The organism is Pedococcus aerophilus, from assembly GCF_039532215.1.
In the GTDB taxonomy this organism is placed as follows: Bacteria; Actinomycetota; Actinomycetes; order Actinomycetales; family Dermatophilaceae; genus Pedococcus; species Pedococcus aerophilus.
In genome coordinates this window covers 56,109-112,645 of the sequence record NZ_BAAARN010000004.1, presented here as the reverse complement: position 1 = coordinate 112,645, position 56,537 = coordinate 56,109, and the positions used below count along the sequence as shown (strand labels likewise).

51 protein-coding genes and 2 tRNA genes (1 of these 53 only partly in view) are annotated in these 56,537 nt (G+C 71.5%); 29 read left to right on the top strand and 24 right to left on the bottom strand.

What is annotated here, in order from left to right:
• Nucleotides 1-41 precede the first annotated feature (41 nt).
• Together ABD286_RS15130 and ABD286_RS15125 are read right to left on the bottom strand one after the other, a co-directional pair.
• A complete protein-coding gene (locus tag ABD286_RS15130; protein ID WP_344194953.1) occupies nucleotides 42-632 on the bottom strand; it encodes a maleylpyruvate isomerase family mycothiol-dependent enzyme in 591 nt (196 codons plus the stop codon).
• A gap of 13 nt (nucleotides 633-645) precedes the next feature.
• Entirely contained in the window at nucleotides 646-1,683 is a 1,038-nt protein-coding gene (locus ABD286_RS15125) for a sigma-70 family RNA polymerase sigma factor (RefSeq protein ID WP_344194951.1), read from the bottom strand.
• Nucleotides 1,684-1,852: 169 nt separating this feature from the next.
• Here ABD286_RS15125 and ABD286_RS15120 point away from each other — a divergent pair, with 169 nt between their 5' ends.
• From ABD286_RS15120 to ABD286_RS15100, 5 genes are read left to right on the top strand one after another with little or no spacing between them, the layout of a single operon-like run.
• Nucleotides 1,853-2,596, top strand: coding sequence for a DUF4129 domain-containing protein (locus tag ABD286_RS15120; protein ID WP_344194949.1), 744 nt, complete (start codon nucleotides 1,853-1,855; stop codon nucleotides 2,594-2,596).
• On the top strand, nucleotides 2,593-3,090 hold the full coding sequence (locus ABD286_RS15115; protein ID WP_344194947.1) for a hypothetical protein: 498 nt from the start codon (nucleotides 2,593-2,595) through the stop codon (nucleotides 3,088-3,090). Before ABD286_RS15120 ends, ABD286_RS15115 begins: the two co-directional genes overlap by 4 nt.
• Nucleotides 3,091-4,107: an AAA family ATPase gene (locus ABD286_RS15110; protein WP_425565404.1), complete on the top strand. Its 1,017-nt coding sequence runs from the start codon at nucleotides 3,091-3,093 to the stop codon at nucleotides 4,105-4,107.
• Nucleotides 4,104-5,492, top strand: coding sequence for a DUF58 domain-containing protein (locus ABD286_RS15105; RefSeq protein WP_344194945.1), 1,389 nt, complete (start codon nucleotides 4,104-4,106; stop codon nucleotides 5,490-5,492). Before ABD286_RS15110 ends, ABD286_RS15105 begins: the two co-directional genes overlap by 4 nt.
• Complete coding sequence (locus ABD286_RS15100; protein WP_344194943.1) at nucleotides 5,489-6,094, top strand: hypothetical protein; 606 nt, start codon at nucleotides 5,489-5,491, stop codon at nucleotides 6,092-6,094. The genes ABD286_RS15105 and ABD286_RS15100 overlap by 4 nt, the downstream gene beginning before the upstream one ends.
• Before the next feature lie 210 nt (nucleotides 6,095-6,304).
• Here ABD286_RS15100 and clpX read toward each other — a convergent pair whose 3' ends face one another.
• Nucleotides 6,305-7,579, bottom strand: a complete 1,275-nt coding sequence (gene clpX, locus ABD286_RS15095; protein ID WP_344194941.1) for an ATP-dependent Clp protease ATP-binding subunit ClpX — start codon at nucleotides 7,577-7,579, stop codon at nucleotides 6,305-6,307.
• A 306-nt stretch (nucleotides 7,580-7,885) separates the two neighbouring features.
• Between clpX and ABD286_RS15090 the strand changes: the two genes are divergently transcribed.
• A complete protein-coding gene (locus ABD286_RS15090) occupies nucleotides 7,886-8,962 on the top strand; it encodes a TerC family protein (RefSeq protein WP_344194939.1) in 1,077 nt (358 codons plus the stop codon).
• A gap of 84 nt (nucleotides 8,963-9,046) precedes the next feature.
• Here ABD286_RS15090 and ABD286_RS15085 read toward each other — a convergent pair whose 3' ends face one another.
• From ABD286_RS15085 to ABD286_RS15075, 3 genes are all read right to left on the bottom strand, one after another.
• Nucleotides 9,047-9,712 carry an ATP-dependent Clp protease proteolytic subunit gene (locus tag ABD286_RS15085; RefSeq protein ID WP_344194937.1) on the bottom strand — a complete coding sequence of 222 codons (666 nt, stop codon included), beginning with the start codon at nucleotides 9,710-9,712 and terminating at the stop codon, nucleotides 9,047-9,049.
• 11 nt (nucleotides 9,713-9,723) lie between these two features.
• Nucleotides 9,724-10,365 carry an ATP-dependent Clp protease proteolytic subunit gene (locus tag ABD286_RS15080; protein WP_425565403.1) on the bottom strand — a complete coding sequence of 214 codons (642 nt, stop codon included), beginning with the start codon at nucleotides 10,363-10,365 and terminating at the stop codon, nucleotides 9,724-9,726.
• Nucleotides 10,366-10,503: 138 nt separating this feature from the next.
• Complete coding sequence (locus tag ABD286_RS15075; RefSeq protein ID WP_344194933.1) at nucleotides 10,504-11,739, bottom strand: MFS transporter; 1,236 nt, start codon at nucleotides 11,737-11,739, stop codon at nucleotides 10,504-10,506.
• Nucleotides 11,740-11,832: 93 nt separating this feature from the next.
• Here ABD286_RS15075 and ABD286_RS15070 point away from each other — a divergent pair, with 93 nt between their 5' ends.
• Nucleotides 11,833-12,915 (top strand): LacI family DNA-binding transcriptional regulator, encoded by a 1,083-nt coding sequence (locus tag ABD286_RS15070; protein ID WP_344194931.1) that lies wholly within the window; start codon nucleotides 11,833-11,835, stop codon nucleotides 12,913-12,915.
• 145 nt (nucleotides 12,916-13,060) lie between these two features.
• Here the strand turns inward: ABD286_RS15070 and ABD286_RS15065 are convergent, their stop codons facing one another.
• Both ABD286_RS15065 and tig read right to left on the bottom strand, forming a co-directional pair.
• Nucleotides 13,061-13,519, bottom strand: a complete 459-nt coding sequence (locus tag ABD286_RS15065) for a hypothetical protein (RefSeq protein WP_344194929.1) — start codon at nucleotides 13,517-13,519, stop codon at nucleotides 13,061-13,063.
• A 120-nt stretch (nucleotides 13,520-13,639) separates the two neighbouring features.
• Nucleotides 13,640-14,986, bottom strand: coding sequence for a trigger factor (tig, locus tag ABD286_RS15060; protein WP_344194927.1), 1,347 nt, complete (start codon nucleotides 14,984-14,986; stop codon nucleotides 13,640-13,642).
• A gap of 311 nt (nucleotides 14,987-15,297) precedes the next feature.
• Between tig and ABD286_RS15055 the strand changes: the two genes are divergently transcribed.
• From ABD286_RS15055 to ABD286_RS15045, 3 genes are all read left to right on the top strand, one after another.
• Complete coding sequence (locus ABD286_RS15055; protein WP_344194925.1) at nucleotides 15,298-16,494, top strand: S53 family peptidase; 1,197 nt, start codon at nucleotides 15,298-15,300, stop codon at nucleotides 16,492-16,494.
• 170 nt (nucleotides 16,495-16,664) lie between these two features.
• Nucleotides 16,665-18,086 carry a dihydrolipoyl dehydrogenase family protein gene (locus tag ABD286_RS15050; RefSeq protein ID WP_344194923.1) on the top strand — a complete coding sequence of 474 codons (1,422 nt, stop codon included), beginning with the start codon at nucleotides 16,665-16,667 and terminating at the stop codon, nucleotides 18,084-18,086.
• 116 nt (nucleotides 18,087-18,202) lie between these two features.
• Nucleotides 18,203-19,159 carry a zinc metalloprotease gene (locus ABD286_RS15045; protein ID WP_344194921.1) on the top strand — a complete coding sequence of 319 codons (957 nt, stop codon included), beginning with the start codon at nucleotides 18,203-18,205 and terminating at the stop codon, nucleotides 19,157-19,159.
• Nucleotides 19,160-19,227: 68 nt separating this feature from the next.
• On the opposite strand, the gene ABD286_RS15040 is transcribed toward ABD286_RS15045, so the two are convergent.
• Nucleotides 19,228-19,298 (bottom strand) — tRNA-Gly (locus ABD286_RS15040).
• Nucleotides 19,299-19,389: 91 nt separating this feature from the next.
• Here ABD286_RS15040 and ABD286_RS15035 point away from each other — a divergent pair.
• Nucleotides 19,390-19,463: transfer RNA gene (locus ABD286_RS15035), tRNA-Pro, on the top strand.
• 147 nt (nucleotides 19,464-19,610) lie between these two features.
• Here ABD286_RS15035 and trmB read toward each other — a convergent pair.
• Complete coding sequence (trmB, locus tag ABD286_RS15030; RefSeq protein ID WP_344194919.1) at nucleotides 19,611-20,279, bottom strand: tRNA (guanine(46)-N(7))-methyltransferase TrmB; 669 nt, start codon at nucleotides 20,277-20,279, stop codon at nucleotides 19,611-19,613.
• 91 nt (nucleotides 20,280-20,370) lie between these two features.
• On the opposite strand from trmB, the gene ABD286_RS15025 reads away from it, so the two are divergent.
• Nucleotides 20,371-20,874, top strand: coding sequence for a DUF4395 domain-containing protein (locus tag ABD286_RS15025; protein WP_344194917.1), 504 nt, complete (start codon nucleotides 20,371-20,373; stop codon nucleotides 20,872-20,874).
• Between the two features lie 3 nt (nucleotides 20,875-20,877).
• Here ABD286_RS15025 and ABD286_RS15020 read toward each other — a convergent pair whose 3' ends face one another.
• The 3 genes from ABD286_RS15020 to ABD286_RS15010 form a co-directional block, all read right to left on the bottom strand.
• Entirely contained in the window at nucleotides 20,878-21,933 is a 1,056-nt protein-coding gene (locus ABD286_RS15020) for a SpoIIE family protein phosphatase (RefSeq protein ID WP_344194916.1), read from the bottom strand.
• Between the two features lie 172 nt (nucleotides 21,934-22,105).
• Nucleotides 22,106-22,573: a ribose-5-phosphate isomerase gene (locus ABD286_RS15015; protein ID WP_344194915.1), complete on the bottom strand. Its 468-nt coding sequence runs from the start codon at nucleotides 22,571-22,573 to the stop codon at nucleotides 22,106-22,108.
• 11 nt (nucleotides 22,574-22,584) lie between these two features.
• Nucleotides 22,585-23,211, bottom strand: coding sequence for a mycothiol-dependent nitroreductase Rv2466c family protein (locus tag ABD286_RS15010; RefSeq protein ID WP_344194913.1), 627 nt, complete (start codon nucleotides 23,209-23,211; stop codon nucleotides 22,585-22,587).
• Nucleotides 23,212-23,433: 222 nt separating this feature from the next.
• On the opposite strand from ABD286_RS15010, the gene pepN reads away from it, so the two are divergent.
• The 9 genes from pepN (at nucleotide 23,434) to ABD286_RS14965 (ending at nucleotide 33,647) form a co-directional block, all read left to right on the top strand.
• Complete coding sequence (gene pepN, locus ABD286_RS15005; protein ID WP_344194911.1) at nucleotides 23,434-25,995, top strand: aminopeptidase N; 2,562 nt, start codon at nucleotides 23,434-23,436, stop codon at nucleotides 25,993-25,995.
• The gene (locus ABD286_RS15000; protein ID WP_344194909.1) at nucleotides 25,988-26,926 is read left to right on the top strand and encodes a mechanosensitive ion channel family protein; all 939 of its coding nucleotides are present in this window, start codon (nucleotides 25,988-25,990) and stop codon (nucleotides 26,924-26,926) included. The genes pepN and ABD286_RS15000 overlap by 8 nt, the downstream gene beginning before the upstream one ends.
• Nucleotides 26,923-27,321 (top strand): globin, encoded by a 399-nt coding sequence (locus ABD286_RS14995; RefSeq protein WP_344194907.1) that lies wholly within the window; start codon nucleotides 26,923-26,925, stop codon nucleotides 27,319-27,321. The genes ABD286_RS15000 and ABD286_RS14995 overlap by 4 nt, the downstream gene beginning before the upstream one ends.
• Nucleotides 27,322-27,456: 135 nt before the next feature.
• Complete coding sequence (locus ABD286_RS14990) at nucleotides 27,457-29,217, top strand: glycoside hydrolase family 13 protein (RefSeq protein WP_425565401.1); 1,761 nt, start codon at nucleotides 27,457-27,459, stop codon at nucleotides 29,215-29,217.
• Between the two features lie 106 nt (nucleotides 29,218-29,323).
• A complete protein-coding gene (locus tag ABD286_RS14985) occupies nucleotides 29,324-30,115 on the top strand; it encodes a glycerophosphodiester phosphodiesterase family protein (RefSeq protein WP_344194905.1) in 792 nt (263 codons plus the stop codon).
• 36 nt (nucleotides 30,116-30,151) lie between these two features.
• On the top strand, nucleotides 30,152-30,631 hold the full coding sequence (locus ABD286_RS14980) for a hypothetical protein (RefSeq protein WP_344194903.1): 480 nt from the start codon (nucleotides 30,152-30,154) through the stop codon (nucleotides 30,629-30,631).
• A gap of 57 nt (nucleotides 30,632-30,688) precedes the next feature.
• Entirely contained in the window at nucleotides 30,689-32,131 is a 1,443-nt protein-coding gene (locus ABD286_RS14975; RefSeq protein WP_344194901.1) for an MFS transporter, read from the top strand.
• Nucleotides 32,132-32,217: 86 nt separating this feature from the next.
• Complete coding sequence (ppk2, locus tag ABD286_RS14970) at nucleotides 32,218-33,237, top strand: polyphosphate kinase 2 (RefSeq protein ID WP_344194899.1); 1,020 nt, start codon at nucleotides 32,218-32,220, stop codon at nucleotides 33,235-33,237.
• A 131-nt stretch (nucleotides 33,238-33,368) separates the two neighbouring features.
• Nucleotides 33,369-33,647: a hypothetical protein gene (locus ABD286_RS14965; protein WP_344194897.1), complete on the top strand. Its 279-nt coding sequence runs from the start codon at nucleotides 33,369-33,371 to the stop codon at nucleotides 33,645-33,647.
• A gap of 72 nt (nucleotides 33,648-33,719) precedes the next feature.
• Here the strand turns inward: ABD286_RS14965 and ABD286_RS14960 are convergent, their stop codons facing one another.
• Nucleotides 33,720-34,343, bottom strand: coding sequence for a DUF8185 domain-containing protein (locus tag ABD286_RS14960; RefSeq protein ID WP_344194895.1), 624 nt, complete (start codon nucleotides 34,341-34,343; stop codon nucleotides 33,720-33,722).
• Nucleotides 34,343-34,912 carry an acyl-CoA thioesterase gene (locus tag ABD286_RS14955; protein WP_344194893.1) on the bottom strand — a complete coding sequence of 190 codons (570 nt, stop codon included), beginning with the start codon at nucleotides 34,910-34,912 and terminating at the stop codon, nucleotides 34,343-34,345. The genes ABD286_RS14960 and ABD286_RS14955 overlap by 1 nt, the downstream gene beginning before the upstream one ends.
• Nucleotides 34,913-34,931: 19 nt before the next feature.
• On the opposite strand from ABD286_RS14955, the gene ABD286_RS14950 reads away from it, so the two are divergent.
• Nucleotides 34,932-37,052 (top strand): RecQ family ATP-dependent DNA helicase, encoded by a 2,121-nt coding sequence (locus tag ABD286_RS14950; protein ID WP_344194891.1) that lies wholly within the window; start codon nucleotides 34,932-34,934, stop codon nucleotides 37,050-37,052.
• Here the strand turns inward: ABD286_RS14950 and yczE are convergent.
• A complete protein-coding gene (gene yczE / locus ABD286_RS14945; protein WP_344194889.1) occupies nucleotides 37,041-37,739 on the bottom strand; it encodes a membrane protein YczE in 699 nt (232 codons plus the stop codon). The genes ABD286_RS14950 and yczE overlap by 12 nt on opposite strands.
• A 62-nt stretch (nucleotides 37,740-37,801) precedes the next feature.
• Between yczE and yczR the strand changes: the two genes are divergently transcribed.
• The 3 genes from yczR (at nucleotide 37,802) to ABD286_RS14930 (ending at nucleotide 40,735) form a co-directional block, all read left to right on the top strand.
• On the top strand, nucleotides 37,802-39,253 hold the full coding sequence (yczR, locus tag ABD286_RS14940) for a MocR-like transcription factor YczR (protein WP_344194887.1): 1,452 nt from the start codon (nucleotides 37,802-37,804) through the stop codon (nucleotides 39,251-39,253).
• A gap of 61 nt (nucleotides 39,254-39,314) precedes the next feature.
• Entirely contained in the window at nucleotides 39,315-40,268 is a 954-nt protein-coding gene (locus ABD286_RS14935) for an acyl-CoA thioesterase (RefSeq protein WP_344194885.1), read from the top strand.
• A complete protein-coding gene (locus ABD286_RS14930) occupies nucleotides 40,268-40,735 on the top strand; it encodes a GNAT family N-acetyltransferase (RefSeq protein WP_344194883.1) in 468 nt (155 codons plus the stop codon). Before ABD286_RS14935 ends, ABD286_RS14930 begins: the two co-directional genes overlap by 1 nt.
• 82 nt (nucleotides 40,736-40,817) lie before the next feature.
• Here the strand turns inward: ABD286_RS14930 and treZ are convergent, their stop codons facing one another.
• The 3 genes from treZ to glgX all read right to left on the bottom strand — a co-directional run bounded on the left by treZ (nucleotide 40,818) and on the right by glgX (nucleotide 47,423).
• The gene (treZ, locus tag ABD286_RS14925) at nucleotides 40,818-42,668 is read right to left on the bottom strand and encodes a malto-oligosyltrehalose trehalohydrolase (RefSeq protein ID WP_344194881.1); all 1,851 of its coding nucleotides are present in this window, start codon (nucleotides 42,666-42,668) and stop codon (nucleotides 40,818-40,820) included.
• Between the two features lie 19 nt (nucleotides 42,669-42,687).
• Complete coding sequence (treY, locus tag ABD286_RS14920; RefSeq protein WP_344194879.1) at nucleotides 42,688-45,138, bottom strand: malto-oligosyltrehalose synthase; 2,451 nt, start codon at nucleotides 45,136-45,138, stop codon at nucleotides 42,688-42,690.
• Between the two features lie 119 nt (nucleotides 45,139-45,257).
• On the bottom strand, nucleotides 45,258-47,423 hold the full coding sequence (gene glgX, locus ABD286_RS14915; protein WP_344194877.1) for a glycogen debranching protein GlgX: 2,166 nt from the start codon (nucleotides 47,421-47,423) through the stop codon (nucleotides 45,258-45,260).
• Between the two features lie 237 nt (nucleotides 47,424-47,660).
• Between glgX and fabG the strand changes: the two genes are divergently transcribed.
• The 3 genes from fabG (at nucleotide 47,661) to ABD286_RS14900 (ending at nucleotide 51,555) form a co-directional block, all read left to right on the top strand.
• Nucleotides 47,661-48,416 (top strand): 3-oxoacyl-ACP reductase FabG, encoded by a 756-nt coding sequence (gene fabG / locus ABD286_RS14910; RefSeq protein WP_344194875.1) that lies wholly within the window; start codon nucleotides 47,661-47,663, stop codon nucleotides 48,414-48,416.
• Nucleotides 48,416-49,396 (top strand): hypothetical protein, encoded by a 981-nt coding sequence (locus tag ABD286_RS14905; protein ID WP_344194873.1) that lies wholly within the window; start codon nucleotides 48,416-48,418, stop codon nucleotides 49,394-49,396. Before fabG ends, ABD286_RS14905 begins: the two co-directional genes overlap by 1 nt.
• Before the next feature lie 116 nt (nucleotides 49,397-49,512).
• A complete protein-coding gene (locus ABD286_RS14900; RefSeq protein ID WP_344194871.1) occupies nucleotides 49,513-51,555 on the top strand; it encodes a cell wall-binding repeat-containing protein in 2,043 nt (680 codons plus the stop codon).
• Between the two features lie 63 nt (nucleotides 51,556-51,618).
• On the opposite strand, the gene ABD286_RS14895 is transcribed toward ABD286_RS14900, so the two are convergent.
• The 4 genes from ABD286_RS14895 to ABD286_RS14880 are packed head-to-tail and all read right to left on the bottom strand — an operon-like array spanning nucleotide 51,619 to nucleotide 55,394.
• On the bottom strand, nucleotides 51,619-52,623 hold the full coding sequence (locus tag ABD286_RS14895) for an NADPH:quinone oxidoreductase family protein (protein WP_344194869.1): 1,005 nt from the start codon (nucleotides 52,621-52,623) through the stop codon (nucleotides 51,619-51,621).
• 49 nt (nucleotides 52,624-52,672) lie between these two features.
• Nucleotides 52,673-53,470 (bottom strand): SDR family oxidoreductase, encoded by a 798-nt coding sequence (locus ABD286_RS14890; RefSeq protein WP_344194867.1) that lies wholly within the window; start codon nucleotides 53,468-53,470, stop codon nucleotides 52,673-52,675.
• Complete coding sequence (locus ABD286_RS14885; RefSeq protein ID WP_344194865.1) at nucleotides 53,467-54,234, bottom strand: SDR family oxidoreductase; 768 nt, start codon at nucleotides 54,232-54,234, stop codon at nucleotides 53,467-53,469. Before ABD286_RS14885 ends, ABD286_RS14890 begins: the two co-directional genes overlap by 4 nt.
• Nucleotides 54,235-54,239: 5 nt before the next feature.
• A complete protein-coding gene (locus ABD286_RS14880; protein WP_344194863.1) occupies nucleotides 54,240-55,394 on the bottom strand; it encodes an acyl-CoA dehydrogenase family protein in 1,155 nt (384 codons plus the stop codon).
• 73 nt (nucleotides 55,395-55,467) lie between these two features.
• Between ABD286_RS14880 and ABD286_RS14875 the strand changes: the two genes are divergently transcribed.
• Nucleotides 55,468-56,118 carry a TetR/AcrR family transcriptional regulator gene (locus tag ABD286_RS14875; RefSeq protein ID WP_344194861.1) on the top strand — a complete coding sequence of 217 codons (651 nt, stop codon included), beginning with the start codon at nucleotides 55,468-55,470 and terminating at the stop codon, nucleotides 56,116-56,118.
• A 91-nt stretch (nucleotides 56,119-56,209) separates the two neighbouring features.
• On the opposite strand, the gene ABD286_RS14870 is transcribed toward ABD286_RS14875, so the two are convergent.
• Nucleotides 56,210-56,537 carry the end of an ABC transporter permease gene (locus ABD286_RS14870; RefSeq protein ID WP_344194859.1) on the bottom strand. 491 nt of this gene lie beyond the right edge of the window, so 328 of the gene's 819 nt are visible here — the last part of the coding sequence; its start codon lies off the right edge, out of view — the gene reads right to left on this strand; its stop codon occupies nucleotides 56,210-56,212.

The window sequence follows — 56,537 nt, the reverse complement described above, 5'->3', positions numbered from 1 at the left end:
CGGTGCCGTCCACCATCGAAGGTCGAGGACCCCGACCCGGGTCAGGTGACGTCGTCACGCCGCCCCGCCTGGGCGAGCAGGCGCGTCTGGGGCGGTGCCCACGTCGGCACCTCCGGCGGTGCCGCGAACCGGATCGGGCGGTCCTCGTCGGTGATGTGGTCACGCGCCCACGGCCACAGGTCCATGGCCAGCGTCGGCGGGATGGGGCGGTCGAGGCCGAGCGCCATGGCCACGTCCCAGCCGTGCAGGGCGATCTCCAACGCACCCACGGCACCGAGGGTCTCCCGAGCCAGGTCCGCCGGACCGAGGCGGACCGTGTCCTGCGCCGGCGGCAGCCACTGCGCGACCAGCCCGCAGGCGCGTTGCCGGATGCTCACGAGCAGGCTCCGGGCGTCGGACGCTCCGGCGACCGGGGCCAGCGAGAGCGACGGCGACCGGGCCGCCTCCCCCATCGCCGCCAACGAGTCGTCCATGTGCACGAGCAGGTCGAGCAGCGTCCAGCCCGCGCAGGGGGTCGCACGCCCGAGGGCCTCGGGCGTCACCTGCGCGAGGCAGCCACGGGTGTAGCCGACAGCGCGGTCGAGCAGCTCGACCGCGCGCGGGGTCGGCGGGCTGGCTCCGGGCAGCGACATGGCGTCGAGCGGCTCAGCGCGCGAGGTGGTCGGCGGGCAGGCTGGCCGGCAGGCCGAACCGTGCGAAGAGGTCGACGTCGAAGAACGCCGCGACGTGCTCCACCTTGGTCCCGCGCAGCGTCAGCACCTGCAGGTGGAACGGCGCGAACGTGCCGTCGGGCTGACGCATGTAGAGGCCGAAGGCCGGCTGGCCGTTCGCCGTGGTGGCGACCATCGGCATGTCGTTGACCCCGCCGGGGCACTGGGTGTCGATGAGCTTCCCGATCGCCTCCGGCCCGGAGTACCAGCCGGTGAAGGGAGGCATCTCCCACACCGCGTCGGCGGTGAGCATCCCCACGATGGCCGCGATGTCCTTGTCCCAGAACGCTTTCACGTACCGGTCCAGCATCGCCTGCTTGTCGGCGTCGAGCGTCGTGTCGAGGGTGTCCTGGCTCAGGTCGGCCTTCGACAACTGCGCGTGGGCACGCTGGAGCGCGCTGTTCACCGCGGCCTCCGTCGTGTCCATGGCGGTGGCGACCTCGGACGCCTTCCAGCGCAGGACGTCACGCAGGATGAGCACGGCCCGCTGACGCGCCGGCAGGTGCTGGAGCGCGGCGACGAAGGCGAGCCGGATGCTCTCGCGCTGTCCCACGATGCTCGCGGGGTCGCTGGCCTCGCCCGCGACCATGGGGTCCGGGGCCGGCTCGAGCCACGAGATCTCGGTCGAGGAGGCGAGGGCGTCACCGGGCTCGCTGGCCGGGGCGCCGAGACCGGTGGGCAGCGGCCGCCGGTCCTTGCCCTCGAGTGCGGTCAGGCAGACGTTCGTGGCGATGCGGTAGAGCCAGGTGCGCACCGACGAACGACCCTCGAACCCGTCGTAGGAGCGCCAGGCGCGCAGGTAGGTCTCCTGCACGAGGTCCTCGGCGTCGTGGATCGACCCGGTCATCCGGTAGCAGTGCGCGGTGAGCTCGCGGCGGTAGCCGTCGGCCAGCGCCGGGAACTCACCCGCCGGAGCCACCGGCGCCGCAGTGCCACCGTCGCTGGGTGCCTGGGTGTCGCTCGCCTGGGTCATAGGGGTCCTCCTGGTTCGCCGCTGCGCTGCTCGACCCACCCTAGGCACAGGGGGGTCGTACCAGGACAGACCCGGACCCGCGCGAGAACTCATCGGTGGGTAACGAAACGTCCGCGATTTTGCCCCCGGAGGCCCCGCCGCCGCCCGGAACTGCCTAGGGTCGTGCACCGTGACCAGGCGCGGGTGGGGACTGCTGGGCGGGGGCGTCGTGACCCTGCTCCTCGCTGCCTGGGTGTCGGCGACCGGACCGGTGGCGATCTTCGCCCGCCGCGACCTCACCGACTCGGGGGCCAGGGCCCGCGGCATCGACTACGGGGTCGACTCCGGGACGTCGGAGGGCCAGAAGCTGTCCAGCCTGAGCCCCAGCGCCGCACAGCCCTTCCTCGTCGACCTGGTCTCGTGGGCCGCCAAGGTCCTCCTGGCGCTCGTCGCCCTGGCGCTGCTCGTCGCGGTCGTCCGCGAGCTGCGCCGGTGGTGGGCCGCACGGGAGGCCCCTCAGCAGGACCTCGACGACGCCGTGGTCGTCCCCGAGGTCCTGCTGAGGGGCGCCCGTGAGGGTGAGGAGCTGCTCGCCACCGGCTCCCCGGCGAACGCCGTCGTCGCCGCGTGGGTGGCCCTGGAGTCCGCGGTCCGCAGCATCGGCGTCCGCGACGACGCGACCCGGACCTCCGAGGAGCTCGTCACCGCGGTGCTGCGCTCCTATGCCGTCGACCGGTCACCGCTCGACGCCCTCGCCGCCCTCTACCGCGAGGCCCGCTTCTCCACCCACCCCATCGGCGAGGAGATGCGCGACCGCGCGCGCGAGGCCCTGCAGCAGGTGCAGGTCGAGCTGCGACGGGCCACCCCCAAGGTGCAGCACCCCGAGACCAGCAGCGGTGCGACGTCCCGGTCGGCCGCAGGTCGCTCACGATGAGACGTCTCGCCGCCCTCGACACGACCCGGCAGATCGCTCTCGCCGCCGTGGTCCTCCTCCTGCTCGGCGTGGTGACCATCGCCGTCCCGGTGCTGCGCAGCCCTGGGCTGCTCATCGCGTCCGCCGCCCTCATCGCCGTGATCGCGGTCGTGTGGCAGTGGTTGTGGCAGTCCCGCGGTGCGACCGACTGGACGCACACCTTCGTGGCACCCCCGGTGACCCGGGGCGCAGACCTGCGCATCGCCCGCATCACCGGCGACGTCCGGGCCGCGGCGGGCGGGGACCCGCAGGCTGGGACTCGCCTGCACGCGACGCTGACCTCCCTCGCGGAGGACCGGCTGCGGCTGCGTCGCGGGCTGTCCCTCACCGCCGATCCCGAGGAGTCGCGGGCCGCGCTGGGCCCCGAGCTCACGGCATACCTGACCCAACCCCCGCCAGCCCGCCTCCCCAGCGACCGGCTCGCGGCGTTCACCACCACCCTGGAGGAGATCTGAGTGACCCAGCCCGTGACGCAGCAGGCGCCCCTGACGCTCGAGGAGGTCTCGGCGCGCGCCGATGCCATCCTCACCGAGGTCGAACGGGCCGTCGTCGGCAAGCGCCGCAGCCTCGAGATCGTCCTGGCCGGGGTGCTCGCCGGCGGACACGTCCTCATGGAGGACTTCCCGGGGCTCGGCAAGACCCTCGCGGCGCGGTCGTTCGCCCAGGCCCTCGGGCTGGACTTCGCCCGGGCCCAGTTCACGCCGGACCTGCTCCCGAGCGACCTGACGGGGTCCTTCCTCTACGACCAGCGCACCCATGAGTTCGCGTTCCGCAAGGGCCCGCTGTTCACCGGCCTGCTGCTCGCCGACGAGATCAACCGCACGCCCCCCAAGACGCAGTCGGCCCTCCTCGAGGCGATGCAGGAGGGACAGGTGACGGTCGAGGGCGAGACGTTCGCGCTCCCGCGGCCCTTCCACGTGCTGGCCACGGCCAATCCCGTGGAGTACGAGGGCACCTATCCGCTGCCCGAGGCCCAGCTCGACCGCTTCCTCCTGCGCGTCAGCTTCGGCTACCCGACCGCCGCCGAGGAGTGGGACGTCCTCCAGCGTCGCATGTCTCGCCGCCAGGAGGCGCAGGAGGTCACCCGGGTCATCGACGCCACCGGGCTGCTCCAGATGCAGGCGGCCGTGGAGACGGTGACGGTCGACGAGGGGGTCGGCCAGTACTGCGTGCGGCTCGCGGCCGCGACGCGCAGCCACCAGAGCCTGCTCATGGGTGCCTCGCCCCGAGGCTCCCTCGCGCTGCTGCTCACGTCCCGCGCGTATGCCGTGCTGCGCGGCCGCGACTACGTCACCCCCGAGGACGTCAAGGCCGTCGCGCACGCCTGCCTCGACCACCGCGTGACCGTGCGCCCCGAGCTGTGGATGAACGACGTGTCCGCAGCCAGCGTCGTCACGGCCGTGCTGTCGTCGGTCCCGACCCCTGCCGCGACCACCGCCGGCTCGCCCCGGACGGGCTTCGAGCGCCCGTGAGCGCAGCGCAGGACACCACGATCGGGGGCCGACGCCTCGTCGGTCGCTGGCGGGTCACGCCTGCCCACGTCCGCTCCCTGGGGCTGGGCCTGCTCCTGCTCGCCGTCGGTGTCGTGCTGCGCCGGCCTGACGCCGTGGTGCTCGGCGCGCCGCTGCTGCTCGTCGCGCTCTGGGCCAGCGCGCGGCGCCCGTCGTCGGACCCGGTCGTCCACGCAGCGCTGGGGCACCCGCTGCTGCGCGAAGGGCAAGCCACGACGTGGCGGGCCAGCCTGGCACCGCACGCCGAGGTCGAGGAGATGGGGCTCACCGTGCTCCCCACCGCGTTCACGACGTACTCCCCCGGGTCCCGCTCGCTGGCAGCTGCACCGGGAGGTGACGACCCGACCACCCTGGACCTGGTCTGCCGCAGCACCCGCTGGGGTCACCGCCCCCTTGGCCCGGCCACGATCGCGCTGACCAGTCCCCTCGGTGCGTTCCGCTGGGAACCCGAACCGGTGACGCTCCCGGCGATCCCCACCGTCCCGCTCCCCGACACCTTCACCGCCCGGGTCGCCGTCCCCCGACCGGACGGCCTCATCGGCCAGAACCGTTCGCACCACCCCGGCGACGGCGGAGAGCTCGACCAGATCAGGCCGTTCCGCTTCGGGGACCGGCTGCGCCGTGTGCACTGGCCCGTCTCGGTGCGGACCGGCGAGCTGCACGTGACCGCCACCCATGCCGACCAGGACAGCGAGATCCTGCTCCTCGTCGACGCCATGCACGACATCGGTCGCAGCGACAGCCTGGGCGGGTCGAGCAGCAGCCTCGACAACGCCGTGCGTGCCGCCGGCGCCATCGCCGAGCACTACCTGCGAGCCGGTGACCGTGTCGGGCTGCTGGTCCTCGGCGCGCGTGACCTGCCCCCGGTGTCCGCCGCGGCCGGGCAGCACCACCTGCGCCGCGTCCTCGACGCGCTGGCCCGGACGACGGTGGCCGACGGCACCGTCAGCGACGAGAAGCGCCTGCGTTCCCAGCTGCGCCACCACGTCTCGGCCGGGACCCTGGCCGTCGTCCTGACCCCGGCCGTCTCCCCCGAGGTCCTCGCCCACGCGGTCGGGCTGTCCCGGCGCGGGATCTCGGTTGTCGCGGTCGACACGCTGCCCGCCCACCTCGCGACGGCCGACATCCCGCTCGAGCGCCTCGCCGAGGTGTCCGCCACCACCGCCGACCAGCCCGTGGAGACCCGACTCGCGTGGCGGCTGCGGCTGCTCGAACGGGGCCGCGAGATGGCTCGCGCCCAGGAGGCGGGCGTCCCGATCGTCCCGTGGGCGGGCCCGGGCACCCTCGACCTCGTCCTGCGGGACCTCGGCCGGCGATCGCGGTCCCCCCGGGTGGTGACGCGGTGAGCGCCGCCGAGACCACCCACGCCACCTCGGCTGCCCCGCCCCGGGGCGGGACCCGGTCCGGTGCCTCGGTGTCGCGCGCCCTCGGCCTCTCGCCGTCCCAGCTCGGCCTGCGTGCGGCGCTCGTCGCCGCCTCGGTGGCCCTCGTGGCCCTCACCCTAGTGGCAGCGCCGCACGGGCTCGTCGTCGGTGCCGTGGTGCTCGTGGTGCTCAGCGGCTGGGCCGCGCTGCGACCCGAGTCCGCCGGGTCCGGGCTGCTCGTGGCGGGTCTCGCGCTGCACTGGGTGGGCACCGTGCCGGTCCCGGCGACCACCGGTGCCTGGCTGCGGCTGCTGGGCGCTGCCCTGCTGCTGCTCGTGGTCCACCTCACCGCTGCGCTGGCAGCGAGCCTGCCACCGGCCGCGCCGGTGCCGGCGGCGAGCCTGCGCCGCTGGTCGCGCCGTGCCGCCACCGTCGCGGTGGGCACCGTGCCGCTGTGGGCGCTCGCCCTCGGCGCGGACCGGGCGCGGGCCGCCGGCGACATCACGCTCAGCTACGCAGCCATCGGTACGTCAGCGGTGCTGGCCCTGGCGATCTGGCTGCTGTCCCGCGACGCCCGCCGCTGAGCGGGGGCCCTGCTGCGCAGGCGTGCCCAGGGCGCGCTCCGCGTCGGCGTGCCGCGGGCGCGTGCCGCGGGCGCGTGCCGCGTGGGCGTGCCGTGGGCACGTGCCGCGTGGGCCGCGTGGGCGTGCCGTGCGGGAGCCTCGACGACGAAGGGACCCCACCGGTGGTGGGGTCCCTTCGTCGAGGACGTGTGGCGCCCGGGACGCCGAGGCTCAGGCGGAACGCTTCCGGGTGCGCTTGGGCTCCTCGTCGCGACGCACGATGGTCGGCAGGACGTTGTCCTCCACGACCTCCTTGGTGACCACCACGCGGGAGATGCCCTCGTCGCTCGGGACGTCGAACATCACCGGCATGAGCACCTCCTCCATGATGGCGCGCAGGCCACGGGCGCCCGTGCCGCGCTTCAGGGCGGAGTCGGCGATCGCCTGGAGCGCGTCGTCGGTGAACTCAAGCTCGACCCCGTCGATCTCGAACATCTTCTTGTACTGCTTGACCAGCGCGTTGCGCGGCTCGGACAAGATCGTCACGAGGGCGGCCTGGTCCAGCGGACTGACCGTGGTGATGACGGGCAGTCGACCGATGAACTCGGGGATGAGCCCGAACTTCATCAGGTCCTCGGGCATCACCTCGTGGATCGACTCGGCGAGGTCCTTCGGCGTGTGCAGCTCTGAGCCGAAGCCGAGGCCCTTCTTGCCGTTGCGCGACTCGATGAGCTTCTCCAGGCCGGCGAACGCACCGCCCACGATGAACAGCACGTTCGTCGTGTCGATCTGGATGAACTCCTGGTGCGGGTGCTTGCGCCCACCCTGCGGCGGGACGGAGGCCGTCGTGCCCTCGAGGATCTTGAGGAGGGCCTGCTGGACGCCCTCACCCGAGACGTCGCGCGTGATCGAGGGGTTCTCGCTCTTGCGGGCGATCTTGTCGACCTCGTCGATGTAGATGATGCCCGTCTCGGCCTTCTTGACGTCGTAGTCGGCGGCCTGGATGAGCTTGAGGAGGATGTTCTCGACGTCCTCGCCGACGTAGCCGGCCTCGGTCAGGGCCGTCGCGTCGGCGATGGCGAACGGCACGTTGAGCATGCGGGCCAAGGTCTGGGCGAGGTAGGTCTTGCCGCAGCCGGTCGGGCCGATGAGCAGGATGTTCGACTTGGCGATGTCGACGGACTCGACGTCCTTCTTGGCGGTCGCCTCACCGGCCTGGATGCGCTTGTAGTGGTTGTAGACCGCGACGGCGAGCGCCTTCTTCGCGACGTCCTGGCCGACCACGTAGTTCTCGAGGAAGCCGAAGATCTCCTTGGGCTTGGGCAGCTCGTCCAGGCCCAGCTCGGAGGACTCGGCGAGCTCCTCCTCGATGATCTCGTTGCAGAGGTCGATGCACTCGTCGCAGATGTAGACCCCGGGGCCGGCGATGAGCTTCTTGACCTGCTTCTGGCTCTTGCCGCAGAACGAGCACTTCAGCAGGTCGCCGCTCTCTCCCATGCGTGCCACTCGCGGTCCTCCGGTCTGTCCGTGCGAAACACTGCCCAGTGCGAGCAGCAACGGTCCGACGCTACAACGCCGCGTGCACCCGTGGCTCCATTGAAACCGCCGAGTCGGCCTCCCGTCGCCCTTGTCCGCTGAGGGCGGACAACTCTCCGAGTTGGTGGTCCCCCGTGGCCGCCGGTATCCTCGGAGCACGAGGGGAGTACTTCCCACAGTCCGTCCGGTCAGTACGAGCATCCCATGGTGCTCCCGGGCGGCGCCGCATTTCTCAGGCGGTGAAGGAGACCTCGGACGGCTAGCCATGAGGTCTTGATGCCTTCGTTCTCCTCCCCTTCCTTCGTCCACGCCGCGGCCGACCCCGCCGCGGTCGAGTCCATCGGCACCCCGATGCTGTGGGCGGTGAGCATCGGTGCCGTCGTCGCCCTCGTGGTGATGGACTTCCTGCTCACCCGCCGCCCGCACGAGGTCTCCATGAAGGAGGCCCTCGGCTGGTCCGCGTTCTACATCGCGCTGCCCGTCGCCTTCGGTGGCTACATCTGGTCCCAGCACGGCAGCACGATCGGCGTGGAGTACTACACCGGCTACCTCGTCGAGAAGTCGCTGTCGGTCGACAACCTGTTCGTCTTCATGCTCCTGCTCGCCGCCTTCGCGGTGCCCAAGGAGCTCCAGCAGCGCGTGCTGCTCATCGGTGTGGTCGGTGCGCTGGCGCTGCGCGGTGTGTTCATCGCCCTGGGCGCCCAGATGCTCAAGACCTTCGACTGGACCTTCCTGCTGTTCGGCGTGATCCTGCTCGTCACCGGTCTCAAGCTGCTCAAGGACGCCGTCCAGGGCAACGACCACGAGATCGACATCGACAAGATGCGCACCGTCCGGATCCTGCGCAAGTTCATGCCGGTCAAGGACGAGTACCACTCCACCGCGATGACGGTCCGGGAGAACGGCCGGCGCGCCCTGACCCCGCTGGCCCTGGTCACCGTGGCCATCCTGGCCACGGACATCGTCTTCGCCGTCGACTCGGTCCCGGCGGTCTACGGCATCACCGGCGACCCCTACCTCGTTTTCGCGACGAACGCCTTCGCCCTGCTCGGCCTGCGCGCCCTGTACTTCGTCCTCGAGGGTGCCCTGTCCCGCCTGGTCCACCTCGGCTACGGCCTCGCCGCGATCCTGGGCTTCATCGGCGTCAAGCTGGTCCTGCACTGGGCGCACGGCGTGTGGCCGTCCACCCCGGAGATCCCGACCCTCGTCTCGCTGGGCGTGATCGTCGGCATCCTCGCCGTCGTCACCGCCACCAGCCTCGCCGCCACCCGTGGTGACCAGGCCGACGAGCACGGTGGGCCCGACGGTGCCGCACGGACCGACCCGGACGCGGAGCGCGCCGAGGTCCACTGACGCACCAGGCACCACCACCGACAACAGGTATGCCGCCCGCTCTGGTGAGCGGGCGGCATACCTGTGCGTGGTGCGGGGTGGAGGTCAGTCCTCCAGGGTGCCCTTGCGGGAGCCGAGGACCTCGTCGATGAGGCCGTACTCCTTGGCCTCCTGCGCGGACAGGATCTTGTCGCGCTCGATGTCGTTGCGGACCTGCTCGACGGAGCGGCCGGAGTTCTCCGCCCAGGTCTCCTCGAGCCAGGTGCGCATGCGCAGCACCTCGTTGGCCTGGATCTCGATGTCGGACGCCTGGCCACCCATGCCACCCTCGAGGGCCGGCTGGTGGATGAGGATCCGCGCGTTCGGGAGCGCGAAGCGCTTGCCCTTGGCACCGGCCGACAGCAGCACCGCGGCGGCCGAGGCCGCCTGCCCGATGACGAACGTCTGCACGTCGGGGCGGATGTACTGCATCGTGTCGTAGATCGCGGTCATCGCCGTGAACGAGCCACCGGGGCTGTTGATGTACATGAGGATGTCGCGGTCGGGGTCCTGCGACTCCAGCACGATGAGCTGGGCGATGACGTCGTCCGCGGACGCGTCGTCGACCTGCACGCCGAGGAAGATGATGCGGTCCTCGAAGAGCTTCGTGTAGGGGTCGAGGCGCTTCATGCCGTAGGAGGTGCGCTCCTCGAACTGCGGCAGGATGTAGCGGCTCGACGGAGCCGGGACCTGGAGCCCGCCGTGCATGGCGGGGTTGGTGTTGTAGTTCATCTGTCCGTCCCTCACTTGTCCCCGGAGACCGGGTTGTCGTCGCCGCCACGGCTGCCGGCCTGGGCTGCGCTGCTGAACACGTGGTCGACGAAGCCGTACTCCTTGGCCTCCTCGGCGCTGAACCAGCGGTCGCGGTCGGAGTCGCGCTCGATCTGGTCGATCGACTGGCCGGTGTGCTCGGCGATCAGCTCGGCCATCTGCTTCTTGACGTAGAGCATCTGCTCGGCCTGGATCTTGATGTCCGACGCCGTGCCACCGATGCCACCCGACGGCTGGTGCATCATGACGCGGGCGTGCGGGGTGGCGTAGCGTTTGCCGTGGGTGCCGGCGGAGAGCAGGAACTGGCCCATCGAGGCCGCCATGCCCATGGCCACCGTGGCCACGTCGTTGGGGATCCACTTCATCGTGTCGTAGATCGCCATGCCCGCGGAGATCGATCCGCCGGGGCTGTTGATGTAGAGCCAGATGTCCTTGCTGGGGTCCTCGGCGGCGAGCAGCAGCAGCTGCGCGCAGATCGCGTTCGCGTTGTCGTCGCGGACGTCCGAGCCGAGGAAGATGATCCGCTCCTTGAGCAGACGGTTGTAGATGTGGTCGTCCAGACCACCCTGCGGCCGCTCAGCTGCGGCGACGATCTCTTGTGGCGTGCTCACCATGTCTCCATCGCTCGGGATTGTGCTTGTCAGTGACCCTAACGCGGAGGTGGTGGGCGGAAGTCCCCGATCCCCCGGATGTTCGCCCTGAGCGCACTGGCCTGCGTATGGCGTCCACCCAGCGGGCGCCGTACGGACCGGTCAGGAGCGGGTCGCAGCCTCGCGCTCCACGGCCGCCGCCTGCGGTTCGCGGGTGGCCGGGATGACGAGCATCGCCGCGGCCACCATGACCGTCACGGCCATCAGGGCCTTGAGGACGGTGAAGTGGTCGCCGAGGAAGCCCAGCATCGGCGGTCCTGCGATGAACGCGGTGTAGCCGATCGTCGCGACCACGGACATCCGGGCGGCGGCCCGTGCCGGGTCGTCGGCCGAGGCGCTCATGCCCACGGGGAAGCCGAGCGAGGCGCCGACGCCCCAGACGGCGGTGCCGAGGTAGGCGACCCAGACGTTCCCGAAGATCACCATGAGCGAGCCGATGGCGGCCATGGCGAAGGTGACCTGGAGGACGGGCACCCGGCCGTACTGGTCGAGCAGTCGCGTGCCGACGAGGCGTCCGACGGTCATGAAGGACAGGAAGGAGGCGAAGGCCAGCACGCCGGCCCACGCGGGCAGGTCGTGGCCCTCGACGAAACCGACGGCGATCCAGTCGTTGGCGGTGCCCTCGGTGAAGGCGGCCGCGAGGACGACCAGGCCGATCATGAGGGTCCGCGGCTCGAGCCACGCCGACTTCGGCTTGACCGGGGTGGTGCCGTCCTCGGAGACCGACTCCTCGTCGGAGACCTCGACCTCGCGCGGCAGGAACGACCTGAGGGCCCACACGCCGAGCGCCGCGGAGACGACGATCGCGATGAGGAAGTGCACGAGCAGCGGCACGCTGCCCCACGACATCCCCGCACCGATGAGGGCGCTGAGGACGGTGCCACCGGAGAACGCCGCGTGGAAGTGCGGCATCACGGTCTTGCCGAGCAGGCGCTCGACGGCCGCGCCCTCGAGGTTCATCGCCACGTCCCACAGGCCGACACCCATGCCGACGAGGTAGAGGCCGGCGGCCATCACCCAGCGGGACTGCAGGACGTCCACGGCGAACGCGACGAGCAGCAGGCCGGCGAAACCGAGCACCATGCCGACGACGATGGTGCGCGCGGCACCGATCCTGCCCGCCACGCGGCCGGCCGACGGCAGAGCAGTGAGCGACCCGGCCGAGGCGGCGAACAGGGTCAGGCCGAGCTCGCCTGCCGTCAGCCCCAGCTCGGCCTTGCTGTCGGCGATGCGCGAGGCGAAGGAGGCGAAGGTGACGCCGGCCAGGGCGAAGACGATGAAGACGGCGTTGCGTGCGGCGGCGACACGGGTGCGGTCGAGGGTGGTGGAGTGGTTCACGGCGTCTTCCTGCGCAGCGCGCGGGTGGGGGTCTGGTGGCGCCTGGAGCGCATCGAAACGATTCGATCGAATCGTTTCGATAGTGTGTCGCCCATGACAGCTCCTCGTCAACCTCGGGCGACCCTGCGCGCCGTGGCCCAGGCCGCCGGGGTGTCCACCTCCACCGCGTCCCTGGCCTTCAGCGGCAAGGGACCCGTGGCGGCCGAGACGGTGGCCCGCGTCCTGGCCGCAGCGGCCGAGCTCGGCTACACCGGGCCGGACCCCCTGGCCTCCTCCCTGCGCCACGGTCGCTCCGGCGTGGTCGGGGTGATCGTCGAGGGACGGCTGCTGCACGCGTTCCGCGACCCGTTCGCGGTGAGCGTCCTGGACGGGCTGTCCCAGGTCCTCGACGAGATCCCGGCCGGGATGCTCCTCATCGCCCAGCACGCCGGCGCCCCCGAGAAGGCCATCCCCCAGCTGTCCGCCACCGCCCTGGACGCCGTGGTCTTCTCGCTCTGCGGCCCCGACGACAACCCGGCGGTCGAGCACCTGGCCGCCCGCGGCATACCGATGCTGGGCGACGGCTCCCCCGCACACCCGCAGGTGGTCCAGCTCGCGCTGGACAACCGTGGAGCCAGCACCGCCGTGTCACGCCACGTCCACGAGCTCGGCCACCGCCGGGTGGCCCACCTGATGATGCCGCTGCGCCCCGACAACCCGACCGGGCTGGTGGACCGCAGCGCCCTGGACGGGGCGACCTTCGCCGACAGCCGGGACCGCGCCCTGGGGTTCCTCGACGTGCACGACCTCGGCGAGGAGGCGCACGGACGGCTCGCCGTGACGTCGCTCCCCGACGTCGAGCAGGGGGCCATCGCGGCGCGCCTGCTGCTGGACCGACCGTCGGCGGAGCGCCCGACCGCCGTCGTGGCCCAGTCGGACCTGCTCGCCATGGGTGTCGTCCGCGCCGCGGGCGAGCTGGGTCTGCGTGTGCCCGAGGACCTCAGCGTCACGGGCTTCGACGGTGTGGAGCTCCCGTGGTTCGCCGGGACCCTGACCACCGTGGACCAGCACGGCGAGCACAAGGGGCGCCGGCTCGGTGAGCTGTTGCGCCGGCTGCTCGACGGCGAGCGCCCCGAGGACGAGGTCGCGCCGGTGACGCTGCGCCTCGGCACCACCACGATGCCCCCGCCCGCCTGAGGCGGACGGGGCTGACGGGCACCGGGGCCCGCACCGGCCCAGGGGGGACCGGTCGGCGACCCGCAACGGCCAGGGGGACCGTCACGGGTGGTTCACAGGGAGCTCGCGCCGCGCGTCCGTAGGGGCGGCGGCCGGGCCCGGAGGGTCAGGCGTCGATCGTGGCGCTCCGGGGGGCGGGGCCGTCGTTGCCGTCGGACGAGGAACCCGCCGTCAGCGGCTCGGGCACCAGGGCCGGCTCCGCGACGAGGGTCAGCGTGATGTAGCGGCCGTTGGCGTCGATGGTCAGGGCACCCTCGAACTCGAGGTAGCTGTCGTTCGCGGCCACGTGGTGGGCCTCCCACTGCGCATCCAGCGCCGCGACGCCCCACAGCCGCTCGACGCCCACCCCGGCCTCCCAGGGTGCGACGTCGTCGGCGCACCGGCACACCCCGATGATCATCTTGTCGACGTCGTCGGTGCGCCCGAGCTCGACCTCCGCGAACAGGCGGCTGCCGCGCAGCCCCTTCTCCAGGGTGCCTTGGAGCGCGGCGACGTAACCGTCGTCGGCCGGGTTGGCGTTCTCCTGAACCGCCTGGCGCAGCTTGTGGAAGGAGGCCATGTCCATGGGACAAGACTCAGGGGCGCAGCCTCATCCGCGATCCCGCAAATGACGTATGCCGTGTCCCGACCTGCGGGACACGGCATACGTTTGCGTGCGGTTGGCGGTCGTTGACCGCCGGGAGGGTCAGTGGTTGTGGCCCTCGTGGTCGTGCTCGTGGTCGTGACCCTCGTGGCCGGACTCGGCGAGCTCGGAGGCGACGTCGGTCGCGGTGACCTCGCTCAGGTCGATCTCGGCACCGGCGGTGTCGACGACCTTGGCCTGCTCGAGGACGTTGGCCAGCGCCTTGCGACGGGCGACCTCGGCGACCATGGCGGGCACCTGGCCCTGCTGGTCGATGGCCTGGGCGAACTGGTTCGGGTCCATGCCGTACTGCTGGGCCGACATGACGAGGTACTCGATGAGCTCGGGCTGCTCGACCTTGACGTCGGTCTTCTCGGCGATGGCGTCGAGAAGGAACTGGGCCTTGAGCGCCTTGCGGGTGCTCTCGTCGACCTCGGCGCGGTGCTCGTCGTCCTCGAGGCGGTTCTCGCCCTCGAGGTGGGCGTTGACCTCGGCCTCGACGATGCTGTCGGGGATCGGGATCTCGATGGTCTCGAGGAGGTGCTCGAGCACCTTGTCGCGGGCCTGGACGCCCTGCTCGAACTTCTTGGCCTGCTCGGCCTGCTTGGTCACGTCGGCACGCAGCTCCTGCAGCGTGTCGAACTCGGACGCGAGCTGGGCGAAGTCGTCGTCGAGCGACGGGAGCTCGCGGACCTTGACCGACTGGACCGTCACGGTGACGTCGGCGTTCTCGCCCTCGCGGTCGCCACCGGCGAGCGGGGCCGAGAAGTTCTTGGTCTCGCCGGCGGTCATGCCGACGAGCGCGTCGTCCATGCCGTCGAGCATGTTGGCGGAGCCGACCTCGTAGGAGATGCCCTTGACCGAGTCGATCTCCTCGTCGCCGATGGAGGCGTCGAGGTCGATGGAGACGAAGTCGCCGGTCTCGACCGCGCGCTCGACACCCTTGAGGGTGCCGAACCGCTCCTGCAGCGCGATGAGGCGCTCCTCGACGTCCTCGTCGGACGCCTTGGCCTCGTCGACCTCGACGGTGATGGCGCTGAAGTCCTCGGGCAGCGCGACCTCGGGACGCACGTCGACCTCGACGGTGAACTTGAGGTCCTGGCCCTCCTCGGCGGGGACCTCGGTCACGTCGACCTCGGGCTGGCCGATCGGGCGGACCTTGTTCTCCTCGACGGCCTGGCCGTAGAACTGCGGGAGGGCCTCGTTGACGGCCTCCTGCAGGACGGCGCCGCGGCCGACCCGCTGGTCGATGATCCGGCTGGGGACCTTGCCCTTGCGGAAGCCGGGCACCTGGATCTGCGAGCCGATGGTCGCGTAGGCCGCGTCGAGGCTGGGCTTGAGCTCCTCGAACGGCACCTCGACGGTCAGCTTGACCCGGGTCGGGTTGAGGGTCTCGACGGCACTCTTCACTGCGGGGTACTCCAGGTTCAGGTGGGGAACGGGCGGGGCAACGAGAAAGGCCCTGCGCACCGGCGTGGGCGCGCGCGGACCCGAAGGGCCATGGTAGCCGGTGAGCGACCCCCGACCGAACCGAGCCTCGGGGCGCCCGCAGCGACCACGACATCTGTCACGGATGTGGGCAAAGTCTTGGGCTCGTGACCGTCATTTCTGGGTCAGGTGCTCCGGGCGGTGACGGATGTCATGGGTGGGGGCGGGGTTCGCCGTGAGAGTCCGGGGAGGGACGGCAGCCGCCGCCCTCCCCCCACACAGGAGAACCACGCATGCGCAAGCAGATCCTCGCCGTCGCCCTCGCGGCGTCGGCCTCGCTGGGGCTCGCCGCGACGACGGTCACCACCGCGTCCGCCGCCCCATCGGCACGCAGCCACGCCACCCGTGTCTGCGCCACCCCCTCCTCCCCCACGGTCGCCGCGTGCTCGGCGCTCAAGCTGGTCGACGGCTCGGGTACCGCCGTCAGCCCGGCCGGCAAGCCGGTCACGCCGCAGGCGATCTCCGGCAAGACCCCGGCCGACATCCAGAGCGCCTACAAGGTGGCCGGGCTGTCCGCCGGCGGCCGCACCGTCGCCATCGTCGACGCCTACGGGTACCCCAACGCCGAGCGCGACCTCGGGATCTACCGCAGCCAGTGGGGCCTGTCCTCCTGCACCACGGCGAACGGCTGCCTGCGCGTCATCAACCAGTCCGGCGGCACCTCGCTCCCACGCTTCAACGCCGGCTGGGCCGGCGAGCAGGCCCTCGACCTCGATGCCGTCTCCGCGACCTGCCCGTCGTGCAAGATCGTCCTCGTCCAGGCCAACAGCGCCAGCCTCGCCGACCTCGGCGCCGCGGTGAACACCGCCGCCCAGCAGCCCGGCGTCGCCGCGATCTCCAACAGCTACGGCGGTGGTGACCTCGCCGACAGCTCGTACGGCGCGGCCTACAACCACCCCGGGATCGCCGTCACCGCCTCGACCGGCGACAACGGCTACCAGGGCGGCAGCTTCCCCGCCTCGTCGCACTACGTCACCGCTGTCGGCGGCACCTCGCTCTACAAGGACACCAGCACCCGTGGCTGGAACGAGTCCGCGTGGAGCGGCGCCGGTTCCGGCTGCACCACCCTCAACGCGGCCCCGGCCGGGCAGACCTCGGCCATGACCGCCTGCAGCGGCCGCGCCATCGCGGACGTCTCCGCGGTCGCCGACCCCAACACCGGCCTGGCCACCTACGCCCCCACCACGCAGAGCTCGTCGTCGTGGGCGCAGTACGGCGGCACCAGCCTGTCGGCCCCGATCGTCGCCGCGGTCTATGCCCTGAGCGGCAACACCACGGGGTACGCCAACACCCTCCCGTACGCCAACCAGGCCGGGCTGTTCGACGTGACCTCCGGCTCCAACGGCACCTGCGCCTCCTGGTGCACGGCCAAGTCCGGCTGGGACGGCCCGACCGGCCTCGGCACCCCGAACGGCACCTCCGCGTTCTGACCGACCCGATCGCGCGACCTCGCGCACTCCGGAACGACCCCGCACGCCTGTCAGGTGTGCGGGGTCGTCCTGGTCGTGCGACGTCGACCTCCACCGGAGGAAGCGCTCGGCACGGGTGCCACACCGGCGCTGGAGGGGCGACCGCCAGCGGTCCCGCCTAGGTTTGCACCATGAGCAGCGAGCAGCAGCCCCTGGAGTTCGACGTCGTCGTCATCGGAGCGGGTCCGGTGGGCGAGAACGCCGCCGACCGTGCCCACAAGGCCGGCCTCACCGTCGCGATCGTGGAGAAGCACCTCGTCGGTGGTGAGTGCAGCTTCTACGCCTGCTCCCCCAGCAAGGCCCTGCTGCGGCCCATCCACGCGACCCGTGCCTCCCAGCGCGTGCAGGGGTCGGAGGGGGCACACCTCGACGCCCAGGGCGTGCTCGACCGCCGGGACGCCTGGATCAACAAGCTCGACGACAGCGGCCAGGTCGGCTGGCTCGACCACGTCGGCATCACGCTCCTGCGCGGCGAGGGCGTGCTCACCGGCACCCGGACCCTCGAGGTCGACGGCCGGGAGGTCGTCGCCCGCCAGGCCGTGATCCTGGCGACCGGGACCACCCCCGCCATCCCGCCGATCCCCGGCCTGCGGGACGCGAAGCCCTGGACGAACCGCGAGGCCACCACGACCCGGCGCATCCCGGAGCGCCTCGCCGTGCTCGGTGGCGGGGTCGTGGCCTGCGAGCTGGCCCAGGTGTTCCAGGCCCTCGGGTCGGCCGTCACCATCGTCGAGCAGGCCCCCGGCCTCCTCGGGCGCAACGAGGAGTTCGCCGGCACGGCCGTCAAGGAGGCGCTCGAGCGCGACGGCGTCGACGTCCGCACCGACACCAAGGCCGTCGAGGTCTCCCGCCTCGGCCCGACCGGCGAGGTGACCGTCCACCTCGAGGGTGGTGCCACGGTCGTGGCCGACGAGCTGCTCGTCGCGGTGGGCCGCACCCCGGCGACGAAGGGGCTGGGCCTGGAGGCGGTCGGCGCGGAGCTCACCGACGCCGGCTACGTCTCGGTCACCGACCAGATGGAGGTCAAGGGGCTCGACGACCAGTCCCCGTGGCTGTATGCCGTCGGCGACGTCAACGGGCTCGCGCTCCTCACCCACATGGGCAAGTACCAGGCCCGCGCCTGCGGTGACCTCGTCGGCGCTCGCGCCGCCCACCGGGAGCCGGAGCCCGGGAAGACGACGCCGTGGGCCGGCGACCTCGGTTCGCCGCAGGTGGTCTTCACCGACCCCGAGGTCGCGGCGGCAGGGCTGACCGAGGCCCAGGCGCGCGAGCGCGGCCTGAACATCCGGGTCGTGGACCTGCCGATGGACAAGGCCTCCGGGTCGGGGCTGCAGGCCGAGGGCTACCAGGGCCAGGCCCGCATCGTCGTCGACGAGGATGCGGGCGTGCTCGTCGGGGCGACCTTCGTCGGCCAGGACGTAGCCGACCTCATCCACCCCGCCACCATCGCCATCGTCGGCAAGATCCCGCTGACCACGCTGTGGCACGCGGTCCCGTCCTACCCGACCATGAGCGAGATCTGGCTGCGCCTGCTGGAGGAGTACGGCCTCTGAGGAGGCGACGTCAAAGGCCGCAAATATGCGTCATCGGTACCACCCACGGCGCGGGTCGCGCGGGTAGCGTCCGCTGGCGAGCCCCCACGAGGGGAATGTCTGCGAAGGGAACCACCATGCGCGTCCGTACCCCGTTGCGCCTCGGCGTGCTCGCCGCTGCCGCGGTGCTGCTGTTCGGCACCGGCTCGGCCAGCTCGGTCAGCGCCTCGCCCACCCGGACGTCCGGGTCGGCCGGCGTCGAGGCCTGCCTGTCCGACACCAGCGGCGCCCGCGTCATGAAGGGGGCGACGGCCAAGGAGCCCGAGCTCTACTCCAAGAACGAGGCCAACGCCTACGGCGTGCTCAAGAACCTCCCGACGCTCGCCGACGGCAGCGTCCGCATCCCCACCGTGTTCCACATGGTCGGCAAGGACGAGTTCACCGCGGCGGAGAAGCAGCGGTGGAACACGCTCATCGCCGCCCAGATGAAGGTCCTCAACGACTCGTACTCCGGTGCCACCGCGGGCGACGCGGCCGACACCCCGTTCCGGTTCGACCTCAAGCAGACCACCTGGACGGTCAACCCCGCCTGGTACACCGTGGTTCCCGGCAAGAACGAGCGCGACATGAAGCAGGCGCTCTACACCGGCGACGCGCGGACGCTCAACGTCTACGCGGCCGACATCGGCGGCGGCCTGCTCGGCTGGGCCTACTTCCCCAAGGGCTACAACAACGGTCGTGACTTCATCGACGGTGTCGTCATGCTCGACGAGTCGATGCCGGGCGGCACGGCCGGCAAGTACGCCCTCGGCGACACGCTCACCCACGAGGTCGGCCACTGGCTCATGCTCGAGCACACCTTCGCCCACGGCTGCGCGGCCTCCGGCGACTACGTGGCCGACACCCCCCGCGAGGCCATGCCGCAGTTCGACTGCCCGACCGGCGCCGACACCTGCACCGCACCCGGGCTCGACCCGATCCACAACTTCATGGACTACACGCAGGACTCCTGCATGAACATGTTCACCCAGGGTCAGGCCGACCGGATGAGCGACGCGTGGCGCCAGTTCCGGGCCGGCGGCGGCAAGAGCTGACCGACGCCCACCAGCACGCCCCAGCGGCACGACGAAGGGCCCCACCGGTCGGTGGGGCCCTTCTGCTGAGCGGGCGACGAGAATCGAACTCGCGTAGCTAGTTTGGAAGACTAGGGCTCTACCATTGAGCTACGCCCGCACGGATGCGTGCAGCCCCTCGCGAGTGCTGCTGATCCGAGGCGTTAGCCTAATGCCCGCGATCGCGTGAGCCGAAATCGGCTCGCCGTCCACGGGGTATGGCGCAGCGTGGTAGCGCGTCCGCTTTGGGAGCGGAAGGCCGCCGGTTCGAATCCGGCTACCCCGACAGCCAAGGACCGGATCGACGGAGTCGATGCCGGTCCTTGCGGTCGGGGTAGCCGGAGCGCACGGGCGACGAAGGAGCCCGGACGCGACGGCGGCGTCCGGCTACCCCGCCCCCGAGACTTGAGTCACCAGCACCGAGGGCACCACCTCAGCCCACGAGCGTGGCGCGGAACTCCGTGGTCGAGCGCCCCGCCAGGAGCCCCTTCGCCTCGAACCCGTCGGTCGGGCGCCATACCGGCCGCTCCCCCTCGACCACCTCGAAGCGCTGGTCCGCGCCGAGCACGTCCCGGGCGTGGACGGCGTGCACGGGGTGGTCGGTGGCCACGAGCAGGTGCCCGCCGGGGACGAGCCGCGAGGCGACCAGGTCGAGGTTGTACGGCGCGAGGAAGCGCCTCTTCACGTGCTTGGCCTTGGGCCACGGGTCCGGGAAGAACAGGTGCACCGCAGCGAGGGACTGTGGAGGGATGCGCTCCTCGAGCAGCTGGACGGCGTCACCTCGGTGCATCCACAGGTTGCCCAGGCCCTGGCGCTCCGCCTCGGCGAGCATCCGCGCGAGGGCGGGGGTGAAGACGTCGACGGCGACGAGGTCGTGCTCCGGGTGCGTCGCGGCGTAGGCGAGGGCAGCAGCGCCGTGGCCGCACCCGATCTCGAGGACGACGGGCGCGCTGCGGCCGAAGGCTCCCACGGGGTCGAGCACGCCGTCGGGGATCTCGTGGTGCGGGACGAGCCGCTCGAGCCGGTCGAGGGTGAGCGCGGACAGCCGTCCCCGGCGAGCGCCGTACGACCGCACCCGTCCGGTGTCACGCATGGGCTCCATGGGCACCAGCCTAGGAGGCGCGGCAGGGTGCCCCGGACCGAGGAGCGGGACGCTGGCGATAACCATCGATTATGTGATCCATAATGTGAGCATGCGCATCTCCCGGTTCCCGAACATCGTCGACGACATCGCCGTCCGCCTCATCGCCGGCGTCGTCCTCGTCGTGGCCGTGGTCGCCCTCGCGACGCAGCAGTGGTGGCTCTACGCCGTCCTCGCCGTGGACTTCGTGCTGCGCACCGGATGGGGCCCGTCGGCGAGCCCGATCGCCCAGCTCGTGCGCCGGTGGGTCCGCCCGCGCGTGGACGCACCGCCGCGGTGGACCGCCGGCCCGCCCAAGCGCTTCGCCGCCGCGATCGGTGCCGTGCTCACCGTGCTCGCCACCGTCCTGTGGCTGGTCGGCGCCACCGTGCCGGTCGTCGTCATCGGGGTCGTCATGGTGGTGTTCCCGGCGCTGGAGGCCCTCGCCGGGGTCTGCGTCGGCTGCATCGTCTTCGGCTGGCTCATGCGCCTGGGGGTCATCCCCGAGTCGATCTGCGTCGAGTGCGCCGACATCAGCAAGCGCGCCGCCGCGCGGAAGACCGCCTCCCCGGCCTGAGGGTCAGCGGCGCCAGACCAGCACGGCGGCGCGGTCGTCGGTCTCCCCGGCGCGGGCGGCGGCGCACATCTTGGCGGCCATGCCCTCGAAGCCGCGTCCGATCATCTGCTCGGCCGTGCCGAGCATGCGGTCGATCCCGTCGCGCAGGTCGCGGTTGCGGACCTCGATCACGCCGTCGGTGTAGAGCAGCAGCGCGTCCCCACGCTGCAGCGTCCCGCGCACCCGCGGGAACCCGACCTCGTCGGTGACGCCGAGCACCGGACCCTCGTCGCCCTCGAGCACCTTCCACCGGCCCGAGCCCGCGGAGAAGCGGACCGCCGGCGGGTGACCTGCCGAGGCGAGGCTGTACTCCCCCGACGCCAGGTTGATCCAGGCGTGGGCGGCGCTGGCGAACCCCTCGTCCCAGTGCTGGCGCAGCAGGTAGGAGTTGGCCGCGGCGAGGAACTGCTCGTGCGGCAGCGACCCGAGCAGCCCGCCGAAGGCGCCCGACAGCAGCAGCGAGCGGGTGCCGGCGGCGATGCCCTTGCCGGACACGTCGACGAGGGCGAGCTCGAGGATCTGGTCGGTCTTGCTCGTCACCAGGAAGTCGCCGGAGAACGAGTCGCCGTAGGCGGACAGGACGGACAGCTCGGCCCCCCAGCCCTCGGGCATCGCCGGCAGCTCACCCTGGGTGCGGAGTCGATCCCGCAGGTCGACGAGCATCGTCTCCCCCAGGTTGCCCTGCACCCCGAGGCGTGCCCGGGACGCGGCGACCCAGAACATGATCACCATGACGATCACCAGCACGGTGTACGCGCCGTAGTAGGGCGCCGACGCACCCCGGTCGACGAGGGTGAGGGCAGCGGTGACCAGCACGAGGGCGTCGACGAACGCGAGAACCCTGGGGGCGAGGAACAGCCCGGCGAGAACGGCGACGAGGACGTATCCGGAGAAGGGCACCCACGTGTCCCCGGCCTGCATGGCCCAGAACAGCCCGAGGTCCACGGCGACGAGCAGCGCGAACGTGCTGCCCGATCCCCACCGGCCGAAGCGGGTGCGGGTCCGCTGGAGACGCGTCATCAACGAACGACGCGCGATCACCGACCTGCCAACGTCCACCAGTGCGAGTTCCTTCGGGCCGGTCCGGGGGTGCGGGGCACCCAGAGAGGTCAGTCGGAGCGGCTGGCCCCGTCCCCAGCCCTGCCTCAGCACCCTAGTGGGCTGCCTGCGTCGGGGCCGCGGAATCCACAGATCACGACAGGTCGGGCAGCGTCCCGTCCTGCTCGTACGCCCCGACCATGGCGATCCGCCGAGCGTGTCGGTCGGCACCCGAGAACGGCGTCGCGAGGAACGTCCGCACCATCGCCTTCGCCTCGTCCACGGTGTTCATGCGGCCACCGATGGAGATGACCTGCGCGTCGTTGTGCTCGCGCGCCAGGCTGGCCAGCTCCTCGTTGTAGCACAGGGCCGCGCGGATGCCGCGGACCTTGTTGGCGGCCATCTGCTCACCGTTGCCGGAGCCGCCCAGCACGACACCCAGCGACGCGGGGTCGGCGGCGACGGCCTCGGCGGCACGCAGCACGAAGACGGGGTAGTCGTCCTCCGCGTCGTAGCCGTGCGGCCCGTGGTTGGTGACCTCGTGGCCCTCGGCCTCGAGGAAGGTGACGAGCTCACCGAGCAGCTCGTATGCGGCGTGGTCGCCGCCGATGTGGACGCGCATGTCTGGTCCCGTCAGTCGAAGATCGGGCCGACGGTGCGGCTGCGCTTCAGCTCGAAGAACCCGGGGGTCCCTGCCACGAGGACGCAGCCGTCCCACAGGTTCGCGGCCGCCTCACCCTTGGGGGCGGGGCTGACGACCGGGCCGAAGAAGGCGACACCGTTGACGGCGATGACCGGGGTGCCCACGTCGTCCCCGACGAGGTCGATGCCGCGCTGGTGACTGGCCCTGAGCCGGTCGTCGTGCGCGTCGGTGTCGGCGAACTCGGCGAGCTCGACCGGCAGGCCGACCTCCTCGAGCGCCGGGACGATGACCTTGCCGTAGTCCTTCTCGCCGCCGAGGTGGATCCGCGTGCCCATGGCGTCGTACAGCGGCTTGACGACCTTGTCACCGTGCTCCGCGGCGGCGGCGAGGATGACCCGGACCGGCCCCCAGGCGCGGTCCATCATCGAGCGGTACTCCTCGGGCAGGTCGCGTCCCTCGTTGAGGACGGCCAGGCTCATCACCGACCAGGTGACGTCCACGGGGCGGACCTTCTCCACCTCCATCATCCAGCGGGAGGTCATCCACGCCCACGGGCAGAGCGGGTCGAACCAGAACTCGGCGGACGAACGGGTCTCGGTCACATCGGTGGCAGTCACCCGACCAATCCTGCCACTGCCCCGCCCGCCCACGCACGCGAGGCCCGGCAGGGCCACCTGCTTGACGTGGCGGCAACCGCACCACCACCGCGCGCCGAGTCCGAGGAGGATCGGACCCGCAGGTCGTGGGCGACGCCGCGCCATACCGGGTGGTGCCTGAACACCTGCGTTTGCGTGCGAGTATGGGCGCCGAAACGTGGACCAACCCCTGCAGGAGATTCAGTGCCCGGCAAGAACCTGACCCGCGACGAAGCGGTCGCCCGCGCGGCCGTCGTCGCCGTCGACCACTACGACGTCGCGCTCGACCTGACGACGTCGGAGGAGACGTTCCGGACCACCACCACGGTGACGTTCACCAGCGCTCGGGTCGGGGAGTCCACCTTCATCGACCTCATCGCCCCCTCGGTCGAGTCGATCACCCTCAACGGTGAGTCGCTCGACCCGGCGACCCACTTCGACGGGGTCCGCATCAGCCTCCCGGCGCTCGCCGAGCAGAACACGCTCACGGTCGACGCCACCGCCGCCTACATGAACACCGGCGAGGGCCTGCACCGGTTCGTCGACCCGGTCGACGACGAGGTCTACCTCTACAGCCAGTTCGAGGTCGCCGACTGCCGCCGCATGTTCACGGTGTTCGAGCAGCCCGACCTCAAGGCCACGTACGCCTTCACCGTCACGGCGCCCTCGCACTGGGAGGTCGTGTCGAACTCCCCCACTCCCGAGGCGACGCCCGTGCGCGACGGCGTGGCGACCTGGGCATTCCCGACCACCGCGCGGATGTCCTGCTACATCACCGCCCTGGTCGCCGGACCGTACGCCGTCGTCCGCGACGAGGTGCAGACGCGCAAGGGCGTCGTGCCCCTCGGCATCTTCTGCCGCAAGTCGATGCTCGAGCACCTCGACGCCGACAACATCTTCGACTGCACCAAGCGCGGGTTCACGTTCTTCGAGAACGAGTTCGACTGCGAGTACCCGTTCGAGAAGTACGACACCCTCTTCACGCCCGAGTACAACATGGGCGCGATGGAGAACGCCGGGGCCGTCACGGTCAACGAGACCTACGTGTTCCGCGCCAAGGTGACCGAGGCGATCATCGAGCGCCGCGCCCTCACCCTGCTGCACGAGCTGGCCCACATGTGGTTCGGCGACCTCGTGACCATGAAGTGGTGGAACGACCTGTGGCTCAACGAGTCGTTCGCCGAGTGGGCGTCGACGACGTGCCAGGCCGAGGCCACCGAGTGGGAGTCCGCGTGGACGACCTTCGGCATCAGCGAGAAGGCCTGGGCCTACCGCCAGGACCAGCTGTCCTCGACCCACCCGATCGTCGCGCCGATCCGCGACCTCGAGGACGTCGAGGTCAACTTCGACGGCATCACCTACGCCAAGGGCGCCTCGGTGCTCAAGCAGCTCGTCGCCTACGTCGGCCGTGAGCCGTTCGTCGCGGGACTGCGGGCCTACTTCGCCAAGCACGCGTGGGGCAACACCACGCTCCAGGACCTCCTCGGTGAGCTCGAGGCCACCTCGGGCCGCGACCTCGGCACCTGGTCCAAGCTCTGGCTGGAGACCGCCGGTGTCAACACCCTGCGTCCCGTCGTCGAGGTCGACGACCGCGGCCGGATCTCCTCGGCGACGATCGAGCAGACCGGCGCCGAGGGGTACGCGACCCTGCGTCCGCACCGCCTCGCCATCGGCCTCTACTCCGTCCAGGAGGAGGCCGACGGCCCGGTGCTCGTCCGCACCGACCGGCTCGAGCTCGACGTCGACGGCCACTCCACGGACGTCCCCGAGCTGCTCGGTCGCGCCGTTCCCGACCTGCTGCTCGTCAACGACGAGGACCTCGCCTACGCCAAGATCCGCCTCGACGAGCGTTCGCTCGCCACCGCCCTGGCCCACCCGCGCGGCTTCCAGGACAGCCTTCCCCGCGCCCTGGTCCTGGGCGCGGCCTGGGACATGACGCGCGACGCGGAGATGTCGGCCCGCGCCTTCATCGACCTCGTCCTCGCGTCGTTGCCCGGCGAGACCAACTCGACCATGCTGCGCACCGTCCTCGCGCAGCTGCAGAGCGCGGCGCGCCTGTACGTCGCGGCCGACCACCGCGACGAGGCCCTGGCCACCGTCTCGGCCGGGCTGCGACAGCTGGCCGAGTCCGCGGAGCCGGCCAGCGACGCCCAGCTCCAGCTGCTGACCGCGTATGCCGCCGTGCAGCGCGGCGGTGAGGACGCCACCTTCCTGCGTGGCCTGCTCGACGGCACCCGCACCCTTGACGGCCTCGCGGTCGACACCGAGATGCGCTGGATGCTGCTGACCGCCCTCGCGGCCGCCGGCGACGCCACCGAGGCCGAGATCGACGCTGAGCGCGAGCGCGACAACACCTCGACGGGTCGCGAGCGGGCCGCCCGGGCGCTGGCCGCCCGGCCGACGGCAGAGGTCAAGGCCGAGGCGTGGCAGGCCGGCGTGGAGGACACCTCCCTGCCGAACTCCGTCGTCGAGGCGATCGGCCTCGGGTTCACCCAGGCCCTCGACGCCGAGCTGCTGCGCCCCTACGTGCAGGCGTACCACGACAGCCTGCTCGGCATCTGGGAGTCGCGGACGCACGCCATCGCCGAGTCGATCCTGGTGACCTACTACCCCACCGTCCTCGCCGACCAGGATCTGCTGGACGCGTCGCAGGGCTGGCTGGACACCCACCCCGACGCCCCCGCGGGCCTGCTGCGCCTCGTGGCCGAGAACCGCGACGGCGTGGCCCGTGCCCTGCGGGCCCAGTCCCGGGACGCGAATGCCTGAGTCGTTCCTGGGCACCCTCACCTCGCTCACGCCGGACGGCGTGTGGGACTGGTTCCGCGGGGTCCCCCTGCGGATCGTCCTCATCGTCCTCGGCGCGGTCGTCCTGCGGTGGGTGCTGCTGCGCTCGATCGGCCGCGTCGTCAAGGTGACGCTCGCCAAGTCGGACGCGCGGCGGTCGCAGGAGCCCGGTCGGGTCGGGCGCGCGGGCAACGCCCTGGCCAACGTCGCAGGGATCGACCGTGAGCGCCACCGCCAGCGCACGCTGACGATGGGGTCGCTGCTGCGCAGCATGGTCACCTTCGTCGTGGCCCTGGTCGCGATCCTCACGGTGATGGCCGAGCTCGGCATCGACCTCGCACCGGTGCTCGCCACCGCCGGCGTCGGTGGTGTGGCCCTCGGCTTCGGTGCGCAGAGCCTCGTCAAGGACTTCCTCTCCGGGATCTTCATGATCCTCGAGGACCAGTACGGCGTCGGCGACATCATCGACACCGGTGAGGCCATCGGCACGGTCGAGGAGGTCTCGCTGCGGATCACCCGGCTGCGGGACGCCAGCGGTGTGGTCTGGTACATCCGCAACGGCGAGATCATCCGCATCGGCAACAAGAGCCAGGGCTGGTCCACGGCCATCGTCGACCTGCCGGTCTCCTACGCCGAGAACATCGAGCGGGCCATCTCCGTCATCCGCGGTGTCGTCCACGAGATGGACCAGGACCCGTCGATGCAGGAGGTCCTCCTGGAGGAGCCGAACGTCGTCGGCGTCGAGTCCATCACCGGCAACGTCGTCACGATCCGGATCATCGCCAAGACCGCGCCGGAGCAGCAGTACGGCGTCTCCCGCGAGATCCGCGAGCGCGTCAAGGCCGCCTTCGACGAGCACCACATCAAGGCCCCGGTCATGACGCCGTTCGGGCCGGCGGGGGGCACGACGTGAGCACCACCGGGCAGTTCGGCAGCTTCTTCGACGAGGTCGGCGGGCACGAGACCTTCCGCAAGCTCGTCCACGAGTTCTACCGCGGGGTCGCGGACGACCCCGCCCTGCGTGCGCTCTACCCCGAGCAGGACCTCGGACCCGCCGAGGACCGGCTGCGCCTGTTCCTCGAGCAGTACTGGGGCGGGCCGACGACCTACTCCGAGCAGCGCGGGCACCCCCGGCTGCGGATGCGCCACCACCCGTTCAAGGTCACTCCCGCCCAGCGGGACCGCTGGCTGCTGCACATGATGGCCGCCGTCGACACCCTCGACCTGCCGCCGGCGAACGACCTGCTGCTGCGCGACTACCTCGAGCGTGCCGCGTTCAGCCTCGTGAACAGCCTCGACGAGGACTGACGCAGCGGACTCGCCCGTGCCGCGGTGGCGGCACCGCGGCACACGGGCAGGGCAGGTGCTCGGCACCCGCCCACAGGGCAAGACGGGCAGAACCCGGTTTCGTCCACGGGCACTGATGCCTCACCATGGTTTCCCGTGACTGACACCCTCTCCACGACGTCCGACGTGACCTCCGACGCCACCTCCGGCGCAACGCACCTGACCCACCTCCTCCACCCGGCCGACTCGGCCGACGCCGCCTGGTGGCGCCACGCGGTGATCTACCAGATCTACCCGCGCTCCTGGGCCGACGGCGACGGTGACGGCATCGGCGACCTGCCCGGCGTGACCGCCCGCCTGCCCTACCTCAAGGCGCTCGGCGTGGACGCGATCTGGTTCAGCCCCTTCTACACCTCGCCCCAGGCCGACGCCGGGTACGACGTCGCCGACTACCGCGACATCGACCCGCTGTTCGGCACCCTCGCCGACGCCGACGAGCTCGTCGCCAAGGCCCACGACCTCGGGCTCAAGATCATCGTCGACCTCGTCCCCAACCACAGCAGCGACGAGCACGTGTGGTTCCAGGCCGCGCTGGCCGCCGGACCCGGAAGCCCCGAGCGGGCGCGGTACATCTTCCGGGACGGCAAGGGCGAGCACGGCGAGCTGCCCCCGAACGACTGGCGCTCGGTCTTCGGCGGCGACGGCTGGACGCGCGTCACCGAGCCCGACGGCACCCCCGGCCAGTGGTACCTGCACCTGTTCGACACCAAGCAGCCCGACTTCGACTGGGACAACCCCGAGGTCGGCGACGAGTTCGAGTCGATCCTGCGCTTCTGGCTCGACCGCGGTATCGACGGCTTCCGGGTCGACGTCGCCCACGGCCTCATCAAGGAGCCGGGTCTGCCGGACTACGACGTGGAGCAGCACCTGCTCGACGGTGAGCTCAAGCCCGGCTCCCCCGTCCCGCCGATGTGGGACCAGGACGCGGTCCACGACGTGTACCGCCGCTGGCGCAAGGTCCTGGACTCCTACGGCACCCCGGACCGCATCCTGTGCGCCGAGGCCTGGGTCCGCCCGCAGGAGCGCGCGGTGCGCTACGTGCGCCCCGACGAGATGCACCAGGCGTTCAACTTCGACTTCCTCAAGGCCCAGTGGACCGCCGAGGACCTGCGCAGCACCATCGCCTCCTCCCTCGAGGCCGCGGACTCCGTCGGCGCCCCGAGCACCTGGGTGCTGTCCAACCACGACGTCGTGCGCCACGCGTCGCGCCTCGGCCTGCCCGTCGGCGAGCGCCAGCCCAACGGCATCAGCGCCACCGACCCGCAGCCCGACCGTGCCCTCGGCCTGAAGCGCGCCCGTGCCGCTACCGCACTCATGCTGTCGCTGCCCGGTGGCGCCTACCTCTACCAGGCGGAGGAGCTCGGCCTGCCCGAGTCGACCGACATGCCGGGCGAGTTCCGCCAGGACCCGACCTTCATCCGCACGAAGGGCGAGGAGATCGGGCGCGACGGCTGCCGCGTCCCGATCCCGTGGGAGAAGGACGCCCCGGCGTTCGGGTTCGGCCCGTCCGACCAGACGTGGCTGCCCCAGCCCGAGGTCTACGGCGAGTACGCCGTCGACCAGCAGGACGGTGTGGAGGGGTCGACCCTCGAGCTCTACCGCACCCTGCTGCGCACCCGCCGCGAGCGCGCGCTCGGCACCGGTGGCCTCGAGGCCGTCGACGGGTTCGGCGACGACGTCGTCGCCCTCGTCAACACCGGCTCCGGCGACGCCGACGACGCCACCACCCTCGTGGTCGCCAACCTCGGCAGCGAGCCGGTGCAGCTCCCCGAGGGCGTCACCGTCCTCGTGGCGTCGGGTCCGCTCACCGACGACGGCGCGGTGCCGACCGACACGACGGTCTGGGCCTCGCTCTGACCCCAGCCGCACCACGAAACGCCGGTTGCGCGGCACACCGCGGGTTGTCGTCCCGCGGTTCACCGCGCAACCGGCGTTCTGCGCGAAGAACAGGAAGACTGGACGGGTGAGAGCGTCCGACTTCGCCTACTTCGACACGCCGACCCCGATCGGGTTGGCCCACCGCGGCGGCGCCAAGGTCGAGGCGAACCTCCACCTCGAGAACACGCTGTCGGCGTTCCGGCACGCCGTCGACCTCGGCTACCGCTACCTCGAGACCGACGTCCACGCCACCCGCGACGGCCGGCTGCTGGCGTTCCACGACCACGTCCTCGACCGCGTCACCGATGCCCGGGGTGCCGTCGCGGACCTCCCGTATGCCGCGGTGCGCACCGCCCGCGTGAACGGCACCGAGCCGATCCCGCTCCTGTCCGAGCTGCTCGAGGAGCTCCCCGACGTCCGCGTCAACATCGACGTCAAGGCGCAGGGGGCGATCGAGCCGCTGGCGGCGGTCGTTCGGGCGCACCGCGCCCAGGACCGGGTCTGCATCGGCTCCTTCTCGCGCAGTCGCCTGCGCGCGGTGCGCGCCCTGCTCGGGCCGGCGGTGGCAACCGCGGCCGGGCCCTCCGAGGTGGCCGCCCTGCGCCTCACGCCGGCCTTCGTCGCGGACTGGATGCGTTCTCCCGCACCGGTCCTGCAGGTCCCGACGGGTCATGTCGTGGGTGGTCGACGGCTCGACCTCGTCACCCCCGGGCTGGTCGAACGCCTCCACTCCATGGGCAAGCACCTGCACGTCTGGACCATCGACGACGCCGTCGAGATGCACCGGTTGTTCGACCTCGGGGTGGACGGCATCGTCTCCGACCGCATCGACACCCTTGCCGAGGTCCTGGCAGATCGCGGCGCACCCCTGTCCTGACGCGAGACCGCGTCCTACGTCGAGGTCAAGGTCCCCATGAGGGACGCGTGGGTACCGATCTACGGGCTCACCGTGAGCGACTCGGCCTGCGTGGCCGTGACCTGCTGGGACCACCAGTTCGACCCGATCCTCGAGCACCTCGACAAACCACAGGTGGAGAAGGTGCTGCGCCGCCTCCACCCCGCCTGGTTCGAGTGCGTCGACAACGCGGTCCGCGAGCGCTACGGCGATGGGGCACTGCTGGAGTTCCTCGACCCCGACGTCATGAACCGCAAGTGGATGATCGGGGTGATGTTCTCCAACCTGGCTGACGACAAGGACGCCGCGGCCGCCGTCGCGGTGGACAAGGTCCTGCCCCTCAGCCTCCGGGTCTTCGAGGAGTCGTCCAACAAGCCGTCGAAGCTCGACTACGTCCGGGCCGCGGCAGCTGGAGCCGCGCAAGGTGGGGCCCGGGGCTGGGCTGCCACCGCTCAGATCCACGGCGCCGCCCAGTGGCTCTCGGCCATGGGGTCCTGACCTGCCGTCACTGGGTGCATCGACGACGGCCGTTCCCCGCGGCGTAGCGTTGGGTCGGTGAGCTCGCCCACGCCGCCCCCTGCACCGGAGCAGGTGGACACCGCCGGCAGCCCACCCACGGGGGTGGCGCCGTCGCGCGAAGGTGTCTTCTCGTCCAGCTACGCGCTGCTGTCGCTGGCACTGGTCGCCCTCATCACCGTCATCGCCTTCGAGGGCATGGCCGTCTCGACCGCGATGCCCGATGCGGCCCGCGAGCTCGACGCGGTGCGGTCCTACGGCCTGGCGTTCTCGGTGATGCTCACCACCCAGCTGCTCGGCATCGTGCTGGCCGGGGTGTGGGCCGAGCGGTCCGGTCCCCTGCCCTCGCTGTACGCGGGACAGCTGCTGTTCGGCGCGGGCTGCGCCCTGTGCGGTTCGTCCAGCGCGTTCGGGCTGTTCCTCGTGGGTCGTGGTGTGGCCGGCCTCGGCGCCGGGCTGATCATCGTCGCGGGCTACGTCGTGATCGGTCGTGCCTACCCGGAGTCGTTGCGCCCCAAGGTGTTCAGCGTCATCTCGGCGGCATGGGTGCTGCCGTCGCTGCTCGGTCCGCCGATCGCGGCCTGGGTGACCACGACGTTCTCGTGGCGCTGGGTGTTCTGGCTCGTCGTGGCCCCGGTCGTCGTCGCACTGATCGCCGTGCTGGCCCGCAGCGGGCAGATCGCGGCTGCCGACGAGGGGGTCGACGCCTCGAGCCGCGACCACCGCCAGCACGTCCGGGCGGCATGGTTGGGCCTGCTCATCGCGGCGTCCGCCGGGGCGCTGCAGTGGGGCACCCACGAGCTCGAGTTCGCCTGGTCCACCAAGACCGTGGTGGCCCTCGTCGGTGCTGCCGGACTCGCGGCGACTGCTCCCCTGCTCCTGCCCTCCGGCACGTGGGTCATGCGTCGCGGCCTGCCGTCGGTGATGGTCGCGCGCTTCCTGCTCACCTGCTCGTTCTTCGGCACCATCACCTACATCCCGCTGATGCTCGTCAACGAGCGAGGACTGTCCCTCGGCGCCGCCGGCGCGGTTCTCGCGGTCGGCTCGCTCGGCTGGTCGACGGGGTCGTGGATCCAGGGTCGCGACCGGTGGGCGGGTCGCCGCGACCAGCTCGTCTCGGTGGGTGGGGCGCTGCTCACCGCCGGACTGGTCGGCGTCGTGGCCATCACCCACTTCGGCTGGAACCCCTACCTCATCGCCCTCGCGCTGGTGGCCTGCGGCACCGGTATGGGGCTCGGCACCGCCAGCCTGTCGGTGCTGTCCCTGACGCTCACCGAGGCCGCCGACCACGGCTCCACGTCGTCCTCGCTCCAGCTGTCGGACGTGCTGGGCTCGGTGCTCGGCATCGCGGCCGCAGGTGCCGTGTTCGCCGCCCTGCACACGGTCGCGGGCCAGGACGTCCCGGTGTTCGTGACGATGTGGTTGGGCCTGTGCGTCGTGTCCGCCCTCGTGGTGCCGGCGGGGCGCCGGATCAGGTCCTGACCGCAGGACGTTGGGCCCTGCCGCCGGCGCGACCGGACGGCGACGGTGGTCAGGGCGCGAACGCGTCCCGACCACCAGGAGGACCCATGGCACCCGATGACCCGGCCCGTCCGGCCCGTCCGGCCCGTCCGGCCCAGCGAAGGTCGGTCGTCGTCGACTACGCCCAGGAGGTCGATGAGCTCGAGGAGCTGCTCGGGGACGACGAGGGCAGTGACGGGGACAGTGACGGGGGCGGTCCCGAGGTCGGCTCGCCCGGCGCCGATCCTCCGCCGGGGGCAACCTTCGACACAGCCGCCTCGTGGCACACCGGGTACCCCTACGACACGAAGATGGGGCGACAGGAGTACGAACGCACCAAGCGCGCCCTGCAGGTCGAGCTGCTCAAGCTTCAGCTCGGGGTCAAGGAGTCCGGTGCACGGGTCCTCGTGCTCTTCGAGGGCCGCGACGCCGCGGGCAAGGGCGGCGCGATCAAGCGCTTCACCGAGCACCTCAACCCTCGCGGCGCGCGGATCGTCGCCCTGGAGAAGCCGACCGAGGTCGAGACGACCCAGTGGTACTTCCAGCGGTACATCGCGCACCTGCCCAGCGGCGGCGAGATCGTCCTCATGGACCGCTCCTGGTACAACCGTGCGGGCGTCGAGCGCGTCATGGGGTACTGCAGCCCGGTGCAGTACCTGTCCTTCATGCGGCAGTGCCCCGACTTCGAGCGGATGCTCGTGGACTCGGGGATCCACCTCGTCAAGCTCTGGTTCTCGGTCAGCCAGGACGAGCAGGCCCGGCGCTTCCAGGCCCGCCGCACCGACCCGGTCCGCCAGTGGAAGCTGTCCCCCACCGACCTCGCGAGCCTCGACAAGTGGGACGCCTACACCGAGGCCAAGGAGGCGATGTTCTTCTACACCGACACCGCCGACAGCCCGTGGACGGTGGTCAACAGCAACGACAAGAAGCGGGCGCGGCTCGAGGCGATGCGGGTGCTCCTCGCCGGCCTGGACTACCCCAGCAAGGACGACACGGTGGTCGGCCGGCCCGATCCGCTGCTGGTCGGCCGGGCCTCCGTCATGGCCGAGGCGGATGGCTCGGGCGCCCGGTTGTTCCCGACCCTGTGACGAGGTGGTGTCGGTGGCCGGTCGAGGGCGGTTCACCGTCCCTGCGGCCCTTGACCTGCGCCGATGCCGTCCTAGCATGGGGACAGGGCCCCGCAGGGACCGTCGGGCCCGCGCGTGAGGTGGGTGGGCTCATGGTCGAGCAGGTATCGGGGGGACACGACACCGCGGCGATGTCGGTGCGTGAGCTGATGGCCGAGCTCGCCGTGGTCAGGACCGAGCTGCAGCGGGCGCCGCTGCTGGTCACGGTCGACGGTGCGCTCTCGGTCAACCCTGACGTCGCGCCACTGCTCCGCCGACAGCGCCAGCTCGTGGCCCGGCTCCGCGCCCGGCGCAGCTCCTGGGCCAGGTTCGGCTCCGGGGGCACCCGGGAGCCCTCCGCCGCGTGGCCGCCACCGCCCTGGGCGCACTGACCTCGCTCAGGGTGTGACGCCGGGTTGGACGCTGGTGCGGCCTCCGGGCGAGTTGCCCAGTGGGGCTGTCGCTCAGCGGATGAGGACGTGCCCGGCAGGGGTCGACAAGCGCGTCCAGCGACCGTGCGTCCACACCGTCACGTCCGTGCCGGGGGCGGCGAAGCCGAGGGCGTACGCCGCGAAGGCACCGCCCGCAGGCACCGGCGGGTTCGTCGTGGTGGACCGTCCCCAGACGTGCCGACGCAGTGCCGTCACCGCCTGGCCGCCGGCGTCGGCCGGGGCACCTGAGGCGACCTCCGCGATGCCCTCGCGGGCCACGGCATACACGTCCTCCGCGGTGATCGCGCCGACCCGCTCCCAGCCGGAGCGCGGGGGTGCCATGGCGGCCCAGCCGACGCTGACGGTGGTGGGCGGCAGTGACAGGGTCGCGCCACCCTCGCGGGCCAGGCGGTCGGTGACCGACGCCAGGGACACCGTGGTGTCCACCTGCGCGGGCTCGGCCAGCGGCATGGTGCGCAGGCCGATCACGGCACCCTCACCCATCAGGCCGCTGCCGGGGAGCACCCCGACGTACGCGGCCAGTGTGGTGCCGAGGGCCTGGAGGCGGATGGCGCCGTCGTCGTCCGCGGCCTTGGCCCGGGCGACGTAGGTGCGCAGGTCGTCGAGTCCCTGCGCGTCGGGGAAGCGCAGCTCCATCAGCGCCTCCGCCAGCGGAACGGGACCGGGTCGCCGGCGTGCTCCTCGAGCAGGGCCTTGAGGTCCGGGGCCATCCGCCGTGGGGTGGACGTCGCGAAGTCGTAGAGGACCAGGGTCGTCTCGGCGCGGGCGTAGACGGTGTCCTCCGGCGCGAGGCCGTCACGCACCTCGTAGGCCAGGTCGAAGCCTGCGCCACCGATCTTGGTCGCCCACATCTGCACGACGATCGGCGGGACGCGGAACAACAGCGGGGCGAGGTACTCGATCTCATGACGCGCGACGAGGATGCCCTCGGCGAGCACCGACCGGTCCTGGCCGAACCACTCCTCGAAGCCAATGACGCGCGCGTCCTCGAGCAGCCGCAGGAACTGCACGTTGTTGACGTGGCCGTAGGCGTCCATGTCGCTCCACCGCAGCGGCACGTTGACGCAGTAGCGGTCGGGCAGCGCGGGGGTCGGACCGTCGTGCACGTCGCCCGCCGCGTCCGGCTGCGCGCCGGTCCCCTCGCTCGTCGCCCCGCCCGTCGTCTGGTCCACCATGGCGCCCATCCTGTCAGGGGTGTCGGCCACGCGGCATACGGTGGTCACCATGGAGACGACCGCTGCGGCCACCGACCTGCACACCCTCGCCACGGGGGTGCTGCGCAGGCTCGTCGGCCGTGACGACGTCGACTTCCGGGACGGGCAGTTCGAGGCCGTCCAGGCCCTCGTCGGGGACCGTCGTCGCGTCCTCGTCGTCCAGCGCACGGGCTGGGGCAAGTCCGCGGTCTACTTCGTCTCGACCGCGCTGCGTCGTGAGCAGGGGGCCGGGCCGACCGTCATCGTCTCCCCGCTGCTGGCCCTGATGCGCGACCAGATCGCCGCGGCCGAGCGTGCCGGGATCCGCGCGGTGACGATGAACTCCGCCAACGCCGAGGAGTGGGGCCGGGTCTCGGCCGCCCTGGCTGCCGACGAGGTCGACGTCCTGCTCGTCAGCCCCGAGCGCCTCAACAACCCGAGGTTCCGCGACGAGCAGCTCCCCGACCTCGCCCGCCGCTGCGGCCTGCTCGTCGTCGACGAGGCGCACTGCGTCTCCGACTGGGGGCACGACTTCCGCCCCGACTACCGCCGCATCCGCGACCTGCTCACCACGCTGCCGTCCGACACCCCGGTGCTGGCGACGACCGCCACGGCCAACGCCCGGGTGGTCACCGACGTCGTCGAGCAGCTCGGAGCCGGCGGCCACGACGTCATGACGCTGCGTGGCGGGCTCGCCCGCGAGTCGCTGCGCCTCGGCGTCATGAAGCTCACCTCCCCCGAGCAGCGCCTTGCCTGGCTGCTGGCCCACCTCGACACCCTCCCCGGCAGCGGCATCGTCTACGCCCTCACCGTCTCGGCCGCCGAGGACATCGCCGTCGCCCTGCGCGAGGCCGGTCACGAGGTCCGGGCCTACACCGGGCGCACCGACCCGGCCGACCGCGAGCGCCTCGAGGCGATGCTGCGCGACAACCAGGTCAAGGCGCTGGTCGCGACCAGTGCGCTGGGCATGGGGTTCGACAAGCCCGACCTCGGGTTCGTCCTGCACCTGGGTGCTCCCTCGTCGCCGGTCGCCTACTACCAGCAGGTCGGTCGTGCCGGTCGTGCCACCGAGCGCGCCGACGTGCTGCTGCTGCCCGGTCCGGAGGACAAGGACATCTGGGCCTACTTCGCGTCGGCCTCGATGCCGCGCCAGGAGCAGGCGGATGCCGTGCTGACCACGCTGGCCGGGTCGCAGAAGGCGCTCTCCACTGCTGCCCTCGAGACCGCCGTCGACATCCGTCGCACCCGCCTCGAGCTGCTGCTCAAGGTGCTCGACGTCGACGGCGCCGTGCAGCGCGTGCCCGGCGGGTGGATGTCGACGGGTGTCCCGTGGACCTACGACGCCGAGCGCTACGAACGGGTCAGCGCCGCCAGGGTTCGCGAGCAGGACCTCATGGTGTCCTACGAGAAGACCGGCGAGTGCCGGATGGCATTCCTCCAGGAGTCGCTCGACGACGACACCGCCGTGCGGTGCGGCCGCTGCGACTCGTGCGCCGGCGTGTGGTTCCCGACCGAGATCCCCGACACCGCCGTGACGACCGCCCGTGGTCGCCTCGAACGCGCCGGCGTCGAGCTCGAGCCGCGGGCCCAGTGGCCGTCTGGGATGGACCGCCTCGGGGTGCCCCTCAAGGGCAAGATCGGCCCCGACGAGGGTATGGCGCCGGGCCGCGCCGTCGCCCGCCTCACCGACCTCGGGTGGGGCCAGCAGCTGCGCACCCTCCTGCGGGCCGAGGACGGTCCCGCCCCGGCCGAGCTGCTGCGCGCGTGCGTCCCGATCCTGCGTGACTGGGGTTGGTCCGACCGCCCTGTCGCCGTCGCGTCGATCCCGTCCCGGCGCCGTCCTCAGCTCGTCGAGTCGGTGGCGCGGGGGCTGGCCGAGATGGGGCGGTTGGAGTGGCTCGGGCCGATGGACCTCGTCGAGGGAGGACCGACCGGGGAGTCCGGTGGCAACAGCGCGTTCCGGCTCGCAGGGGTCTGGGGGCGCCTGGCCCCCTCGGCGACCCAGCGCGAGGCCCTGGCGCGGCTCTCCGGTCCGGTGCTGCTCGTCGACGACCTCGCGTCGTCACGCTGGACGCTCACCGTCGCGGCCCAGGAGCTGCGTCGCGCCGGCGCCCCCGGCGTCCTCCCCTTCGTCCTGGCTCTAGAGGCCTGAGATCGTGTCCGCGGGGGCAGCGTCGGCGCCCTCTGTCGGGCGGGGCGTCGGGGCCTCGATCGGGACGGTGAACAGCGGCAGGAAGAGCTGCACGGTCGGGCCGATGAGCACGGCGTAGAGCACGGTCCCGACGCCGACGACCCCGCCGAGGGCGAAGCCGATGAGCAGCACGGTGAGCTCGATGGAGGTGCGGACCAGCCGGATGCTGCGGCCGGTGCGACGCACCAGCCCCGTCATCAGGCCGTCGCGCGGACCGGGGCCGAACTGGCTCCCGATGTACAGCGCACCGGCCAGGCCGTTGAGCAGGATGCCGCCGCCGAGGAGCAGCACGCGCAGCACCATGGCCGACGGCCGGTCGAGCAGCCACAGCGTCGCGTCGGTCACCAGCCCGATGACGATGACGTTCGCGATGGTGCCGAGGCCGGGCATCTGGCGCAGCGGGATCCACAGCAGCAGGACCGCCGCCCCGACGATGATCGTCACCGTGCCGAAGCTGAGCGGCAGGTGGCTGGCGATGCCGAAGTGGAACACGTCCCACGGGTCCAGGCCGAGGCCGGCACGGATGAGCATGCCCATCGAGACGCCGTAGAGCGTCAGCCCGGCGAGCAGCTGCACGAGGCGGCGGGTGGTGCGGCCGGCCCGCAGCTGCTGCAACGGCGTCATCGGGGTGAGGGTGGTGCGGGTCATGGACCCCATCCTGACGTCCAGTGGCCTGTTTTTCGATAGCCAATCGTGCCAAAGTGGTCTGCATGTCACCTCGCGCGATGTCCGCCGCCCGGCTGCGCCCGCTGCTCGGTGCAGCCCTGGACACCACCCCGGCCTACCGCGGCCTCGCCGACGCACTGCGACTGCTCGTCGCCGACGGCCGGATCCCGTCCGGCACCCGTCTGCCCAGCGAACGCGACCTCACCACCGCCCTGGGTGTCAGCCGCACCACGGTGAGCCGCGCGTATGCCGAGCTGCGCGACCGCGGCTACCTCGAGTCCCGGCAGGGGTCCGGCAGCGTCGCGGTGCTGCCCGGTGCAGCCACCGGCCGTCGCCAGGGCGGAGGCCTGCAGCCCACCTCCGACCGGCTCGACGGCCCGGTCATCGACCTGACCTGCGCTTCGATGAGCGCCCCGCCCGGCACCGTCGCCGCCTACGAGCGAGCCCTCGAACAGCTCCCCCGCTACCTCACCGGGACCGGCTACCACCCGCTCGGGCTGCCGGCCCTGCGCGAGGTGCTGGCGGCCGACTTCACCGCCCGCGGCCTGCCCACCGACCCTGAGCAGGTCATGGTCACCAGCGGGGCGCTCGCCGGGATCGCCATCGCGGCGCGCGCCGTCCTCTCCCCCGGCGACCGCGTGCTCCTCGAGAGCCCGACCTACCCCAACGCGATCGAGACGCTCAGCCGTTCCGGCGCCCGGCCGGTGGCGCTGCCGATGGGGGCCGAGGGCTGGGACGTGGACACCGCGGAGGCGACGCTGCGGCAGACCGCACCGCGGGCGGCATACCTCGTCCCCGACTTCCACAACCCCACCGGCGCCCTGATGCCCGAGGATCAGCGGGCACGGCTGGGTCGCGCCCTGGCGCAGACGCGCACGGTGGCGATCGTCGACGAGACCCTCGTGGAGCTCGCCCACGACCCGGACATGGCCATGCCCACCCCGCTCGGGGCGCACCACGCCGGCACCGTGACCGTCGGCGGCGCGAGCAAGACGTTCTGGGGCGGGCTGCGGGTGGGCTGGCTTCGCGCGCCGCGCGACCTCGTGCCGGCGCTGGTCACCGCACGGCTCACCCTCGACCTCGGCAGCCCGGTGATGGAGCAGCTCGTCCTGCTCGACCTGCTGCGCCACCGCGACACGATGCTCCCGGCCCGACGCGAGGCGATCGTCACCACCCGCGACGCCCTCGTCGGTGCGCTGCGGACGCGCCTGCCGCAGTGGAGGTTCACCGTGCCGCGCGGCGGGCTGTGCCTGTGGGCCGAGCTCCCCGAGGCGCTGTCGACACCGCTCACCGTGGCCGCCGACCAGCGCGGCGTGGTGCTCGCTCCCGGGTCGCAGTTCGCCGTGGACGGCGGGATGGAGCGCTTCCTGCGGATCCCGTTCACGGGGCACGCCCCCGAGGTGGTGGCCGACGCCGTCGACCGGATCGCCCTGGCCTGGGAGGACGCCCTCACCGGCCGACCCGCGAGGAGCCGGCGCTCTCCGCTAGTGGCGTGACCCCGGGCGTCGGGCCGGAACGCCCTCGAGCCGCCCACGACCCGACCCCTAGGCTTTCGCTGTGACCGACGACCGCACCGTGCCCGCAGAACCCCTCGCCGACCTGCTCGCGACCCTCGACCTCGAGGAGCTCGGCACGGCGCGCATCACCGTCGAGGGCGTCGACGGCGCCGAGTCCACGGACCTCGGGGAGTCGGGGGCCTCGGTGTTCCTCGGCCGCAGCCAGAAGACGCCGCACGGCCGCGTCTTCGGCGGACAGGTCCTCGCGCAGTGCGTCATGGCTGCCGGACGCACCGTGGCCGACATCGACGACGGCGACGGCCCGCGCCACATCCACTCGCTGCACGGCTACTTCATGCGGCCCGGTGACGACACCAAGCCGATCCGGTTCGCGGTGGAGCGGATGCGCGACGGCCGGTCCTTCTCGACGCGCCGGGTCCACGCCATCCAGGACGGCCTGCCGATCCTGTCCATGATCACGTCGTTCCAGGAGCAGGCCGACGGCCTGGACCACCAGGACCCGATGCCGCAGGTGCCCGGGCCCGACACGCTGCCGTCGCTGCAGGATCTGTTCGGCGCGGTCGACCACCCGGCCGCGCGGCACCTGCTCAACCGGCCGGTGGAGCACCGCCACGTCGAGGGCGACGTCTTCGCCGCGCCCGGTCCCGAGCTGGCCGCCCACCAGAGCGTCTGGCTGAAGGCGATCGGCGAGCTGCCCGACGACCCGCTCGTCCACGCCGCCGTCCTGGCGTACGCCTCCGACTACACGTTGCTCGAGTCCGTCATCCGCCGCCACGGCCTCGCGTGGAGCGACCGCCGCCTGCGCCCCGCCAGCTTGGACCACGCCATGTGGTTCCACCGTCCCGTGGACGTCGACGACTGGATCCTCTACGCGCAGGAGTCACCGTCGGCCTCCGGCGGCCGCGGGCTGGGGATCGGCCGGATGTTCAGCGCCGACGGCACCCTGGTCGCCACCGTGGCCCAGGAGGGCATGGTCCGGGTGAAGAAGTCCTGATGGCGGACCGCGACGCCTCGAGCTGGGTCGTCGACACCCTGCGCGCCGACGACCACGAGGCGTGGTCGCAGCTGCACCGCGGCTACCTCGACTTCTACGAGGTCACCGACCCCGACCGCGTCTCGCCGATCATCTGGTCCTGGCTGAACGACCCCGACCACGAGCTCGAGGGCCTCGTCGTGCGCGCCGCGCCGGGTGCGGATCCCGTTGGTATGGCTCACTTCCGGCCCTTCGTGCGTCCGCTCGCCGCCGCGACCGCGTGCTTTCTCGACGACCTCTACGTGGCTCCCGCCGCTCGTGGGACGGGAGCCGTCGACGCGCTCCTCGCCGCCCTCCAGGAGGTGTCACGGCAGCGTGGGTGGAGCCAGGTCCGCTGGATCACCCGCGAGAGCAACGCCCGCGCCCGCTCGACCTACGACCGCCTGGCCCGGCAGACGGACCTGGTCACCTACGAGCTCCCCGTCTGACGACGCCGTACCCGCGGGTCTTTGAGTGATCTGACGGACCAGGACACGTCGGACCACTCAAGGACCGGGGTATGCCGCGGGGTCAGCCGACGCGCACGACCGCGGCGGTGCGCGGCGGCAGGTGCACCGAACCCTCCTTGAGCTTGGTCTGGCCGGGCTCCCACGCGAGGAGCACCTCGGTCGGCTCGCCGTCCAGCGGCACGGTCCATCGCGAGTCCGAGAAGTTGGCGACCGTGCGGAACGGCCCGCGCTCCATGACCAGCCACTGCCCACGCTCGTCGAACGTGACGTCGACGAGGTCGAGCCGGCCGTCGTGGAGCTCGAACTCCTTGCGGCGCAACGCGATCAGGTCGCGGTACCACGCCAGCATCCGCGCGTGCTCCGGGTCGTCGACCTCGTCCCACCGCAGCTGGGACCGACGGTAGGTCGTCTCGGCCTGCGGGTCGGGCACGTCGTGCGCCGCCCAGCCGTGCGACTCGAACTCGCGACGACGGCCTTCGGTGACGGCCTGAGCCATCTCCGGCTCCTCGAAGTCGGTGAAGAACTGGAACGGCGTCGTGGCCGCCCACTCCTCCCCCATGAAGATCATCGGCGTGTAGGCGGACGTGAGGTAGAGCGCTGCGCCGGCCGCCTGCTGCGAGGCACTGACGAGAGCCGAGATGCGTTCTCCCACAGCGCGGTTGCCCACCTGGTCATGGGTCTGGAGGTAGGCGACGAACCGGCGGGCGTCGACCTTCTCGCGATCGACAGGGGCACCCCAGTCGCTCTCACGGAAGCTGGACCACGTGCCGTCGTGGAGGAACCCACGGGTCAGCGTCTTGGCGAGCACCGCCAGCGGGCCACCGTCGGGCAGCGCCCGGGTGCGGCCGGCGAAGTCGGCGTAGTAGCCCTGGGTCTCACCGGTCAGCGTGACGTGCAGCGCGTGGTGGACGTCGTCGTCCCACTGGGCGTCCATGCCGCGACCACCGTCGGCGGTCGGCGTGACCATGAAGGCGTCGTTGAGGTCGCTCTCGGCGACGAGGTGCAGCGGGCGCCCGAGGCGGCGCCCCAGGTCGGCCACTTCGTCGGCGAGCTGGGCCAGCACGTGAGTGCCCGAGTCGTCACGCAGCTCGTGCACGGCGTCGAGGCGGAGCGCGTCGACGTGGAACTCGTCGAACCAGCGCAGCGCATTGTCGATCATCCAGCGCCGCACCGGCTCGCTGTCCGGGCCGTCGAGGTTGAACCCGGCGCCCCACGGCGTGGGGTGGGCGTCGGAGAAGTAGGGCCCGAACCGCGACAGGTAGTTGCCCACGGGGCCGAGGTGGTTGTAGACCACGTCGAGGCAGACGCCGAGTCCGAGCCGGTGGCACTCGTCGACGAAGCGCTGCAGCGCAGCAGGTCCGCCGTAGACCTCGCCTACGGCCCACGGCCCGACGCCGTCGTAGCCCCAGTTCCAGCGGCCCGGCCACGCGGCCAGCGGCATGAGCTCCACGACGTCGACCCCGAGCTCGACGAGGTGCGGCAGGCGGGCCAGCGCCGAGTCGAGCGTTCCCTCGGGCGTGAAGGTGCCGACGTGCAGCTCGTACACGACGGCGCCGAGGACTCCCATTCCCTGCTGCGGCCCTGCCCAGGTGGCGTCGTTCCACTGGTGGCGCCCGGCGTCGAACCACCGGCTCGTGCCGTGCACTCCATGGGGCTGCTGCGCCGAGCGCGGGTCGGGGGTGAGGTCCCCACCGTCGATGCGGAAGCCATAGTCCAGGGTCGGGTACGGCGCCGTACCCGACTCCGCGCCGCCGGGCACCACGGGAGCGGACACCGCTGCCGCGGGGACCTCCCACGTCCACCACCCGCCGTCGCGGGGGTCCAGCGCCGCGGTGGCGGTTGCGTCGCTCCCGAGGGTGAACTCGACCTCGACGCTGGTGGCGGTGGGGGCCCAGACGGAGATCGTGGGCACGGGCGAAGTGGGCTGGGGCTCAGACGATTTCATCGCGACCCAGCGTGCCATGTCGGACGAGCAGGGCGACGGGGAGGTCAGCCAGCAGACGCTCCAGCCGGATGCCCGGGCGGCCCTCGTGGGAGACGACGGCGCGGCCGGTGAAAAGGTCGTGCCACTCCCCCTCGGGCAGGGCGAGATGCGCCTCGCCCCAGCCGCCGCGGGAGGCGAGCTTGTCGCTCAGCCGCGTGACGACCGCGACGACCTGGAGACCGGTCTGGTCACCACGACCGACGGCCAGGGCATACTCGCTCGTCGTGGACACGGGGAGGTAGGTCGCCTCGGGACCGGTGAACCACTGGGCGTGGTGGTGCCTCAGCCGCAGCGCCCTGGAGGTGACGAGCAGCTTCTCGTCGTCGAGGTCGGCCGGGGCCTCGCCCTTGTCCAGCCGCGCCAGCCGGGTCCTTCGCCGCCCGTAGTCCACCGGTCTGCGGTTGTCGGGGTCCACCAGCGACAGGTCGACGACCTCGGTGCCCTGGTAGACGTCGGGGATCCCGGGGACGACGAGCTGGAGCAGCTTCTGACCCAGGATGTTGGAGCGGGAGGCCGCGGCGGTGCGCGTCACCCAGGCCTGGCAGTGGTTGACGAGGGCAGGCTGACCGAGCAGCGCCGCGACGTAGCGCTGCACGTCGGCCTCGTAGGCCTCGTCCTGGTCGGTCCACGTCGTGTGCCGCTTGGCCTCGCGGATCGCCTTGGTGGCGTAGGCCTGGAGACGGTCGACGCTGATGGGCCAGGCGCCCACGGCGGTCTGGAGGAGGAAGTACTCGGTCGCGGGGTCGAGCTTCTTCCCGCGGTGCGGCTTCGCGAGGCGGCGAGCCCCCTCCACCCAGTTCTTCCACTCCGCCGACAGCTCGGAGACCACCGCCAGCCGGGCTCGGACGTCCTCCGAACGCTTCGTGTCGTGCGTCGAGAGGGTGGTCATCGTCGTCGGCCACGTGGCGAGCTGGCGCGCCGAGAACTCGTGCAGCTCCTCCGGGGAGATGCCGACGAGCTCGGGGTCCCCGCCCACCTCGTTCAGCGAGGTGAGCCGGGCGTAGCGGTAGAAGGTGGTGTCCTCGATGCCCTTGGCCATCACCGGGCCACAGGTCTGCTGGAACCGCACGACGAACTCCTGCTGCGCGGCCTCGGTGTCCACGTGGGCCTCGGGGAGCCGACCACCGCGGGCGAGCTGGGCGATGACGCTGACGTTGAGCTGGTCAGGACCGGACACCAGGGCCATGGCCCGCGACTCCGCGGCGTTGAGGATGCCGGCCTGCGAAGGATCGGCGTCCGGACCGCCGACGTAGGCGCGGTAGCGGTCCATCGCGACGAGGAGGGCGCCGAGGGCACGCTTCAGGGATGCCTGGTCGTGCCAGGGAAGGACCTGCTCGACGAGGCGCATGAGCCGGTTGACCTCGGCGGCCTGCACCTCGGCGACGACCTGCTGCTTGGCCTCGACGACCAAGGCGTCAAGGTGCTCGGGGTGCCCGACCACCTGCGACAGCAGGTCGGTCAAAGGGCCCTTGCCAGCGGGGTCGACGAAGACGCCGCCCACCCGCAGGAGGGTGTCGTACCCGGTCGTGCCGGCGCAGCGCCACGAGTCCAGCAGCTCCTCGTGCCCCTCGAGGATCTTCTCGGCCACGACCCACGCGTCGCCCGTGGCGTCGGCGAGCATGTCCAGGTAGCCACCGGGGTCGGCGAGGCCGTCGGGGTGGTCGATCCGGAAACCGTCGACGAAACCCGAGCGGTAGAAGTAGAGCAGCAGCCGGTGCGTGGCGTCGAAGACCTCGGGGTCCTCGACCCGCACCGCCGCGAGCGTGGTGACGTCGAAGAAGCGGCGGTAGTTGAGCCGCGCCGTACCCTCGCGCCAGTCGCAGAGCAGGTACCACTGCGCCTCGACCAGCTCCTGGACCGGGAGGTGGTCGGTGCCGGGGCGCACGGGGAACTCGTGGTCGAAGTAGCGCAGCACCGTCTCGTCGCCGCGGTGTCCGCCGTCGTGTCCGATCGACAGCTCACCGGCGTCCAGCGCCGCCGAGAGCGGACCGCCGAGGACGGGCAGGAGCACCCGGTCCTCCTCGGCGGCCCAGTCCACGTCGAACCAGTGGGCGTACTCGGAGCTGCGGCCGTCGCGCAGCAGCGACCACCACTGGCGGTTGAGGTGGGCGGGCGTCGGCGTCGTCATGTGGTTGGGGACCACGTCGACGATCACGCCGAGGCCGTAGAGCGACAGCGTGCGCGACAGCCGAGCCAGCTCGGTGCCGCCCCCCGCCTCCTCGTTGACCAGGTCGTGGTTGACCACGTCGTAGCCGTGCGTGGAGCCGGGGGCCGGCTGGAGCACCGGCGACAGGTAGGCGTGCGAGACGCCCAGGGCGTCGAGGTAGCTCGCCTGCTCCGCCGCGTTGTCGAAGGTGAACCCGCCGTGGACCTGCAGGCGGTACGTCGCGGTGGGCACCACCCGACCCTCCGCCGGCCGGTGCGGTGGCGTCCCGCGCTGCATACCCGTCTCCTGCATCGTCATCGAGCGGTCACTGTCGTCGTCATCGGTGCGTCCTCGGCACCCTCATGGGGCGATCATCGCCGAGCGATGGCCGCTCCTGCGGGAGATCCGGAGGGAAGCGCCCGAGGACACCGGAGGACGACGACGCTACGCCCTTCGGCGGTCACCTTGGCGTCCGGCTTGTACTCCTTCGCCGGCACCTCCTGGGCGGAGGTGTCGAGCACGGTGACCCAGTGGTCGCCGTACTCCTTGCCGGGCAGGACGAACGGCAGGACGTCGTGGTGACCGTTGAAGATCACCAGGAAGTGGTCGTCCAGCGTCTGCTGGCCGCGGGTGTCGGGCTCCGGGATGGTCTGGCCGTTGAGGAACACCATCAGCGAACGTGCGTAGCCGTTGGCCCAGGACTCCTCGTCCATGTGGTTGCCACCGGGCTCGAACCACGCGATGTCGCCGACGGCGCTCTCGCCACCGTGGTCGGCCGAGCCGGCGAAGAACCGGCGCCGACGGAACACGGGGTGGTCACGACGCAGCTCGACGAGCTTCTGGGTGAACGCGATCAGGTCCAGCTCGTCCTGGTCGAGGTCCCAGTCGATCCACGAGATCTCGTTGTCCTGGCAGTAGCCGTTGTTGTTGCCACCCTGGCTGCGGCCGAGCTCGTCGCCGTGCAGGATCATCGGCACGCCCTGCGACAGCAGGAGCGTGGCGAGCATGTTGCGCTGCTGGCGCAGGCGCAACGCCTTGACGTCCTCGTCGTCCGTCGGACCCTCGACACCGCAGTTCCACGAACGGTTGTGGCTCTCGCCGTCGTTGCCGTCCTCGCCGTTGGCGTCGTTGTGCTTGTCGTTGTAGGACACCAGGTCCCGCAGCGTGAAGCCGTCGTGGGCCGTGACGAAGTTGATCGACGCGATGGGCTTGCGACCGCTGTGCTCGTACAGGTCGCTGGAGCCGGTGAGCCGCGAGGCGAACTCGCCGAGGGTCGCGCTCTCGCCGCGCCAGAAGTCGCGGACGGTGTCGCGGTACTTGCCGTTCCACTCGGTCCACAGGGGGGGGAAGTTGCCGACCTGGTAGCCGCCGTCGCCGACGTCCCAGGGCTCGGCGATGAGCTTGACCTGGCTGACCACCGGGTCCTGCTGGACGAGGTCGAAGAACGCCGACAGCTTGTCGACCTCGTGGAACTGGCGGGCCAGGGTCGCTGCGAGGTCGAAGCGGAAGCCGTCGACGTGCATCTCGGTCACCCAGTAGCGCAGCGAGTCCATGATGAGCTGGAGCACGTGCGGGTGGCGCATGAGCAGGCTGTTGCCGGTGCCCGTGGTGTCGTAGTAGTGGCCCTTGTCCTCGTCGACGAGGCGGTAGTAGGCCGCGTTGTCGATGCCGCGGAAGCAGATGGTCGGGCCGAGCTGGTTGCCCTCGGCGGTGTGGTTGTAGACCACGTCGAGGATGACCTCGATGTCGGCCTCGTGCAGCGCCTTGACCATGCCCTTGAACTCGGCGACCTGCTCACCGCGCGTGCCGTATGCCGCGTAGCCGTTGTGCGGTGCGAGGAACCCGATCGTGTTGTAGCCCCAGTAGTTCGACAGACCCTTGTCGCGCAGGGTGAAGTCGTTGACGAACTGGTGCACCGGCATGAGCTCGATGGCCGTGATGCCGAGCTGCTTGAGGTGCTCGATGATCACCGGGTGGGCGATGCCGGCATACGTGCCGCGGATCTCCTCGGGGATATCGGGGTGCGTCTCGGTGAGGCCCTTGACGTGGGCCTCGTAGATGACGCTGTTGTGGTACTCGTGGCGCGGCAGGCGGTCCTGGCCCCAGTCGAAGAACGGGTTGATGACCACGGACAGCATGGTGTGCCCGAGGCTGTCGTCGGTGTTGACCTTCTCCGGCTCGTCGCTCGGGTCGTCGAACTTGTACGAGAACAGCGACTCGTCACCGTCCGGCTGTCCGTCGATCGCCTTCGCGTAGGGGTCGAGCAGCAGCTTCGCCGGGTTGCAGCGATGGCCGTTCGCCGGGTCGTACGGACCGTGGACGCGGTAGCCGTACCGCTGGCCCGGCTGGACGCCGGGGATGTACCCGTGCCAGACGAAGCCGTCGACCTCGGGAAGGGACAGGCGGGTCTCCACGCCTTCGTCGTCGACGAGACAGAGCTCGACGTCCTCGGCGACCTCGGAGAACAGGGCGAAGTTCACACCGGTCCCGTCGTACGTCGCGCCGAGCGGGTAGGCCTTGCCGGGCCAGATCTCCATGTATCGCCTTCGTGTTCTTGTCCTGCCCTCGACCGGAGCTGCTGGTCGGAGCACGATCTGCTGGTGAGGGCGGCATTGGCCTCGCGTCGAGCCCATTGTGCCGGAGGTCGGCTCCGCGCGCTGACCAGCGAGCGTCGCCGCCCATCAGACGGTCGCTCCGCGCGGTAAGCGCCCGCTCAGTAGAGTGCGGGGCGTACGCAGACCCGTCCGAACCGTCCCACCCCTTGGAGGACCTCCATGACCACCCAGCGCGTCGCGATCGTCACCGGAGCAGCCCGCGGCATCGGCGCAGCCACCGCCAAGCGGCTGGCTGCAGAGGGGGACGCCGTGGGCGTCCTCGACCTCGACGAGGCCGCCTGTGCCGAGACGGTGTCGGCCATCACCGAGGCCGGCGGACGAGCCATCGCGGTCGGGGTCGACGTCGCGAAGGCCGACCAGGTCGAGGCCGCGGTCCAGCGGGTGGTCGACGAGCTCGGCGGGCCGACGATCCTCGTCAACAACGCCGGCATCACCCGCGACAACCTGCTCTTCAAGATGACCGAGCAGGACTGGGACTCCGTCATGGACGTGCACCTCCGCGGCTCGTTCCTCATGACCCGCGCCGTCCAGAAGCACATGACCGAGGCGAAGTTCGGCCGCATCGTCAACCTGTCCTCGACGTCCGCCCAGGGCAACCGCGGCCAGGTCAACTACGCAGCCGCCAAGGCGGGTCTGCAGGGCTTCACCAAGACCCTCGCGATCGAGCTGGGCAAGTTCGGCGTCACCGCCAACGCCGTCGCCCCGGGCTTCATCCAGACCGAGATGACGAAGATGACGGCCGAGCGCATCGGCGTCTCGTTCGAGGACTTCATCGCGCACTCCGCCAAGGAGATCCCCGTCGCGCGGGTCGGCCAGCCCGAGGACATCGCCGCCACCATCGCCTTCCTCGTGTCCGAGGAGGCCGGCTTCGTCTCCGGTCAGGTCATCTACGTCGCCGGCGGACCGCAGGACTGATGCCCCCGACCGAGTTCGTCGACACCCCGCGACCACCGCTGACGATCTCGTGCGACGGCAGCCTGGTGCGGCCGGTGGCCACCCAGGCGTGGAAGGCCACCTTCCCGCCTGCCAACATCGCGCTCCGGTATGCCGTGACGGCCGTGCTCGGCGTCGTGGTCTGGTTGTCGACGCACTCGGAGTTCCTCACCGCCGCCATCGCCGTGCTCGCGCCGACCGTGGTCCTGGTCGTGTCCCGGTTGCGCCTGCACCAGTCGATCCGGGCGGTCGTCGGCCCCGGGCGCGAGCTCACGTCCGGGTACGACGGTGAGGGCCGGTTCGTCGTGGATCGGGCCACCGGGTCGCTGGACTTCGCCGCCGGGGCGGTCCGGGACGTGGCACGGGTCGACGGGGTCGCGGTCGTCCGGTCCCGTTCCCGGCTTCCCGCCTTCGTCACGGCGTCGGAGCTCCTCACCGCGGACGACGTCGAGTTCCTCACCGGCAGTGCCGGCGGCGACGCGGTCCAGGAGTTCCGGACCGCCCACCCCGAGGTCGGCTCGCCCCTGCTGGTGACCCCCGAGGTCCAGCAGGTGGCAGCGCGCCTGATGCGGCGGGCCCTCGTCCGCCACCCGTTCGTCCAGCTCGCGCTGCTCGGGTGCGTCCTCATGGTCGTGCTGGCCGATGACCGCCTGCGCGCCGCAGCCGTGGTCACCGTCCTCGCGCTGGCCGTCGCCGCGATCTTCCGCTTCGGCGTCGCCCGTGCCAGCACCCGCGCGCTGTTCCCCGAGGACAGCGTCGTCGGGGCCGCGCTCGTCGGGGACCGCCTAGTCCTGCACGTGCCCGGCTACCCGGACGAGCTGGACCCCGCCGACCTGCGGGCCGTCCACGTGGCTGACGAGGGCGTGACGCTCCGCAGCCGGCGCCAGCGCGTCTACCTCCTGCCCGCCGGCACCCTCGACGCCGAGGACACCGCACGCCTGCTCGAGCTCACCTCCGGCTGAGGGCCGCACACCACGAGAGCGGTCGCTACCCCGGACGAGAACGGTCCGTTTCCGGGACGAACCGATCCCGCGGCTGGCACAGTTCCTCCCGAAGCCTGACGGGGAGGGGCGTCCAGATGAGATCACCGCGCAGGATGTGGGCGGCTGTGGCCGTGCTCGGCACCCTGGCGATCGGCCCGCTGGCCGCCGGCAGCTCGGCAATCGCGTCACAGTCGGCGCCGCAACCGGTCTCGCCCTACCTCACGACTCCCTTCGGGTCGACTCCGATCGGCCACTCCTCGGCGGGAACCGTGTTCGCGTCGGGCACCGACTTCACCTACGAGAGCCGGCTTGATGTCATCAGCGACGACGGCCGGGCGGTGTCGACACGGACACTGCCTGCCGCGCCGCCGCCGGACGGGACCAGCCAACCGCGCAACCTCTCGGTGTGCGGAAGCACGATCATCTCGACCCGGTACACCCAAGACCCGTCGCAGTGGCTCCCGGACGCCACGGTCTACTGGTACTCGGCCACTGGTACGGCAGCGGGTTCTGCCGAGATGGGGACGGTGAGCGTGGTCTCCGCCGCCCCCGGTGGTTGGGTGACCGCGTCGTCGGCCACAGTCGAGGAGAGGACCGAGACGGCGCTGCTCCTCCACAGCACCGATGGGTCCACTCGCTCACTGGGGACCCTTCCGGGACGCCTCGAGGGGAGTCCGGTCTGCGATGCACGGTCCTTGGTGATGGCCAGCCGGACCACCCAGGACACCCGAGTCGTCCGGATCCCGTTCGACGGCTCGGGCGTGGTCGTCGTCGACCAGCGCCCGGCCACCAGCGCCGAGTGGGACGCACTCACCCCGCTCGGTGTGGACGGGAGCTCCGTGGTCTGGACCCGGATGCCGACGGACAACAACTGGACGCAGTCGCCGAGCGAGGTCTGGCGCACGTCGGCGAACGGGCCCCTGCGGCTCGCAGCATCGCCGAGCGCCGAGATCCGCCTCGTCGGCGCTGCGATCGGACCGCGAGGTGTGCTCGTCTGCTGGCCCGGGGGCGCCACGATCCAGGGCTGCCGGGCCGTCGTGTACCCACCGACCGGCACCTCCGTCACCTTCGAGGCGCCGGAGACCTCCTTCTTCTGGCCGACCTCCTCAGGCTTCGTGGCAGCGTGCGACAGCAACGCCAGCAGTCGCTGCGCGGGCCTGCACCAGATCACGTTCCCGGGCCCGACCCTTCGTCAGGTGTGGCAGCCGCGGATGCCCGTCGGCATCGTCCGGTGGTCGGGTACCAACCGGTACGGCACAGCTGCGGACATCATCATGAACAACTACGGACCCCTGACGTCCAGCGGCGGCATCCTGGCATCCGGTGAGTCCTTCCCCGACGCCTTGTCCGCGGGCGCAACGGCTGCACGCTTCCAGATGCCCCTCTTCTTGACGAAACGAGATCGTCTCCCGAGCGAGATGATCCAGCCGTTGACGGTGATGAAGCGCTACCGGCTCTATGTGGTGGGTGGGGCCGGTGCCATCTCGGACTCGGTCCTCACGGATGCGAAGAAGTACGCCGTCCAGGTGGTTCGCATCAGCGGGAGCGACCGCTACTCGACGGCGGCGGCGCTGAGCGAGGCCTTGAACCCCAGTGGCAGCAGGACGGCCTATGTGGTCTCGGGCGAGGACTACCCCGATGGCCTCGTCGCGGCACCGCCCGCGGCTCGCGAGTACGCGCCGGTCCTGCTGACGGCCGCCAACTCGCTCCCGACGAGCACCCGTGCAGAGCTCGTCCGACTCAAGCCGAGTCGCGTCGTCATCGTCGGTGGCACCGGCGCCGTCTCGGGTGCCGTGGAGTCACAGTTGTCGGAGATCGTGGGCACGACGGGCACCCTCGAGCGACTTGCCGGTCAGGACCGGTACGCGACAGCCGTGAAGGTGAGCCGGAGCCGGTGGGCCGACGGCGCAGGGTCGTTCGCCCTTGCCTCTGGAGCCAACTTCCCCGATGCCCTGGCTCTCGGACCAGTGACGCGTGGCTACCTCCCCCTCCTGCTGACCGGGCCGACTCGACTGCCTTCCGTCACTCGTGACGAGGCCCAGCGCCTGCGCCCCTCGGGCGTGCTGATCGCGGGTGGCCCGTCGGTCGTCGGCACAGGCATCGAGCAGGAGCTGCGCGACCTCCCCGATCTTCCCTGAGCCTGGTCGCCGCCTACTACGTCACCCACGTCCTCGACGCGAAGGCTACGGCCGCAGCCAGGCTCACGGTTCGGTGACAACCAGGCGCCCCGTGGTCTCCCCGGCACCGAGGCGCGTCAGGGCAGCCGGCGCGTCGGCAAACGGCACCCGTTGCGACACAACAGGCTTCACGAGACCTTCTGCGGCCCACGCTGACAGGGCCTCGTGCGCCTGGCGCGCGACGGCCGGGTCGCGCTGGAGGTACAGCCCCCAGTGCAGCCCGAGGATCGAGTAGTTCTTCACGAGGGCGTGGCCGAGGGCCGGGGCCGGGATCGTGCCGCTGGTGAAGCCCACGACGACGATGCGTCCCTCGAACGCGACCACCTTGGTCGAGGCGTCGTACGACGGACCGCCCACGGGGTCGAAGACGACGTCGGCGCCGGAGCGCCCCACGGCCTCCTTCAGCGAGGTGACGAGGTCACCGTCGGTGCGGTCGACGACGACGTCCGCTCCGGCGGCTCGGGCGACGTCGGCCTTCGCCCCGCCACCGACCACGGCCACCACACGGGCGCCGAGCGCCTTGCCGACCTGCACCGCAGCGGTGCCGACCCCTCCCGCGGCGGCGTGGACGACCACCGTCTCACCTCGCCGCAGGGCCGCCCGGCGGACCAGCCCGACGTATGCCGTCTGGTAGCCGATCGTCAGGCAGCTCGCCTCGGCGTCGTCGAGGGCCGATGGTGCGGCGAAGGTCCCACCCACCGGCAGCAGGCACTGCTCGGCCAGCCCACCGTGCGGCATGGCGGTGGTGCCGACCACCCGGTCGCCGACCGCCACGTGCGCGTCGGTCGTGACACCACCGACGCCCGACCCGACCTCGAGCACCTCGCCGCAGACCTCCACCCCGGGGACGAACGGCAGCTCCGGCCGCACCTGGTAGTGCCCGCGCGCCATAAGCACGTCGGGGAAGTTGAGCGCCGTGGCGAGCACCTTCACCCGGACGTGCCCGGCCGGGACCTGGGGTGCCTCGACGTCCCCGAGGGACAGGACGTCTGACGGCTCGCCGAGCTCGGTGACCTGCCATGCGCGCACGGGTGCCTCCTGATGGGGTGGATCAGTGGATGGTCGGGTGGCGCGGTGCTCAGTCCGCGCCGAGGACGCTGCCCGGGAGGCCGCCGGCGAGCCGCCGCATCCCGGTCAACCAGCGGTCGGGGTCGGACGCGCGGTGGGCGTACATCTGCGCCACCTCGGGGTGCGGCAGGACGAGGAAACGCTCCTGCTCCATGGCGAGGAAGAGGTCTCGTGCAACGTCGTCGGGGTCGACGGCGTCGGCCTCCATCAGGGCCCGTCCGGAGGTGCCGGAGTTCCGCAGCATGTCGGTGCGCACTCCTTGGGGGCACACGGCGTGGACGCGAACTCCCTTGTCGCCGTAAGTCATCGACAGCCACTCCGCGAAGGCGTATGCCGCGTGCTTCGTCACGGCGTAGGGCGCGGCGCCGGGGATCGAGAGCAGCCCTGCGGCCGACACCGTGGCCACGAAGGTGCCGCTCCCCCGCTCGACCCACTCCGGGACGAGCAGCTTGGCGGCGCGCACGTGGGCCATGACGTTGACGTTCCACGAGACGTCCCAGGCCCTCTCGGCCACCGCCTCGGTGCCGCCACGCGCGACACCGGCGTTGGCGCAGTACACGTCGATCTCGCCGAGGTGGTCCCGGGCGGAGGCGACGAGCGCAGCAACCCCCTCCTCGCTCGACGCGTCGCCCGGAACGGCGAACACGTCGTCCCCCAACGACGTCGCGACCGCGGTGACCGCGTCTGCGTCGAGGTCGTTGACCACCACGCGGGCGCCGGCTGCCGCGAACGCCTTGGCGTACGCCTCGCCGATGCCCCGGCCGGCACCGGTGACGACGACCCCGCGACCGGCGAGGTCCGGGGTCACAGGTTGCCGCCGAGGGTGACGCCACCGTCGACGACGAGCGTCTGGCCGGTCACCCACGCCGCGTCCTTGGACAACAGGAACGACACGGCCCCGGCGATGTCCTCGGGCAGGCCCAGTCGCTTCATGGGATAGGCCGCGGCGACCTTCTCCTCACGCCCCTCGTAGAGCGCCTCGGCGAACTTCGTCTTGACGACCGCGGGAGCCACGGCGTTGACGCGCAGCGCGGGTCCGAGCTGGTAGGCCAGCTCCACGGTGAGGTGGATCAGGGCGGCCTTGCTGACGGCATACCAACCGATCGAACCGGTCGCCCCGAGTCCGGCGATGGACGCGACGTTGACCACCGCACCGGGGTTGGCCTCGCTGCCGAGCCCGGCGGCGATCGCCTTCTGCGTCCAGGAGAACGCCGACAGGACGTTGACCTCCATGATCTTGCGCGCCACGTCGAGGGGGGCGTCGAGGATCGGGCCGTAGACGGGGTTGATCCCCGTGTTGTTGACGAGGTAGTCGAGGCCGCCGAACGTCTCGCGGGCCGCGGCGACGACCTCGTCCTGGTGCGCCTCGTCGGCGGCGTTCCCGGCGATGCCAAGGGCCTTGGAGGGTCCGCCGAGGTGCTCGACCGCCTCGGCCAGGGCCTCGGGCTTGCGAGCGGTGATGACGACGCGGGCGCCCTCGGCGACCAGCTTCTCAGCGATGCCGAGGCCGATCCCGCGAGAGGCGCCCGTGACGATGGCGACGGCGTTGTCGTGCGTCAGGTGCGATCCCATGGGTCTCAGAGGCCGAGGTCGCGGCCGATGAGCTCCTTCATGATCTCGTTGGACCCGGCCCAGATCTTCGAGACCCGGGCGTCGCGCCACGCGCGGGCCACGCGGTACTCGTTCATGAAGCCGTAGCCGCCGTAGAGCTGGACGCACTCGTCGAGGACGTCGTTCTGGACCTGCGCCGACCACCACTTGGCCTTGGCGGCGTCGACCGCCGTCAGGGTGCCGTCGGCGTGCGCCGCGATGCAGTCGTCGATGTAGGCCTGGGTGACCTCGAGCTTGGTCTGCAGCTCGGCCATCTTGAACTTGTTGTGCTGGAACGACCCGATGGCCTGCCCGAACGCCTTGCGCTCCTTCGTGTACTCCACGGTCTCGCGGAAGATCTGGAACGCGTGGGCGGTGTTGGCCACGGCGGCGCCGATCCGCTCCTGGGGCAGGCGCTGCATCATCGAGATGAAGCCCAGGCCCTCCTCACCGAGGCGGTTTGCGTCGGGGACACGGACGTTCTCGAAGAACAGCTCGGAGGTGTCGGCCTCCTCCTGCCCGACCTTGTCGAGCTTGCGGCCGCGGCTGAAGCCCTCCATCCCGGCCTCGACCATGAGGAGGCTGATGCCCTTGGCGCCCTTGGAAGGGTCCGTGCGCGCGGCCACGATGACGAGGTCGGCCTGGTAGCCGTTGGTGATGAAGGTCTTGGAACCATTGAGGATCCAGTCGCCGGAGCCGTCGTCGGCCTTGACCGCGGTGGTCTTCAGGGCGGCGAGGTCGGAGCCGCCGGACGGCTCGGTCATCGCGATGGCGGCGATGAGGTCACCGTTGGCCATGCCGGGCAGCCAGCGCTCCTTCTGCTCCTGCGTGCCCAGGTCGACGATGTAGGGCGGGCAGACGTCGGAGTGGATGCCGAAGCACGACGACACGGCGAAGTTGAAGCCCGCGATCTCCTCTGCGGCGATGGCGTTGAACCGGTAGTCGTCGGCACCCATGCCGCCGAACTCCTCGGGGATGTCGAGGCCGAACAGCCCCTGCTTGCCCGCTTCCTTCCAGATGTCGCGGTCGACCGACTTCACCTCGAGCATCTGCTCGGCACGCGGCTTGAGGTTGCGGTCGATGAACTCGCGGACCGAGCTGCGGAAGGCCTCGTGGTCCGGGCCGTAGAGGTTGCGGGGCATGACTCTCCTTGAGGTGAAACACCGGTGACTAAGCGCTTGCTTAGTTTGCGATGGCTGCGGCATGCTGTCAACCATGTCGACCACCGCGCGCGTCTCCGCCAGCGCCGCCGCCGGCGCCGACCGTGGCGCCGCGACCCCGACCGCCCCGGATACCGGGTCCGACACCGCCCACCGCCTGCTCGAGGCCGCGGCCGAGGCGTTCGCGGACCGCGGTTTCCACGCGACGACCACCCGAGACATCGCCTCCCGCGCGGGCCTGTCCCCCGCCGGCGTCTACGTGCACTTCTCCTCAAAGGAGGAGCTGCTCTACCAGCTCAGCCGCGAGGGCCACGAGGCCGCCCGCGACATGCTGGTGCACGCCTCCGAGGCTGCCGGCTCACCCACCGAGGCGTTGCGCGCCATCATGAGCACCTTCTCGCGCTGGCACGCCGAGCACTTCCGGGTCGCCCGGATCGTGCAGTACGAGTTCGGCAACCTCACCGGGGAGCACCGCGACGCGGTCCTGCGGCTGCGCAAGCAGATCGACGCCGTCGTCCGTGACGTCGTCACCGCCGGCGTGGCCTCGGGGGAGTTCACCGTCGAGGACGTCCCCGACACCACGTTGGCGCTCATGTCCATGGCCGTCGACGTCGCCCGCTGGTACGACCCCGAGATCAAGCGCACGCCCGCCGCGATCGGCGAGGCCTACGCCGACCTCGGCATCCGTCTCGTCACCGCCCGCTGACCGTACCCCCTGCTACGAGCACCCGTATGGCGCGGGGCCGGTGGGGCCCCGCGCCATACCTCGTGATTCGTCGTGGGTCGCGCCCAGAGGGCTATTTCACCTCGGACCGCTGCACCCGCCACAGGCCGATGGCCAGCGGGAGCACCACCCACAGCAGGCTCGAGGTCCCCACCTGGGCCCAGTCACGTGCCGACATGGCGGCGCCCTCGAGCAGCGGCTCGGTGGCCGCGCCGATGTCGAGCCACTCCCCCACGGAACGCATCTGCTCGACGAGGCCCGTGACGATGGACCAGGCCGTCGGCAGGACGAGGTAGCCGACGATCGCCGCCGGCGTGTTGAGCAACGAGAGCCCGAAGCCGACGCCCTGGGCCAGGCTCAGCACGAGGACGAGGGCCATCCCCCACAACATCCCGGAAGAC

Coding starts and splice junctions, on each gene's coding strand:
- ABD286_RS15130 (WP_344194953.1), bottom strand. CDS start 632: ATGTCGCTGCCCGGAGCCAGCCCGCCGACCCCGCGCGCGGTCGAGCTG.
- ABD286_RS15125 (WP_344194951.1), bottom strand. CDS start 1,683: ATGACCCAGGCGAGCGACACCCAGGCACCCAGCGACGGTGGCACTGCG.
- ABD286_RS15115 (WP_344194947.1), top strand. CDS start 2,593: ATGAGACGTCTCGCCGCCCTCGACACGACCCGGCAGATCGCTCTCGCC.
- ABD286_RS15090 (WP_344194939.1), top strand. CDS start 7,886: ATGCCTTCGTTCTCCTCCCCTTCCTTCGTCCACGCCGCGGCCGACCCC.
- ABD286_RS15085 (WP_344194937.1), bottom strand. CDS start 9,712: ATGAACTACAACACCAACCCCGCCATGCACGGCGGGCTCCAGGTCCCG.
- ABD286_RS15080 (WP_425565403.1), bottom strand. CDS start 10,365: ATGGTGAGCACGCCACAAGAGATCGTCGCCGCAGCTGAGCGGCCGCAG.
- ABD286_RS15070 (WP_344194931.1), top strand. CDS start 11,833: ATGACAGCTCCTCGTCAACCTCGGGCGACCCTGCGCGCCGTGGCCCAG.
- ABD286_RS15065 (WP_344194929.1), bottom strand. CDS start 13,519: ATGGACATGGCCTCCTTCCACAAGCTGCGCCAGGCGGTTCAGGAGAAC.
- ABD286_RS15055 (WP_344194925.1), top strand. CDS start 15,298: ATGCGCAAGCAGATCCTCGCCGTCGCCCTCGCGGCGTCGGCCTCGCTG.
- ABD286_RS15050 (WP_344194923.1), top strand. CDS start 16,665: ATGAGCAGCGAGCAGCAGCCCCTGGAGTTCGACGTCGTCGTCATCGGA.
- ABD286_RS15045 (WP_344194921.1), top strand. CDS start 18,203: ATGCGCGTCCGTACCCCGTTGCGCCTCGGCGTGCTCGCCGCTGCCGCG.
- trmB (WP_344194919.1), bottom strand. CDS start 20,279: ATGGAGCCCATGCGTGACACCGGACGGGTGCGGTCGTACGGCGCTCGC.
- ABD286_RS15025 (WP_344194917.1), top strand. CDS start 20,371: ATGCGCATCTCCCGGTTCCCGAACATCGTCGACGACATCGCCGTCCGC.
- ABD286_RS15020 (WP_344194916.1), bottom strand. CDS start 21,933: ATGACGCGTCTCCAGCGGACCCGCACCCGCTTCGGCCGGTGGGGATCG.
- ABD286_RS15015 (WP_344194915.1), bottom strand. CDS start 22,573: ATGCGCGTCCACATCGGCGGCGACCACGCCGCATACGAGCTGCTCGGT.
- ABD286_RS15000 (WP_344194909.1), top strand. CDS start 25,988: ATGCCTGAGTCGTTCCTGGGCACCCTCACCTCGCTCACGCCGGACGGC.
- ABD286_RS14980 (WP_344194903.1), top strand. CDS start 30,152: ATGAGGGACGCGTGGGTACCGATCTACGGGCTCACCGTGAGCGACTCG.
- ppk2 (WP_344194899.1), top strand. CDS start 32,218: ATGGCACCCGATGACCCGGCCCGTCCGGCCCGTCCGGCCCGTCCGGCC.
- ABD286_RS14965 (WP_344194897.1), top strand. CDS start 33,369: ATGGTCGAGCAGGTATCGGGGGGACACGACACCGCGGCGATGTCGGTG.
- ABD286_RS14960 (WP_344194895.1), bottom strand. CDS start 34,343: ATGGAGCTGCGCTTCCCCGACGCGCAGGGACTCGACGACCTGCGCACC.
- ABD286_RS14950 (WP_344194891.1), top strand. CDS start 34,932: ATGGAGACGACCGCTGCGGCCACCGACCTGCACACCCTCGCCACGGGG.
- yczE (WP_344194889.1), bottom strand. CDS start 37,739: ATGACCCGCACCACCCTCACCCCGATGACGCCGTTGCAGCAGCTGCGG.
- yczR (WP_344194887.1), top strand. CDS start 37,802: ATGTCACCTCGCGCGATGTCCGCCGCCCGGCTGCGCCCGCTGCTCGGT.
- ABD286_RS14930 (WP_344194883.1), top strand. CDS start 40,268: ATGGCGGACCGCGACGCCTCGAGCTGGGTCGTCGACACCCTGCGCGCC.
- glgX (WP_344194877.1), bottom strand. CDS start 47,423: ATGGAGATCTGGCCCGGCAAGGCCTACCCGCTCGGCGCGACGTACGAC.
- fabG (WP_344194875.1), top strand. CDS start 47,661: ATGACCACCCAGCGCGTCGCGATCGTCACCGGAGCAGCCCGCGGCATC.
- ABD286_RS14905 (WP_344194873.1), top strand. CDS start 48,416: ATGCCCCCGACCGAGTTCGTCGACACCCCGCGACCACCGCTGACGATC.
- ABD286_RS14900 (WP_344194871.1), top strand. CDS start 49,513: ATGAGATCACCGCGCAGGATGTGGGCGGCTGTGGCCGTGCTCGGCACC.
- ABD286_RS14885 (WP_344194865.1), bottom strand. CDS start 54,234: ATGGGATCGCACCTGACGCACGACAACGCCGTCGCCATCGTCACGGGC.
- ABD286_RS14880 (WP_344194863.1), bottom strand. CDS start 55,394: ATGCCCCGCAACCTCTACGGCCCGGACCACGAGGCCTTCCGCAGCTCG.
- ABD286_RS14875 (WP_344194861.1), top strand. CDS start 55,468: ATGTCGACCACCGCGCGCGTCTCCGCCAGCGCCGCCGCCGGCGCCGAC.